This window comes from Marinobacter profundi (genome assembly GCF_002744715.1).
GTDB lineage: Bacteria > Pseudomonadota > Gammaproteobacteria > Pseudomonadales > Oleiphilaceae > Marinobacter > Marinobacter profundi.
In genome coordinates, this window is sequence record NZ_KZ319370.1 from 57,672 (window position 1) to 115,342 (window position 57,671).

General features: G+C 61.1%; 48 protein-coding genes and 1 riboswitch (2 of these 49 cut by a window edge). Of the genes, 9 read left to right on the top strand and 39 right to left on the bottom strand.

The genetic code is table 11. The features are described 5' to 3' along the window. From CLH61_RS08305 to urtA, 11 genes are all read right to left on the bottom strand, one after another. Positions 1 to 943, bottom strand: the 5' portion of a protein-coding gene (locus tag CLH61_RS08305; RefSeq protein WP_099614263.1) for a ribonucleotide-diphosphate reductase subunit beta. The gene continues 116 nt to the left of window position 1, outside the view; only the first 943 of its 1,059 coding nucleotides appear in the window; the start codon lies at positions 941 to 943; its stop codon lies off the left edge, out of view. Positions 944 to 1,010: 67 nt separating this feature from the next. Further along, positions 1,011 to 3,773 carry a ribonucleoside-diphosphate reductase subunit alpha gene (locus CLH61_RS08310; RefSeq protein WP_099614264.1) on the bottom strand — a complete coding sequence of 921 codons (2,763 nt, stop codon included), beginning with the start codon at positions 3,771 to 3,773 and terminating at the stop codon, positions 1,011 to 1,013. Positions 3,774 to 3,905: 132 nt separating this feature from the next. Then, positions 3,906 to 4,084, bottom strand: a riboswitch (cobalamin riboswitch). A 156-nt stretch (positions 4,085 to 4,240) separates the two neighbouring features. After that, positions 4,241 to 4,594 carry an FmdB family zinc ribbon protein gene (locus tag CLH61_RS08315; protein ID WP_099614265.1) on the bottom strand — a complete coding sequence of 118 codons (354 nt, stop codon included), beginning with the start codon at positions 4,592 to 4,594 and terminating at the stop codon, positions 4,241 to 4,243. A 5-nt stretch (positions 4,595 to 4,599) separates the two neighbouring features. Next, positions 4,600 to 5,832 carry a formamidase gene (gene fmdA, locus CLH61_RS08320; protein WP_099614266.1) on the bottom strand — a complete coding sequence of 411 codons (1,233 nt, stop codon included), beginning with the start codon at positions 5,830 to 5,832 and terminating at the stop codon, positions 4,600 to 4,602. A 100-nt stretch (positions 5,833 to 5,932) separates the two neighbouring features. Next, positions 5,933 to 6,976 carry an AAA family ATPase gene (locus tag CLH61_RS08325; protein WP_099614267.1) on the bottom strand — a complete coding sequence of 348 codons (1,044 nt, stop codon included), beginning with the start codon at positions 6,974 to 6,976 and terminating at the stop codon, positions 5,933 to 5,935. Positions 6,977 to 6,991: 15 nt separating this feature from the next. Further along, positions 6,992 to 8,038 carry an aliphatic amidase gene (locus CLH61_RS08330; RefSeq protein ID WP_099614268.1) on the bottom strand — a complete coding sequence of 349 codons (1,047 nt, stop codon included), beginning with the start codon at positions 8,036 to 8,038 and terminating at the stop codon, positions 6,992 to 6,994. A gap of 14 nt (positions 8,039 to 8,052) precedes the next feature. Next, positions 8,053 to 8,742, bottom strand: a complete 690-nt coding sequence (gene urtE / locus CLH61_RS08335) for an urea ABC transporter ATP-binding subunit UrtE (protein ID WP_099614269.1) — start codon at positions 8,740 to 8,742, stop codon at positions 8,053 to 8,055. 2 nt (positions 8,743 to 8,744) lie between these two features. Continuing rightward, positions 8,745 to 9,503 (bottom strand): urea ABC transporter ATP-binding protein UrtD, encoded by a 759-nt coding sequence (gene urtD, locus CLH61_RS08340; protein ID WP_170003672.1) that lies wholly within the window; start codon positions 9,501 to 9,503, stop codon positions 8,745 to 8,747. Further along, positions 9,503 to 10,723, bottom strand: a complete 1,221-nt coding sequence (urtC, locus tag CLH61_RS08345; RefSeq protein ID WP_099614271.1) for an urea ABC transporter permease subunit UrtC — start codon at positions 10,721 to 10,723, stop codon at positions 9,503 to 9,505. The genes urtD and urtC overlap by 1 nt, the downstream gene beginning before the upstream one ends. A 9-nt stretch (positions 10,724 to 10,732) precedes the next feature. Continuing rightward, the gene (gene urtB, locus CLH61_RS08350; RefSeq protein WP_099614272.1) at positions 10,733 to 11,659 is read right to left on the bottom strand and encodes an urea ABC transporter permease subunit UrtB; all 927 of its coding nucleotides are present in this window, start codon (positions 11,657 to 11,659) and stop codon (positions 10,733 to 10,735) included. 83 nt (positions 11,660 to 11,742) lie between these two features. Next, entirely contained in the window at positions 11,743 to 12,921 is a 1,179-nt protein-coding gene (gene urtA / locus CLH61_RS08355; RefSeq protein ID WP_228152601.1) for an urea ABC transporter substrate-binding protein, read from the bottom strand. A 408-nt stretch (positions 12,922 to 13,329) separates the two neighbouring features. On the opposite strand from urtA, the gene CLH61_RS08360 reads away from it, so the two are divergent. The 3 genes from CLH61_RS08360 (at position 13,330) to CLH61_RS08370 (ending at position 18,419) form a co-directional block, all read left to right on the top strand. Beyond that, positions 13,330 to 16,716 carry a hybrid sensor histidine kinase/response regulator gene (locus CLH61_RS08360; RefSeq protein WP_099614273.1) on the top strand — a complete coding sequence of 1,129 codons (3,387 nt, stop codon included), beginning with the start codon at positions 13,330 to 13,332 and terminating at the stop codon, positions 16,714 to 16,716. Continuing rightward, entirely contained in the window at positions 16,700 to 17,605 is a 906-nt protein-coding gene (locus tag CLH61_RS08365) for a response regulator transcription factor (protein ID WP_099614274.1), read from the top strand. Before CLH61_RS08360 ends, CLH61_RS08365 begins: the two co-directional genes overlap by 17 nt. A 130-nt stretch (positions 17,606 to 17,735) precedes the next feature. Beyond that, entirely contained in the window at positions 17,736 to 18,419 is a 684-nt protein-coding gene (locus CLH61_RS08370; RefSeq protein WP_099614623.1) for a DUF3047 domain-containing protein, read from the top strand. Between the two features lies 1 nt (position 18,420). On the opposite strand, the gene CLH61_RS08375 is transcribed toward CLH61_RS08370, so the two are convergent. The 4 genes from CLH61_RS08375 to CLH61_RS08390 all read right to left on the bottom strand — a co-directional run bounded on the left by CLH61_RS08375 (position 18,421) and on the right by CLH61_RS08390 (position 23,175). Beyond that, entirely contained in the window at positions 18,421 to 19,206 is a 786-nt protein-coding gene (locus CLH61_RS08375; RefSeq protein WP_228152577.1) for a substrate-binding periplasmic protein, read from the bottom strand. 153 nt (positions 19,207 to 19,359) lie between these two features. Beyond that, positions 19,360 to 20,865 carry a sodium/proton antiporter NhaB gene (nhaB, locus tag CLH61_RS08380; protein ID WP_099614276.1) on the bottom strand — a complete coding sequence of 502 codons (1,506 nt, stop codon included), beginning with the start codon at positions 20,863 to 20,865 and terminating at the stop codon, positions 19,360 to 19,362. 201 nt (positions 20,866 to 21,066) lie between these two features. Then, positions 21,067 to 22,248 (bottom strand): acyl-CoA dehydrogenase, encoded by a 1,182-nt coding sequence (locus CLH61_RS08385; protein WP_099614277.1) that lies wholly within the window; start codon positions 22,246 to 22,248, stop codon positions 21,067 to 21,069. A gap of 150 nt (positions 22,249 to 22,398) precedes the next feature. Beyond that, positions 22,399 to 23,175 carry an enoyl-CoA hydratase gene (locus tag CLH61_RS08390; RefSeq protein ID WP_099614624.1) on the bottom strand — a complete coding sequence of 259 codons (777 nt, stop codon included), beginning with the start codon at positions 23,173 to 23,175 and terminating at the stop codon, positions 22,399 to 22,401. A gap of 242 nt (positions 23,176 to 23,417) precedes the next feature. Here CLH61_RS08390 and CLH61_RS08395 point away from each other — a divergent pair, with 242 nt between their 5' ends. From CLH61_RS08395 to CLH61_RS08415, 5 genes are all read left to right on the top strand, one after another. Beyond that, the gene (locus tag CLH61_RS08395) at positions 23,418 to 25,082 is read left to right on the top strand and encodes an AMP-binding protein (RefSeq protein ID WP_099614278.1); all 1,665 of its coding nucleotides are present in this window, start codon (positions 23,418 to 23,420) and stop codon (positions 25,080 to 25,082) included. A 36-nt stretch (positions 25,083 to 25,118) separates the two neighbouring features. Then, a complete protein-coding gene (locus CLH61_RS08400) occupies positions 25,119 to 25,886 on the top strand; it encodes an SDR family NAD(P)-dependent oxidoreductase (protein WP_099614279.1) in 768 nt (255 codons plus the stop codon). Between the two features lie 32 nt (positions 25,887 to 25,918). After that, a complete protein-coding gene (badI, locus tag CLH61_RS08405) occupies positions 25,919 to 26,701 on the top strand; it encodes a 2-ketocyclohexanecarboxyl-CoA hydrolase (RefSeq protein ID WP_099614280.1) in 783 nt (260 codons plus the stop codon). Positions 26,702 to 26,757: 56 nt separating this feature from the next. Beyond that, positions 26,758 to 27,897 (top strand): cyclohexanecarboxyl-CoA dehydrogenase, encoded by a 1,140-nt coding sequence (gene aliB, locus CLH61_RS08410; RefSeq protein WP_099614281.1) that lies wholly within the window; start codon positions 26,758 to 26,760, stop codon positions 27,895 to 27,897. 83 nt (positions 27,898 to 27,980) lie between these two features. Continuing rightward, positions 27,981 to 28,478, top strand: coding sequence for a MarR family winged helix-turn-helix transcriptional regulator (locus CLH61_RS08415; RefSeq protein ID WP_099614282.1), 498 nt, complete (start codon positions 27,981 to 27,983; stop codon positions 28,476 to 28,478). A gap of 32 nt (positions 28,479 to 28,510) precedes the next feature. Here the strand turns inward: CLH61_RS08415 and CLH61_RS08420 are convergent, their stop codons facing one another. The 23 genes from CLH61_RS08420 to CLH61_RS08530 all read right to left on the bottom strand — a co-directional run bounded on the left by CLH61_RS08420 (position 28,511) and on the right by CLH61_RS08530 (position 54,489). Further along, positions 28,511 to 29,275: a HAMP domain-containing protein gene (locus tag CLH61_RS08420; protein WP_099614283.1), complete on the bottom strand. Its 765-nt coding sequence runs from the start codon at positions 29,273 to 29,275 to the stop codon at positions 28,511 to 28,513. Then, on the bottom strand, positions 29,272 to 30,102 hold the full coding sequence (locus CLH61_RS08425; protein ID WP_099614284.1) for a phosphate/phosphite/phosphonate ABC transporter substrate-binding protein: 831 nt from the start codon (positions 30,100 to 30,102) through the stop codon (positions 29,272 to 29,274). Before CLH61_RS08425 ends, CLH61_RS08420 begins: the two co-directional genes overlap by 4 nt. 11 nt (positions 30,103 to 30,113) lie before the next feature. Further along, entirely contained in the window at positions 30,114 to 32,066 is a 1,953-nt protein-coding gene (locus CLH61_RS08430) for an EAL domain-containing protein (RefSeq protein WP_099614285.1), read from the bottom strand. 2 nt (positions 32,067 to 32,068) lie between these two features. Continuing rightward, positions 32,069 to 32,533, bottom strand: coding sequence for a putative pterin-binding protein (locus CLH61_RS08435; protein WP_099614286.1), 465 nt, complete (start codon positions 32,531 to 32,533; stop codon positions 32,069 to 32,071). Positions 32,534 to 32,808: 275 nt separating this feature from the next. After that, the gene (glmS, locus tag CLH61_RS08440; RefSeq protein ID WP_099614287.1) at positions 32,809 to 34,641 is read right to left on the bottom strand and encodes a glutamine--fructose-6-phosphate transaminase (isomerizing); all 1,833 of its coding nucleotides are present in this window, start codon (positions 34,639 to 34,641) and stop codon (positions 32,809 to 32,811) included. Between the two features lie 61 nt (positions 34,642 to 34,702). Next, entirely contained in the window at positions 34,703 to 36,070 is a 1,368-nt protein-coding gene (gene glmU / locus CLH61_RS08445) for a bifunctional UDP-N-acetylglucosamine diphosphorylase/glucosamine-1-phosphate N-acetyltransferase GlmU (protein ID WP_099614288.1), read from the bottom strand. 150 nt (positions 36,071 to 36,220) lie between these two features. Beyond that, positions 36,221 to 36,643, bottom strand: a complete 423-nt coding sequence (locus CLH61_RS08450) for a F0F1 ATP synthase subunit epsilon (protein WP_099614289.1) — start codon at positions 36,641 to 36,643, stop codon at positions 36,221 to 36,223. A gap of 41 nt (positions 36,644 to 36,684) precedes the next feature. Continuing rightward, on the bottom strand, positions 36,685 to 38,079 hold the full coding sequence (gene atpD / locus CLH61_RS08455) for a F0F1 ATP synthase subunit beta (protein ID WP_099614290.1): 1,395 nt from the start codon (positions 38,077 to 38,079) through the stop codon (positions 36,685 to 36,687). A 54-nt stretch (positions 38,080 to 38,133) separates the two neighbouring features. Continuing rightward, the gene (gene atpG / locus CLH61_RS08460; protein WP_099614291.1) at positions 38,134 to 38,994 is read right to left on the bottom strand and encodes a F0F1 ATP synthase subunit gamma; all 861 of its coding nucleotides are present in this window, start codon (positions 38,992 to 38,994) and stop codon (positions 38,134 to 38,136) included. A gap of 72 nt (positions 38,995 to 39,066) precedes the next feature. After that, a complete protein-coding gene (gene atpA, locus CLH61_RS08465; protein ID WP_099614292.1) occupies positions 39,067 to 40,611 on the bottom strand; it encodes a F0F1 ATP synthase subunit alpha in 1,545 nt (514 codons plus the stop codon). 28 nt (positions 40,612 to 40,639) lie between these two features. Further along, positions 40,640 to 41,176, bottom strand: coding sequence for a F0F1 ATP synthase subunit delta (locus CLH61_RS08470; RefSeq protein ID WP_099614293.1), 537 nt, complete (start codon positions 41,174 to 41,176; stop codon positions 40,640 to 40,642). A 15-nt stretch (positions 41,177 to 41,191) separates the two neighbouring features. After that, on the bottom strand, positions 41,192 to 41,662 hold the full coding sequence (locus CLH61_RS08475) for a F0F1 ATP synthase subunit B (RefSeq protein WP_099614294.1): 471 nt from the start codon (positions 41,660 to 41,662) through the stop codon (positions 41,192 to 41,194). A 72-nt stretch (positions 41,663 to 41,734) separates the two neighbouring features. Next, a complete protein-coding gene (gene atpE, locus CLH61_RS08480) occupies positions 41,735 to 41,986 on the bottom strand; it encodes a F0F1 ATP synthase subunit C (RefSeq protein ID WP_099614295.1) in 252 nt (83 codons plus the stop codon). 77 nt (positions 41,987 to 42,063) lie between these two features. Continuing rightward, positions 42,064 to 42,936: a F0F1 ATP synthase subunit A gene (atpB, locus tag CLH61_RS08485; protein WP_099614296.1), complete on the bottom strand. Its 873-nt coding sequence runs from the start codon at positions 42,934 to 42,936 to the stop codon at positions 42,064 to 42,066. 19 nt (positions 42,937 to 42,955) lie between these two features. Further along, a complete protein-coding gene (locus CLH61_RS08490) occupies positions 42,956 to 43,354 on the bottom strand; it encodes a F0F1 ATP synthase subunit I (RefSeq protein ID WP_099614297.1) in 399 nt (132 codons plus the stop codon). A gap of 292 nt (positions 43,355 to 43,646) precedes the next feature. Then, positions 43,647 to 44,522 carry a ParB/RepB/Spo0J family partition protein gene (locus tag CLH61_RS08495; RefSeq protein ID WP_099614298.1) on the bottom strand — a complete coding sequence of 292 codons (876 nt, stop codon included), beginning with the start codon at positions 44,520 to 44,522 and terminating at the stop codon, positions 43,647 to 43,649. A 51-nt stretch (positions 44,523 to 44,573) separates the two neighbouring features. Further along, the gene (locus CLH61_RS08500) at positions 44,574 to 45,368 is read right to left on the bottom strand and encodes a ParA family protein (RefSeq protein WP_099614299.1); all 795 of its coding nucleotides are present in this window, start codon (positions 45,366 to 45,368) and stop codon (positions 44,574 to 44,576) included. A gap of 2 nt (positions 45,369 to 45,370) precedes the next feature. Continuing rightward, positions 45,371 to 46,045: a 16S rRNA (guanine(527)-N(7))-methyltransferase RsmG gene (rsmG, locus tag CLH61_RS08505; RefSeq protein WP_099614300.1), complete on the bottom strand. Its 675-nt coding sequence runs from the start codon at positions 46,043 to 46,045 to the stop codon at positions 45,371 to 45,373. Between the two features lie 9 nt (positions 46,046 to 46,054). Then, a complete protein-coding gene (gene mnmG, locus CLH61_RS08510) occupies positions 46,055 to 47,941 on the bottom strand; it encodes a tRNA uridine-5-carboxymethylaminomethyl(34) synthesis enzyme MnmG (RefSeq protein WP_099614301.1) in 1,887 nt (628 codons plus the stop codon). Between the two features lie 358 nt (positions 47,942 to 48,299). Beyond that, a complete protein-coding gene (locus CLH61_RS08515) occupies positions 48,300 to 49,589 on the bottom strand; it encodes an MFS transporter (protein ID WP_099614302.1) in 1,290 nt (429 codons plus the stop codon). Between the two features lie 51 nt (positions 49,590 to 49,640). Continuing rightward, positions 49,641 to 52,787 (bottom strand): efflux RND transporter permease subunit, encoded by a 3,147-nt coding sequence (locus CLH61_RS08520; protein ID WP_099614303.1) that lies wholly within the window; start codon positions 52,785 to 52,787, stop codon positions 49,641 to 49,643. Between the two features lie 3 nt (positions 52,788 to 52,790). Next, entirely contained in the window at positions 52,791 to 53,885 is a 1,095-nt protein-coding gene (locus tag CLH61_RS08525; RefSeq protein WP_099614304.1) for an efflux RND transporter periplasmic adaptor subunit, read from the bottom strand. Between the two features lie 37 nt (positions 53,886 to 53,922). Then, positions 53,923 to 54,489: a DUF3833 domain-containing protein gene (locus CLH61_RS08530; RefSeq protein WP_099614305.1), complete on the bottom strand. Its 567-nt coding sequence runs from the start codon at positions 54,487 to 54,489 to the stop codon at positions 53,923 to 53,925. Between the two features lie 258 nt (positions 54,490 to 54,747). Here CLH61_RS08530 and CLH61_RS08535 point away from each other — a divergent pair, with 258 nt between their 5' ends. Then, positions 54,748 to 56,568: an acyl-CoA dehydrogenase C-terminal domain-containing protein gene (locus tag CLH61_RS08535; RefSeq protein WP_099614306.1), complete on the top strand. Its 1,821-nt coding sequence runs from the start codon at positions 54,748 to 54,750 to the stop codon at positions 56,566 to 56,568. Positions 56,569 to 56,682: 114 nt separating this feature from the next. Here CLH61_RS08535 and mnmE read toward each other — a convergent pair whose 3' ends face one another. Beyond that, on the bottom strand, positions 56,683 to 57,671 hold the 3' portion of the coding sequence (gene mnmE, locus CLH61_RS08540; RefSeq protein WP_099614307.1) for a tRNA uridine-5-carboxymethylaminomethyl(34) synthesis GTPase MnmE. It continues 382 nt past the right edge of the window; 989 of the gene's 1,371 nt are visible here — the last part of the coding sequence; its start codon lies off the right edge, out of view; its stop codon occupies positions 56,683 to 56,685.

The following is a 57,671-nucleotide window of genomic DNA, read 5'->3' on the forward strand; positions in this document are numbered from 1 at the left end:
GGAACGGTTCTTCCAGCCCCACAGTGCGTGCCCGCCGGTTGGCCACAAACCGGAACTGTTCACTGTGGTACTCGGCGGAGTAACCCAGGATCGGGTCGCGCAGGACGTAGTTGGCGTAGGCGGTTTCCGCCGCCTCGGATTCATCCCACATCTCTCGTACGGCTTTCGGGTCCAGGGTGATGTTTTCTTCCTCGAGGATCTGGTTCACCACTTTCAGGCCAAAGGAGAAGTGCATGGCCTCGTCCCGCAGGATGTACTGCAGTTGCTCGCCGGTCCCGCGCATCAGGCCCCGGCGTTGCAGGGCGAAGATGGGGCTGAAGCCGTTGTAGAACCAGCAGCCTTCAAACACCGCCGCAAAGAACAGGTACGACATAACGAATTCCTGCAGGTCATCCTTGTTGCGCAGGTTCAAGCCGGATCGCATGGCGGCGTCGAGCCTTCGGTTGGCCAGCTGGATCTTGCCGTGGATCTCCGGCACCACCCGGTAACGGTTGTAGATCTCGCTCTGGTCCAGGTTCAGGGTTTCGATGCAGTGCTGGTAGGTCCAGGTATGCAGGGCTTCCTCGTACACCTGGCGGGCCTGGTAGATCTGCAGCTCCGGGGCGCTCATTTTCTCCATCACCGCCAGGCCGATGTTGCGCATGGCCAGGATGTCGGAGGTGGTGAGATAGGCCAGTACGTTCTCGTACACGTGCTTCTCCGCCGGGTTCAGGCGGTGGTGGTAGTCGTGGACGTCCTGGGCCATGTTGACGTCCAGCGGAGTCCAGTGGTTCTTGTTGGCGTTCATGAAGTACTCCCAGGCCCAGGGGTACTTGAACGGTGCCAGCTGGTTGATGTCGGTCTCGCCGTTGATCACCCGCTTGTCGTCTACGTTGACCGGAGCCGGGCCATTTGGAGTGGCTGCCTTGGATTCTGTTTTTGGTTCGTCGTCCCAATCCAGCATAGTGTTGTCCTCTTGGTAGGGGGACAGAATTCAATTCTGTCCCCGAGCTTCCAGAAAAAGTAAGTAGTTACTGACAGGCTTCACAGTCGGGGTCGTCAATGGAACACACCTGCGGTTGCGGCGCGGCGACCGGGACGGTTTTCTCGGCGCCGGTGGCCCCCAGGGAACGCAGATAATAGGTGGTCTTGAGCCCACGCTCCCACGCCAGCTGATACAGGGCATCGAGCTTCTTGCCGCTGGGTTCGGCCATGTACAGGTTCAGGCTCTGGGCCTGGTCGAGCCATTTCTGGCGCCGGGCGGCCGCTTCGACGAGCCAGCGTGCATCGATCTCGAAGGCGGTGGCGTAGCGGGCTTTCAGTTCCGCCGGGATGCGGTCGATCTGCTGCACCGAGCCGTCGAAGTATTTGAGGTCGTTGACCATCACGTTGTCCCACAGGCCCTCGGCCTTGAGGTCGCGGACCAGGGAGGGGTTCACCACCGTGAACTCGCCGGAGAGGTTCGATTTGACGAACAGGTTCTGGTACGCCGGTTCGATGGACTGGGACACGCCGACGATGTTGGAGATGGTGGCGGTGGGCGCGATGGCCATGACGTTGCTGTTGCGCATGCCGTTTTTGGCAATCAGCTCGCGCACCGGGGTCCAGTCCAGGCGCGTGTCGGTATTCACCGAGCAGTCGCCATCCCGGCGGTTTTCCTTCAGCAGGTTGATAGAGTCGATGGGCAGGATGCCCTGGTGCCAGAGCGAGCCTTCATAGGTGTCGTAGGCGCCCCGTTCGCCGGCCAGGGTGGCGGAGGCCCGGATAGCGAAGTAGCTGAGTTGCTCCATGGCAACATCGGCAAACTCCACCGCCTCCGGGCTGGAATACGGCAGGCCCAGTTGGTAGAGCGCGTCCTGGAAGCCCATCAGGCCGAGGCCCACGGGGCGGTGCTTGAGGTTGGAGTTTTTCGCCTGGGGCACGGCGTAGTAGTTGATGTCGATGACGTTATCGAGCATCCGTACGGCGGTGGTGACGGTGCGTTCCAGGCGCTGCACGTCCAGTTCGCCCCCAACGATATGGGCGGCCAAATTGACCGAGCCCAGATTACACACGGCGATTTCGTCGGCACCGGTGTTCAGGGTGATCTCGGTGCACAGGTTGGAGCTGTGGACCACGCCCTGGTGCTGCTGGGGCGAGCGCAGGTTGCAGGGGTCCTTGAAGGTGATCCAGGGGTGGCCGGTCTCGAACAGCACGGTGAGCATCTTGCGCCAGAGCTGTTTGGCGGGGATCTTCTTGAACAGTTTGGTTTTGCCCTGCTCCGCCAGGGCTTCGTAGTGCTCATAGCGCTCCCGGAAGGCGTTGCCGTACAGGTCGTGCAGGTCGGGCACGTCGCTGGGGGAGAACAGGGTCCAGTCGCGGTCCTCGCGCATGCGCTCGATGAGCAGGTCCGGCACCCAGTTGGCGGTGTTCATGTCATGGGTGCGGCGGCGTTCATCGCCGGTGTTCTTGCGCAGCTCCAGGAATTCCTCGATGTCCAGGTGCCAGCTCTCCAGGTAGGCACACACCGCGCCCTTGCGTTTGCCGCCCTGGTTCACCGCCACGGCGGTGTCGTTCACCACTTTCAGGAACGGCACCACGCCCTGGCTCTGGCCATTGGTACCCTTGATGTGCGACCCCAGTGCCCGCACCGGCGTCCAGTCGTTGCCGAGGCCGCCGGCCCACTTGGAGAGCATGGCGTTGTCGCGGATGGCGCCGTAGATGCTTTCCAGATCGTCCTGCACGGTGGTCAGGTAGCAGGAGGACAGCTGGGAGTGGCGGGTGCCGCTGTTGAACAGGGTGGGCGTGCTGGCCATGTAGTCGAAGCTGGACAGCAGCTCGTAGAACTCGATGGCGCGGGCGTTGGGGTCGTCTTCCCGCAGCGCCAGCCCCATGGCCACGCGCATGAAGAACACCTGGGGCAGCTCCAGCCGGGCCTTGTTCCAGTGCAGGAAGTAGCGGTCGTACAGGGTCTGCAGGCCCAGGAAGCCGAACTGGTGATCGCGCTCGGGTTTCAGGGCCTCGCCGAGGCGTTCCAGATCGAAGGCCGCCAGGGCTTCGTCCAGCAACTCGTGGCGGATGCCGGCGTGGATGAAGACGGCCAGGGCCTGTGGATACACCTCCGCCAGCGTTTGATTCCGGGGCAGGTCCAGGGCCTCAGCAGCTTCGAGGCGCAGCTGTTCCAGCAGCAGTCGGGCAGTCACGGCGCTGTAATCGGGCTCCTGCTCGATCCGGCTGCGGGCGGTCATGACCAGGGCCGAGAGCACTTCGGTTTCTTCGATGCCGTCGTACAGGTTACGCAGGGCGTCTTCCACCAGGGATTCGCCGTCAATGCCCTCCAGGCCGGTGGCGGCCTGTTCCACCTGCAGTTTCATCAGGCCCAGGTCCAAGGGGGCGATGCTGCCGTCGGCCTTTTTCACGGTCAGGTGCGGGTGGGCCTCCATGGGCTCTTCCACGGCGCGCTTGCGGGCGTGCTCTTCCCGGTACAGTACGTAGGCCCGGGCCACTTTCTGTTCCTCGGCCCGCATCAGGGCCAGTTCCACCTGGTCCTGGATATCCTCGATATGAACCTTGCCGCCGGCTTTCAGGCGCCGGCTGATGGCCTGGACCACCTGTTCGGTGACCCGGTGTACGGCATCGTTGATGCGGGCGGAGCCAGCGGCCTTGTCACCTTCCACGGCAAGGAAGGCCTTGGTGACGGCAACACTAATTTTGGCCGGATTGAATCCAACCAGGGTGCCGTTGCGTTTAATTACCTGAAGGGATTGGGTATCGGTTGAAGCTGCCGGCGGTTCGGCGAAGGCGGTGGTTGTCATGGTGCTCTCCTGGGTTCGCGTTGGTTCCATTTCACCTTCGCGAATGCAGGGGCACACTTTGCCTGGAAGACTGGCAACGGGAACCGGTCTGCTCACCCTGAGTCGCGAAGGTGCAGTCCAGAAGCCGGTTTTGGCGGCTTCTGATCCCTGGCAGGTCTTCGGACTCAGGGGCTTGGATCATCTGATCCGGCCTTGCGTGGCGACTTCCCGGCGGATACCAGTGTCATCGTGCCACGCTCGTTCCCCAATACCGCTGCGCGTCAGTTCCGGATTCTCACCGGATTCCCGATACCAGAGTGCTTATGGTGATCACGCGTTGACCGAGTTGGTTACGCAACAATCACTACATCTGGTATATGACCAAGGATGAAAGCACTATATACACGACATCCGGAAGGAACAAGGCGAAGGCATAAAAAAGGCCCCCATGAAGGGGGCCAAACACGTGACAGCTTTTACTCAGCCAATCAGTGGCTGATCATCCAGGGCCGCATGGAGGGAAACATCTTCTTCCCGTCGGCCGTGTAAAACAGCATGGACTTGCCGGGTTTCGGGGAGCCACAGCCACAGGCGCGGCTATGTTCCTTGTCGTGGGCCCTTCGGTCTGCGGTGGAGAAAACCGGTTCGTGCCGGGATCGCTCATTCCGGTCCTCAGACGCCCTTTTAGCCGGGTCCATGGCCGCAATGTGCGATGGCAACACGATCACTCGCGGCGACAGGGCCTGACAGGTAGGACACTCCGCCGGCTTGGCCGCATCGTCCATGGTGGCCAGGGTATTGAACAGACCGTGCTCGCGGCACTTGTAGTCATACACAGGCATGGCGATTACTCCTTGTCTTTCGACAGCGGTACGTCCATGCCCCCACTGACTTTCTTCTGCGGACCATCGGCGGATGGGTTAATGTCGAAGTCGAAGATGCCCGTTGGCAGCCAGAGCGTAGCGCAGGCATTGGGGATATCCACCACGCCGCTGATGTGGCCTTCCACCGGTGCGCAACCGAGGATCGCGTAGGCCTGGGCCTTGGTGTAACCGAACTTGGTCATGTACTCGATGGCATTCAGGCAGGCCTGACGATAGGCCACGTGCACGTCCAGATAATGCTGACCGCCCTCTTCGTCTACCGAGATACCCTCGAAAATTACGTAATCGTCGTAGCGGGGCTTGATGGGGCTCGGCTTGAACACCGGGTTCTTGATGCCATATTTCTTCACGCCGTCCTTGATCAGGTTCACGCGCAGGTGAATCCAGCCGGCCATTTCGATGGCGCCGCAGAAGGTGATTTCACCGTCGCCCTGGCTGAAGTGCAGGTCGCCTACGGAGAGGCCGGCACCGTCAACATACACCGGGAAATAAACCTTGGAACCCCGTGAGAGATCCTTGATGTCACAGTTACCGCCGTGTTCACGGGGCGGTACGGTACGGGCGGCTTCGGCACCCGCAGCCTTGGCGGCTTCACCCTTCAGTTGGCCCATATGGGCGGTCTCACCGTTGGGCAGTGTCGCCAACTCCGGCACCCGCTCAGGGTCTGTTGCGACCAGGCCCGCCTCGCGCTTGTTCCAGGTGTCCAGCAGCTCCCTGGAGGGCAGACAGCCGATCAGGCCCGGGTGAATCAGGCCGGCGAACTCCACATTGGGAATGTGGCGGGATTTGGTAAACATGCCGTTAAAGTCCCAGATGGATTTCTGGGCTTCCGGGAAGTGTTCGGTCAGGAAGCCACCACCGTTTTGCTTCGAGAAGAAGCCGTTGAAGCCCCACTGGCTCTCTTCGAAAGTGCCGATGTCGAGAATGTCCACTTCCAGCAGGTCGCCCGGCTCTGCGCCCTCCACACCGATCGGGCCAGACAGGAAATGCACCTGGCTGAGATCAACATCCCGCACGTCGTCGGCGCTGTCGTCGTTCTTGATCTGGCCACCGGTCCAGTCGTAGCACTCGACAATGAAGTCGTCGCCCGGCTTGACGGTGGCCACCAGGGGAATGTCCGGGTGCCAGCGGTTGTGGATTTTGTCGTTCTCATAGGCCGACTTGTTCAGATCAATCTTGATGATGGTTTCAGCCATAACGGGCGCTCCTTGGTCTTGGCTTACACATTAGGTAACGGCTTTACTATCCAAAATCCGGTGCCGGTGAGGTATTCGCTAAATGCCCCCCGTGCCTACGTCATTCGACGTATTGGTGCACCATGACGGCCTTGCCCTCCAGACCGGCTCGGAACCGGTAGCATTCCGGATGAGCCAGCAGAGCCCGCGCCACCGCTGGCTCCAGCCGCTGGCGAAACGACCGCAATAGTTCCCGCGCGCCATAGCGGGCGTCGTAACCCCGGCAGAGTTCGGTGCGCAGTTCCGGCGACAGACTAAGCTCCGCATGCTTTTTGGAGAGGCGGCGATTGAGCCCGGCAAGCTCGATCTCCAGCAGGAACTCCAGCCAGTTCTCGGTGAGGGGGTTGAAGGTGAGAACCTGGTCGATCCGGTTGAGGAATTCCGGGTCGAAGTGGCGTCGCAACGCGGCATCGCGAATGGCCTCACCGTTGCCGGGCAATAGCCCGAACCAGCGCCGCCAGCCCCGCTGGTAACGCAGCTGGTGGGCTTCGGCGTCGAGGGCCCCGGCGTTGCTCGTCATGAAGATCAGGGTATTGCGAAAGTCGATCTCGCGGTTGCCGGAGGGAAACACCAGCCGGCCGGTGTCCAGTACATTGAGCAGGGTACGAACCACTTCCTTGCTGGCCTTTTCGATTTCATCGAACAGCACAATGCCGGGTTTGCTGAACGAGCCCTGCACCTTGTCCAGATCGAACAGGCTGTGGCCCTCCTTGCTGCCCACGTAACCGGGCGGTGCGCCGGTGAGTGCTGCAGCATAGTGCTCCTGGGCCAGGGTGTTCATGTCGATGCGGCACAGGCCATCGCGATTGCCGTGGATGGCCTCGGCAATCAGCCGCACAGTTTCGGTCTTGCCCACGCCGGTGGGCCCCAGGAACAGGTGCACCGCCAGCGGCCGGTTATCCTCGCCAATGTCGGCCTTTACCCGCACCAGCAGGGATTCCATGGCCAGGAGTGCGTCGTCCTGGCCCACAATGTTTTCCCGCAAGCGGGACATGACGGCATCTGGCTCGAAACGGAACCGGGAAGCACGAACCGGGCCGCTTCGGGCCCGGTTCTTTTCAATGGACTCCCGGTTGGCTTCAAGCCGTTCGTTGATAAACGGCATCAGTGCCTCCCGGGCTCAGGCCCCTGCGGATTTTTCCTTGCCCTCGACGGGCAGCGCCCCGACCGGACACTCGGCCACGCCCACAGTCTTGCGGGTCATCGCCTCCACGTTTTCCTGCGCCTTCTGGGCGTCCATCACCCAGGTGCGGTAGAACTCGAACGGGCAGTCGGCCACACCCTTGTCGCCGTCACCGGAGGCGTGCACACCGGTGTAGCCGCGGTGCAGCAGCTTGAACAAGTGGTTCTGGGACTGGTCGTTCGCACGGGCATCGCGGATCTGGCTGACGGAAAGCTGGGCGTACTGGATGCCCATGTCTTCCTCACCACATTCGCCGAGGGTGCGGCCGTCAAAGCCGATGATCGCGGAATGGCCAAAGTAGGAATAAACGCCATCAAAACCGGACGCATTGGCCACCGCCACGTAGCAGTTATTGGCCCAGGCCATACTCTTGGCCATCATCACCTGCTGCTCCTTCGCCGGGTACATGTAGCCCTGGCAGCGCACAATCAGCTCCGCGCCCTTCATGGCGCAATCGCGCCAGATCTCGGGGTAGTTGCCGTCGTCGCAGATGATCAGGCTGATCTTCATGCCCTTGGGGCCTTCAGTGACGTAGGTAGTGTCGCCTGGATACCAACCTTCGATCGGGCACCAGGGAATGCACTTGCGGTACTTCTGGACGATTTCACCCTCATTGTTGATCAGTACCAGGGTGTTGTAAGGCGCCTTGTTGGGGTGATCCTCATGGCGTTCTCCGGTGAGGGAAAACACGCCCCAGGTGTTGGCCTCGCGACAGGCGGCGGAAAAGATGGCGGTCTCGTCACCGGGCACGGTGGCCGCGGTTTCCATCATTTCCTCGTTGTCGTACATGATGCCCATGGTGCTGTATTCCGGGAACACCACCAGGTCCATGCCTGGCAGGCCCACCTTCATACCCTTGATCATGTTCGCAATCTTGCGGGCGTTATCCAACACTTCGGCCTTGGTGTGCAACCGGGGCATCTTGTAGTTCACCACCGCCACGCCGACGGTGTCGTTACTGCTGGAAATATCACCGTGTCTCATTACTCTACTCCTCGTTACACCGCCAGATAGCTGGCAATCTTGTCCTGATCCGCTTCCGCCCGGCTCTCTTCGTGCACGATGGCGCCCTTCTCGATCACCAGGATCCGGTCGGCCGCATCCATCACAAAGCTCAATACCTGCTCGGATACCACGATCGACAGGCCCCGCTCATTACGGATGCGCCGCAGGGTCTGGGCGATGTCCTTGATGATGTTGGGCTGGATGCCTTCGGTGGGTTCGTCGAGCAGCAGCACCTTGGGCCGGGTGGCCAGCGCCCGGGCAATCGCCAGCTGTTGCTGTTGGCCGCCGGACAGGTTGCCGCCACGACGGTTCTGCATTTCCTTGAGTACCGGGAACAGTTCGTACAGGTCCTCCGGCACTTTCTTTTCACCCACTGCGGCCAGGCCGGTTTCAATGTTTTCCCGTACCGTCAACGTGGGAAAGATCATCCGCCCCTGGGGTACGAAACCGATGCCGGCACGCACACGCTGAAAGCTCTTCAGACCAGACAGGTCCGTGCCGTCCAGACTTACTTCCCCGCCTCTCGTAGGGGTCATGCCCACCAGGGATTTCATCAGCGTGGTCTTGCCCATGCCGTTACGACCCACCACAGCGACAATTTCGTTCTTTGCCACATCGAGGTTCAGGTCATCGATGATGGTGCTTTGGCCATAGGCCACCGAATGATGTTTTACGCTCAGCATGATCAGTGCCCCAGGTAGACTTCGATGACTTTCGGGTCCGATTTCACGTGCTCGATCGACCCCTCGGAGAGAACCTTGCCCTGATGCATGACGGTGACCCGGTCGGCGATGTCACCGACAAACTGCATGTCATGCTCGATCACCAGTACCGTGTGGTCCTTGGTGATGACCTTGAGCAGTTCCGCGGTTTTCTTGCGCTCGGCCACAGACATCCCGGCCACCGGCTCATCCAGCATCAGCAGATCCGGCTTCTGGATCAGCAGCATGCCGATCTCCAGCCACTGCTTCTGACCATGGCTGAGAGACGCCGCCGGTTCGTTCAGGGCATCGGTGAGGAAGATGGTCGCCGCCACCTCCTCCACCGCCTCGATCACCTCCGGATCGCGCTTGAACGCCAGGGCGCCGCCGACGCTGTGGCCTCTGGGAAATGACAACTCCAGGTTCTCGAACACCGTCAGGTCCTCGAACACCGAGGGGGTCTGGAACTTCCGGCCCACCCCGGAATGGACGATCTGGTGTTCCTTGAGCCTGGTGAGCTCCTTGCCAGCAAACTTGATGGACCCGGAGGTGGCCTTGGTCTTGCCACAAATCAGGTCCAGCACCGTGGTCTTGCCGGCACCGTTCGGACCGATGATGACCCGGATTTCTTTGGGATCGAGGTAGAACGAGAGGTCATCCACTGCCTTGAAACCGTCGAAGGACACGGTGAGTCCTTCCACCGCCAGCAGGAAATCACTGGTCTTGGATCTGGCTGCGTTCATCAGGATTTCTCCGGGCTGTAGTGTTCAATCATCGGGTCGTAGTCGCGCGCTTCGGTGGCGGCCACCGCCGGCTTGCGAGCCTCGGGTGTGGCTTCGGGTTCCGCGGCCGGCTCGGCCTCAATCTTCGGCTTGCGTTTAAACAGGCGCTCTTCCAGCGGCATCACGTAGCTCTGGTAAAGCCCGGCCAGACCATTCGGGAAGGCCAACACCACGCCGATAAACAGGGCACCCATGGCGAAGGGCCAGAGTTCCGGGAAGGATTCGGAGAAGCCACTCTTGGCGGCGTTCACCAGCAGCGCGCCGTAGACCGCACCGAGGATCGACAAGCGACCGCCGAGGGCGCAGAAAATCACCATCTCAATGGAGGCGACGATGCCGATGAACGATGGCGACATGAAGCCGACAACCAGGGTGAACAGGGCGCCGCCGATGCCGGCAAAGGCCGCCGCCAGGCAAAACACGAAGATCTTGAAGGCGGCGACGTCATAACCGGAGAAGCGCACCCGGTTCTCCTGGGCGTTCATGGCCACCAAGATGCGACCAAGCTTGCGATTCTGAACAAACCGGGCCACAAACAGGCACAGGAACAACATGCCCACGCAGACGAAGTAGAGCGTGGTTTTCGCCGCATCGCTGCGGATATCCCAGCCCATCAGGGTCTGCAGGTCGGTAATGCCGTTCACGCCACCGGTGTAGCCCTGCTGTCCGATGATCAGGATGGTCAGGATCGCCGCGATGGCCTGGGTGATGATGGCGAAGTACACGCCGCCCACCCGCCGGGTGAACATGGCCAGGCCAATGATGAAGGCCAGCAGCATGGGTACCCCGATCACCGCCAACAGGGTGAAGGAGAAACTATGGAACGGTTCCCAGAACCACGGCAGCTCAGTGAGCTGGTTCCAGTCCATGAAATCCGGAATGCCGGGGGTGGACTGGATGGCCGTGGCCTCCGGCGTGGAGGCTTCCAGCTTCAGGAACATCGCCATGCAGTAGCCGCCGAGGCCGAAGAACACGCCCTGGCCCAGGCTGAGGATGCCGGCCTTGCCCCAGCACATCACCAGGCCGATGGCGACGAAGGCGTAGGTCAGATACTTACCCACCATGTTCAGGCGGAAAGGGTCCAGGGCCAGCGGCAGGATCACGACCAGCAGGCCAGCCAGGGCGAGGTAGTACAGGCCCTCACGGGAGGTAAACCATTTCATTGGGGATGAACTCTTCATGACAATCTCCTAGCGACGGACCTTGAGGGCCATGAGTCCTTCTGGACGCAGCATCAGGATACCGACGACGACCAGCAGGGTGAGTACCTTGGCCATGGAACCACTGAGGAAGAACTCCATGGTTGACTGGGCCTGGGAGATGCCGAAGGCCGACACAATGGTGCCGATCAGACTCTGGGCACCGCCAAACACCACCACCAGGAAGGTGTCGACGATGTAGGCCTGACCGGATGAGGGGCCGGTGGAGCCGATCATGGTGAACGCAGCCCCGGCAATGCCGGCAATACCACAGCCGAGGGCAAAGGTGGCGCGGTCGATGCCGGCACTGTTGATGCCCACCGCTTCCGCCATCGGGCGGTTCTGGACCACGGCGCGGACGTTCTTGCCGTAGCCGGAGCGATACATCAGCAGGTAGACGCCGACGGCGATGGAGAGAGCAATGATCATCACGAACAGGCCGTTGATCGGCAGTTCCACCATATCGGTCACCTGGAAGGCCCCCATCATCCACTCGGGCAGCTCGACACCCACTTCCCGGGCACCGAAGATGGAGCGGTAGGCCTGCTGCATGATCAGGCTCAGCCCCCAGGTCGCCAGCAAGGTGTCGAGTGGTCGGTGGTAGAGATGCCGTATCATCAGCCACTCGATGAGTGCTCCCAAGGCGGCACAAATCAGGAAGGCCAGTACTATGGCAACAAAAAAGTACCCGCCAAACAGGCCCGGCAGGTAACTCTGGAAAAAACCCGACGTCAGGTAGGTGGTGTAGGCGCCGAGGATCATGAACTCCCCGTGGGCCATGTTGATGACCCCCATCTGACCGAAGATGATGGCCAGGCCCAATGCCATCAGGACGAACACTGAAAACAGGGAGAGCCCGGCAAACCCCTGCATGGCAAATATCGACATCAGTTCACTGCTGGTGTAGCCATCGAACATGACCCTTTCTCCCCTTCAAACCAACATGCTTTGCATTGTGGCGGCAATGGCTGCCGGCGCACGGCGGCGCCGGCTATCCGTGCTTACTGGTATCCCTCTGGGAACGGGTCCGGCTCCATCAGCTCTTCGGTCTCAAACACCACTTCGTACTGGCCGTCGATCTGGGCCTTGCCGATGCGGGTCTTGGACCACAGATGATGGTTCTCGTGGATGCGCACATAGCCTTCCGGTGCCTTCTTGAACTCGATGCCGGCGAACACTTCGCGGATCTTGTCGATGTCGAAGGAGCCGGCCTTTTCTACCGCTGCTTTCCACAACCATGGACCGAGGTAGGCGGCCTGGGTGACGTCACCAATGACCATGTCATCGCCGTAGGTTTCCTTGAAGGCAGTGACGAACTCCCGGTTGTTGGGGTTGTCGAGGCTCTGGAAGTACTTCATGGAGGCGTAGATACCTTCCACGTTCTCACCGCCGATGCCGCGGATCTCGTCCTCGGTAACGGAGATGGTCAGCAGCAGGGGCTTCTCGTCGGTGAAATCCACCCCGGCCGCTTTCATCTGCTTGTAGAAGGCGACGTTGGAGCCGCCCACAACCGACGCAAAGATCACGTCCGGCTTCTTCAGCTTGATTTTATTGATCACCGAGTTGAACTGGGTGTGGCCCAGCGGGTAGTACTCTTCACCCACAACCTTGAGGCCCAGCTTGTCGATGTGCTTGCGGGCAATCTTGTTAGAGGTGCGCGGCCAGATGTAGTCGGAACCGAGCAGGTAGAAACTCTTGGCGCCCTTCTCTTTCACTGCCCAATCGATACCCGCGAGGATCTGCTGGGTCGCTTCCTGGCCGGTGTAGACCACGTTCGGGGACTGCTCGAGGCCTTCGTAGAAGGTGGGGTAATACAGCATGCCGTTGTACTGCTCGATCACCGGCAGGATGGCCTTCCGGGAGGCCGAGGTCCAGGCGCCGAAAATGGCGGCAACATTGTCCTGGCGCAACAGCTTGCGGGACTTCTCGGCAAATGTCGGCCAGTCACTGGCGCCGTCTTCCTGAACGTATTTGATCTCACGGCCCAGCACGCCTCCGGAGGCGTTGATCTGCTCGATGGCCAGCTTTTCCGCCTGCACCGAACCGATCTCACTGATCGCCATGGTGCCGGTGATGGAGTGAAGAATGCCGACGGTGACGCTGTCATCCGTAACCGCCAGCCCTGTGGTATTGACCTCGGCCGTTGCCGGTGCTGCCGCTTGCACGGAGGTGGCCAGCATGACCGACGCCGCCAGTGTCATCAGGCTCTTGCGAAACCCCGGTCCCTTGCCTATCGACCGCCCACCGGCGGTCATCTCTATCGTACCCATGGTGATTCCTCGCAGTGTTTGAAAGCCGGTGCCGCGCTTCCTTGCGAAAGCACAGCGCCCACGTCAAACATTCTGCTCAGCCCCCTCGCCGGTGCCCATTCGGCAATCACCCCAGCGCACTACGTCATTTGACGCATTCCGGTGTCGTCCCGGACACGCTACAACCGCGTCGACTCGGCTAAACCAACCCTGCCGCCGCCCTGCACCTGCTTGTGGCACGGATCTTGATAAAGCCTTCTATCCGGTGCGCAGCGCCTCAGTTTGCACCTGCTTACGCACCAAAACCGGGCACTCCGAGATGACCAGGGCAAGGCACCAATGGCAGTAAAACAGAACATTTTTCGGGTTCGGCGCAGGTACAACCAATGGGTTGCCAATCAGACTCTCGAAGACTATGCGCTACGCTTTACTGCCAAGAGCGCTCGGCGCTGGTCTGCCGCCCGGGTCAGCAATACCGCCCTCGGCGCAATTTCGTTCCTGGCGATGGAAGCCATCGGTGGCTCCATCACCCTGCACTACGGTTTCGATAACGCGGTGGCGGCCATTCTGGTAGTCAGTCTGGTGATCTTCCTGACTGCCATCCCGATCAGTTACTACGCCGCCCGCTATGGTGTGGACATCGATCTGCTGACCCGGGGCGCCGGCTTTGGCTACATCGGCTCCACCCTTACCTCGCTGATCTATGCATCGTTCACCTTTATCTTCTTTGCCATTGAGGCGGCGATCATGGCGATGGCGCTGGAAATGCTGTTCGATATCCCCCTGGTGCTGGGTTACCTGATTTGCGCCGTGGCGATCATCCCCTTGGTTACCCATGGCATCACCACCATCAGCCGCTTTCAGGTCTGGACCCAGCCGGTGTGGCTCCTGCTGCAGCTGGCGCCGTTCGCCTTCATCATCTACAGCGACGCCTCGTCCGTCAGCGACTGGGCCCGGTTCGAGGGGCTGGGGCCGGCCGCAGGCCAGGGCCTGAACGTGGTGATGTTCGGCGCCGCCGCCGCGGTGGTGTTCTCGCTGATAGCCCAGGTCGGCGAACAGGTGGATTTTCTGCGCTTCATTCCGGAGCCCCGGAACCGGGAGGAGCAACGCCGCTGGTGGGTTGCAGTGATGGCCGGTGGGCCGGGCTGGATCGTGATCGGCATGTTGAAGATTCTGGCTGGCTCTTTCCTCGCGGTGCTGGCGCTGAATCAGGGGGTGTCCGCGGCGGAGGCGGCGGATCCCACCCAGATGTATCTGGTCGCATTCAACTACATCAGCCATTCGCCGGAAATTTCGCTCACCATGGCTGGCATTTTCGTCATCCTGTGCCAGCTCAAGATCAACGTTACCAACGCCTACGCCGGCTCCATTGCCTGGTCGAACTTCTTCTCCCGGCTCACCCACAGCCACCCGGGCCGGGTGGTCTGGCTGTTCTTCAACGTCACCATTGCCCTGCTGGTGATGGAACTGGGGGTGTACCGGGCACTGGAGGAAACCCTCGGCTTCTACGGCATCATTGCCATTGCCTGGGTCGGGGCGCTGGTGGCGGACCTGGTGATTAACAAGCCCCTGGGGCTCAGCCCAAAACACATTGAGTTCAAACGGGCGCACCTGTACGACATCAACCCGGTGGGCGTTGGCGCCATGGTCACCGCCTCGGTGGTGGGTATCACCTGCCATACCGGCATCCTCGGTGACAACGCCGGGGCCCTGTCCCACTTCATCGCCATGGCGGTGGCGCTGGTGACTGCGCCGATGATTGCCTGGAAGACCGGCGGCCGGTTTTATACCGCTCGCCCGTTCACGCCGATCGCCACGGACCATCAACTGATGCAATGCACCATTTGTGAGCACCGCTTCGAGCCGGAAGACCTTACCAACTGCCCGGCCTATGACGGCACCATCTGTTCCCTGTGCTGTTCGCTGGATGCCCGCTGCGGCGACGCCTGCAAACCCGGTGCCGGCTACCAGGAACAGTTGCAGCAGTTTCTTGGCAAGCTGATGCCGCGCGCCATGCTGAGCCGCCTGCATTCCCGCATCGGCCACTTCCTGACGTTACTGACCCTGATCAACGGCCTGTCTGGTTTGCTGCTGTCGCTAATCTACTTCAAGACACCGGTGGCCTCGGCGCCCGAGGCGCTGCTGCTGTCGGTCACCCTGTGGAAGGTGTTCTTCATCCTGGTGATTGTCACCGGGGTAATCTGCTGGCTGTTCGTACTGGCCCATGAGAGCCGGCGGGTGGCGGAAGAGGAATCCGGCCGACAGACCCGGTTACTGATGGAGGAGATTGTCGCCCACGAGCGTACCGACCAGGCCCTGCAACAGGCCAAGGAACAGGCAGAATCCGCAAATGGTGCGAAAAGCCGCTATCTGACAGGTATCAGCCACGAACTCCGCTCACCGTTGAACGCCATTCTCGGGTATGCCCAGCTGATGGAGAACGACGACTCGGTGCCGCCCCACCGCCAGGAAGCGCTGGGGGTCATTCGTCGCAGTGGCGAGTACCTGGCGGATCTGATTGAGGGGCTGCTCGATATTTCCAAGATTGAGGCTGGTCGCCTGGACCTGCATCGGGACCAGGTCCGCATCGGGATGCTAATGGAACAACTGGTGACCATGTTCCGGCTACAGGCCGAAGAAAAAGGCCTCAGGTTCGATTACCACTGCCCCAACCCACTTCCAGAGAGGGTCACAACGGACGAGAAGCGGCTGCGCCAGATTCTGATTAACCTGCTATCGAATGCCATCAAGTATACCGACCACGGCAGCGTCTCAATGACCCTCCGCTACCGCAGTCAGGTGGCGGAATTCACGGTTCGCGATACCGGGGAAGGCATTGCTCCGGAGAACATGGAGCGCATCTTCCGGCCATTCGAGCGCATCCGCACGCCCGGTCAGAGCCGCACTGGCACGGGCCTTGGCCTGACCATCACCCGCCTGCTGACCGAAATCATGGGGGGCGATATCTGCGTTGACAGCAAACCCGGCTGCGGCAGCACTTTCAAGGTGAGCCTGATGCTGTCGAGTGTGCATTCCACCACGCCGCGCTCCATCACCGCACCCGCTCGCCGGATCTATGGCTACCAAGGCCCACGCCGCAAGGTATTACTGGTGGATGACGACGCCTCTCACCGGCAGATGATGCGGGCCCTGCTATCGCCACTGGGCTTCGAAATACGTGATATCGACAACCCCCTGCGGGTATTGCCGATGGTTGAAGCCGAATCCCCGGATCTGGTGCTGCTGGATGTCTCGATGCCCGGGTGCAGTGGCTGGGAAGTGTTAGCTCAATTACGTGCCCGGCAACATGCTCTGCCAGTGGTGATGGTCTCCGCTGATGCCAACGAAGGCCAGCATTGTGCTGAATCACCCCGCTTGCACGATGGCTACATCATTAAACCCGTCCGGCTCACCCTGCTGCTGGAGACGATTGGCCGAGTGCTGGAGCTGGAGTGGCGGATTGACAAGAGTGCAGAACCGCTCGCAGCGATGCCAGTGCCGGCAACCGGAGAATTCGCCCTGCCCGCTATGGAACACAGGATAACCCTGGCGGGCATGGCCCGGATCGGCCACCGCAAAGGACTGCTGGAAGCACTCTACGATATGAGACAACACGGCAATGCTTGTGAACGCTTTACCAATGAACTGATACAACTCACCAACGATTTCCAGTTTGAAAAAATTATTGAATTACTCGAGGTAGCCGAACATGAAACTTCACGATGACCGCAAGACCGTGGTAATGGTCGTGGATGACGCCGTCGACTCTATTCGAATGATCAATGATGCCCTGGAGGCAGCAGGGATGACGGTGCTGGTGGCACTCGAAGGTAGACAGGCACTAACAATCAGCCAGAACATGATTCCGGACCTGGTGCTCATGGATGCTCTGATGCCCCATATGGATGGTTTCGAGACGTGTCGCCGGCTGAAGGAAAACCCGGCCTTTGCGGATATCCCGATCATCTTCATGACTGGCCTGAGTGACACTGAGCACGTAGTGATGGGCCTGAATGCCGGTGGGGTGGATTACGTCACCAAACCCATCGATACCACCGAACTGCTGGCGCGGATGGATGTCCATCTGGCCAATGCCCGAATGACCAGAAGTGCCCGTAGCGCCCTCGATACCGCCGGCCAGAATCTGTTCGCCGTAGACCGCGAAGGCAACCTGCTCTGGGGCACACCACAGGTTCGCCGCTGTCTTCCGGACCGCACCCACCCTGAGTTCCCGGATGTCCGTGCCCAGCTGCAAGAATGGCTGAGCCACAAGCCCGAATCCGGGCACAGCATGCCCATGCGCATCCTTGATACGCCGCGTTCCGTGGAATACCTTGCCCTGGTGGATGGCCGCGAATACCTGCTACGCCTTAAAACGCCGCAGAGCCAGAACAGCGCTGCCGCCGTATTAAGACAAAGGTTCCAACTTACCTTGCGGGAGTCAGACGTCCTGTTATGGATTGCCAATGGCAAGACCAACCGGGAAATCGGGCAGATCCTGGACATGAGCCCGCGCACCGTCAACAAGCACCTCGAGCAGGTATTCCGCAAGCTGGGTGTGGAGAACCGGACGGCAGCGGCGGCCAGCGCTATTCACCAACTAGCCACCCAATAGAAGGTGACGGGGCACTTTTCATTGGCGGCCCTGTCACTCAAGCCAGCACTGTACTGTTTTCATCCGGGAGATCGCTGTGAACCTGGCCCTAAAGAACCGCCTGCTGCTGCGAATAGGATTGGTTGTCGCCATGCTGGTAACGAACCCGTGCCTGCAGGCAGACTCCCTGGTCCCCGCCTTCTCGACCCTAACTTCACTTGATGACGGCTGGGAGCCCCTGACCTTTCCCAAAATCAAACAGCACTCCCGCTATGAGCTGATTCGCGAAGACGGCAGCCAGGTGGTCAGGGCTACCACCGAAGGGGGCGCCTCCGGGCTGATCAGCCGTCTCGACCTGGACCCCGGCGAGTCACTGATCCTGCGCTGGCGCTGGAAGGTGTCCAATGTCTTTGACCGGGGCAATGCCCGGGAAAAGTCCGGTGACGATTATCCGGCACGAATCTACGTTGCATTCCGCTTCCAGCCCGACAAAGCGGGGTTTTTCGAGCGGGCCAAACGCAAGACCGTGGCGGTGCTGTTCGGCGAGGAACTGCCGGGCAATGCCCTCAATTACATCTGGGCCAACCGGCTGCCGGCTGGCAGTGTGGTGGCCAACCCCTTCACCGACCGCACCATGATGCTGGCGGTCAACTCGGGTGCCGCCCAGGCCGGGCAATGGGTGACGGTGGAACGGGATATCGTGGCAGATTACCGCCGGGCCTTTGGCGAGGAACCACCGTCCATCGTCGGTATTGCGATCATGTCGGATGCGGACAATACCGGCGAAACCGCCACCGCCTGGTATGGAGATCTCAGCCTGCACGCCGCCCCGTAAGCTAGCGCAAGTGGTCGGGGAACCCTGGCAGCACATAGCCTGAACTCTCCGCCCGCGGCGCCGGTACTTTTCCGGCGGCGGCCAGCCGCAGATAGGCTTCGTCAAACTCGTCCCGCAACAGCACCGCATGGTGGCGGGCAAGGGAGAAGAGCCAGGCGCCGTTGCGCGACCGTACCGGCGTCTCCAGAATCCGCGGTCGGGTACCATCCTGTGTCAGGATTGTCCGCACCGGCTCCCGGTAGTCCAGCAGGTAATGGCCACGGTGCTTGCGCAACATATCCAGCGCCGCCTGATGGTTGGGCGCCTCGGTAATCCGCAGGGCATCGGATTGCATCAGGTGGGCAGACAAGCCGCCGTAGGTGTAGCCGGCAATCAGGATAAGAAGGCTGTCGTGGAAACTTTCAAATCGGGTGACTGGCGGTGTGCTCTCAAGGTACCAGGCGCTGAGCTGGATCGCGATCGGGCTGACCCAGCTTTCGACCACATGGTCGTGCAATTCGGGGATCGCGGTCAGGCCCGGCCACAGGTCAATCTGTCCGTTGGCAAGGTACAGGTAGGCGCGGCTGATTGGGAGGAAGACAAACTGTACGTCGTAACCGGCCTCGGCAGCCACCACACGGGTCAGCTCGATAAATTCCCCGGCAGGCTGACCGTTTTCATCCTGGTACTCAATGGGGGGGAATTCCACATAGCCAATCCGCAATACCCGACCGGTATGATCGGCTGCAACCGGCGCGGCCATCAGTGCGAACAGCAAAAGAAAAGGTGACCACAGTCGTAAGGTCATAACACCCATCAATCTCAGCCTGACTGATTATGAGAGTATCAGAGCTTGGCGTATTTGCACGCTGGACCAGCGCACGAATTGGCGTATATCAACTCCGCGGGCCTTTTACAGGGCCCGCGGCGGCAAATGGTGCCTGGCTTGCACGGATTGTGGTCAGATCTGGCTGGTCACCATCAGCAGGCCGACGCTGCCCATCACCAGGGTGTAGGGAAACGCCATGATGACCATCCGGCCGTAGGACAGCCGCACCAAGGGCGCAATGGCAGAGGTCAGCAGGAACAGGAACGCAGCCTGGCCGTTGGGCGTCGCCACGCTCGGCAGGTTGGTACCGGTGTTGATGGCCACCGCCAGGTCCTGGAAGTGCTCGAAACTGATGCTGCCGGCATCGAGTGCCTGCTTCACTTCGCTGATGTACACCGTCGCCACAAAGACATTGTCACTGATCATCGACAACAGGCCGTTGGCAATAAAGAACATGCCCGGCTGCTGGCCCGGAGGCAACGACAGCACATAATCGATGATCGGCTTGAACAGGTGTTGTTCGTGAATGACCGCCACGATGGCGAAGAACACCACCAGCAGGGAGGTAAAGGGCAGTGACTCCTGGAAGGCCTTGCCAATCTGGTGCTCGTCGGTGACGCCGGTAAACGAGGTAATCAGGATGATCACCAGCAGACCGATCAGCCCCACTTCGGCGAGGTGGAAGGCCAGACCCACCACCAGGATGGCGGCGGCAACCGCCTGGATCCACAAGGCCGCCTGGTCCGCCTTGGTGCGCTTGGCGCGCTCGTTCTCGGCAAACTCTTCCAGTACCCGCCGCACCGGCTTGGGCAAGCGGCCGCCATAGCCGAACCAGCGCAGCTTCTCCAGCGCCCAGCAGGTAAACATGCCCGCCGCCAGCACCGGCATGCTCACCGGCGCCATGTGGATAAAGAAGCTGGCAAAGTCCCAGCCCACCACCTTGGCAATCAGCAGGTTCTGGGGTTCACCCACCATGGTCGCCACCCCGCCAAGGGCGGTACCAATGGCACCGTGCATCAGCAGGCTGCGCAGGAAGGCGCGAAAGTCCTCGAGGTCTTCCCGATGCAGTTCAATCACTTCATCATCGTTGTTGGCGTTGTGGTCCTTGTGCTGATAGCCCTTGCCGGAGGCGACCTTGTGATATACCGCGTAAAAGCCGACCGCAACACTGATGATGACGGCGGTTACGGTAAGGGCGTCGAGAAAGGCCGACAGTAAAGCGGCGGCGCCGCAGAACAACAGGGAGAGCGCGGATTTGGAGCGTACCCCCACCAGAATCTGGGTGAAGGTGACCAGCAGCAGTTCCTTCATGAAGTAGATTCCCGCCACCATGAACATCAGCAGCAGGATGACCGGAAAGTTGACCAGGACTTCGTGATAGACCGCATCCGCGCTGGTCAGCCCGATCAGCAGCGCTTCCACCGCCAGCAGGCCGCCGGGCAAAAGCGGATAGCATTTCAGCGCCATCGCCAGGGTGAAAATAAATTCGCCGATCAGCAGCCAGCCGGCAGCGGCGGGCCCCAGCAGCAACAGCACCACCGGATTGGCAATCAGAAACAGCAGGATTACCTGTTTGTACCAGACCGGCGCGTTGCCGAGGAAATTGTGAATAAAGCCTGAGATTACGGTGCTGGGCATTGCGGGGTCATCCGTTGAGTCTTGCTGCGATCAGCATGATGCGACAGTACCTCGCTATTTTCCTTGATATATGTGCAAAAGGTAATTAACCGGAGGTAGTACAAGGGGCCTGTCATTGGTAGTAGTCCGGCGAATCACCGGCCGATCCGCCGGCCCATTAAGGCCCCGGGTTTCCCTGGGGCCAGCACTTTTTGGCCAGGCTCAGAAGAACGCCTGGATGCCGGTCTGGGCCCGGCCCAGAATCAGCGCGTGCACATCATGGGTGCCTTCGTAGGTGTTCACCACCTCCAGGTTGACCAGGTGGCGCGCCACGCCGAATTCGTCGCTGATGCCGTTACCGCCGAGCATGTCCCGGGCCAGGCGGGCAATGTCCAGGGCCTTGCCGCAGGAATTGCGCTTCATGATGGAGGTGATTTCCACCGCCGCGGTGCCTTCGTCCTTCATCCGGCCGAGGCGCAGGCAGCCCTGCAGGGCCATGGTGATCTCGGTCTGCATGTCGGCCAGCTTCTTCTGGATCAGCTGGTTGGCCGCCAGCGGCCGACCGAACTGCTTGCGGTCGAGCACGTACTGGCGCGCGGTGTGCCAGCAGTCTTCCGCCGCGCCAAGGGCGCCCCAGGAGATCCCGTAACGGGCGGAGTTGAGGCAGGTGAACGGTCCCTTGAGGCCACGCACCTCCGGGAAGGCGTTCTCTTCCGGCACAAATACCCCGTCCATCACGATTTCACCGGTGATCGACGCCCGCAGGCCTACCTTGCCGTGAATGGCCGGGGCAGTGAGACCTTCCCAGCCCTTCTCCAGTACAAAGCCACGGATCTGGCCTTCGTCATCCTTGGCCCAGACCACAAACACATCGGCAATCGGGCTGTTGGTGATCCACATCTTGTTGCCGGTCAGGCGATAGCCACCGTCCACCTTGCGGGCACGGGTGATCATCGAGCCTGGATCGGAGCCGTGGTTGGGCTCGGTGAGGCCAAAGCAGCCAATCCACTCACCGGTAGCCAGCTTCGGCAGGTATTTCTGGCGGGTCTCTTCGTTACCGAACTCGTAGATCGGTACCATCACCAGCGAGGATTGCACACTCATCATCGAGCGGTAACCGGAATCCACCCGCTCCACCTCACGGGCGATCAGGCCGTAGCACACGTTGTTCAGACCGCTGCCGCCATATTCCGTAGGAATGGTGGCACCCAGCAAACCGGTCTCGCCCATCTCGCGGAAAATGGCGGGGTCGGTCTGTTCGTTACGGAAGGCTTCCAGCACCCGCGGCCGCAGCTTGTTCTCGGCAAACTGGGCGGCCGAGTCGCGCACCATCCGTTCTTCTTCGGTCAGCTGCTGGTCCAGCAACAGGGGATCTTCCCAGTTGAAACTTGCTTTGTTGGCCATGTCATTTCTCTCCGTTGGTTCGTTCTGTCTGATCGTTGGACTTGATGGCTGGCTGCTGCCCACATCGGCCGGAGCCGGTCATTAGGATTGATAATGGCGGCTTCGATCCCCATCAGCAACCGTCGGCCGGCACTGCCCGGGCCCTGCGGGTTATCGGTGCTGCCACTCGGGCGGACGTTTCTCGAGGAACGCGGTCATCCCCTCAGCGCGGTCCTCGCTGGCAAAACTGGACCACAGCAGCCGGCGTTCGTATTCGATACCCGCTTTCAGGGGGGTCTCGAACGCCTGGTTGACCGCGTCCTTGTTGATCATCGTCGCCATCTGCGAATAACCGGCAATTTCCGCCGCCACCGCCAGGGCCTCGCCGAGCAACTCCCCGGCGGGGACGACCCTGCTTACCAGGCCACTGCGTTCCGCTTCCGCGGCATCCATCATCCGCCCGGTCAGGCACAGATCCATGGTCCTGGCCTTGCCGATGGCCCGCGCCAGGCGTTGGGTACCGCCAGCTCCGGGCAAGGTGCCGATCTTCACTTCCGGCTGGCCGAATCGGGCGGTGTCCGCCGCTATCAGCAGGTCACACATCATCGCCAGCTCACATCCGCCGCCCAGGGCCAGCCCGGCCACCGCGGCAATTACCGGCTTGCGGCACCGGGTCACTGCTTCCCAATTGGCAGAGATAAAGCTCTCCCGGTACGCCCGGGAGAAATCCAGCCCCTGCACCTCGGAAATATCGGCACCGGCGGCAAAGGCCTTGTCGTTACCGGTAAGGACGATGACGCGGATGGAATCGTCGGCTTCGAGGGTCGCCAGCGCCTCGGATAACTCATTCATCAGCGCGTTGTTCAGCGCGTTGTACACCGCCGGCCGATTGAGCCGGATGAGCGCGACCGCCTCGTGCCGTTCAAGCAATATGTTGCTGTACATAATAACCAACTCCCATAAAAGGGTTTTTGTTATTTCCTTTCGGTCATGCCTGTTAAAGCAAACACTCCAACAAGACCCAGGATGCAAAACAGACTACACCCGAATAATTTTTACCGCAACATGTTGACATATTATTTGGTGAGGGCGTATTTTGGAATGGAGCAATTCTGGAACGGACGAACAGAACGACCTGAATCTGCAGTCAGGCCCCTACAACAACAAACCGGACACAACAGGTGAATCAGATGGAAACAGGTATCACTCCCAACCCGGCCCGCCGTGCAGCGATGACAGCAAGCGGCGCCTGGAACGACAAACTCATAACCAGTTACCTGGATGAGGCCGTGGCGGCAACGCCGGAGCGTGAGGCCATCGTCAGCTACCGGGTAACGGAAGACACCCGCACCGCCCTGACCTATCGCGAGCTGAACGACATCGTCACCCGTATGGCCGCCGGCCTGGCTGCTATGGGCATTGCCAAAGGCGACGTGGTGGCCTGCCAGCTGCCCAACTGGTGGCAAACCACCGCCCTGCACCTGGCCTGCATGCGCATCGGCGCCATCCTGAACCCGCTGATGCCGATCTTCCGCGAGCGGGAGCTGCGCTTCATGCTGGGTCACGGCGACGCCAAACTGCTGGTGATTCCCAAGGTATTCCGCAATTTCGACTACGAAGCCATGGTGGACGGCCTGCTCGGCGATCTGCCGAAGCTGGGCACCGTGCTGGTCATCGGTGGTAACGGCGCCCGCAGTTTTGAGGACCGCCTGCTCAACACCCCCTGGGAACAGCAGCAGGACACCGCCGCGCTGTTCCGCGAGCGCCAGCCCGCCGCAGACGATGTCATCCAGATTCTGTACACCTCCGGTACCACCGGCGAACCCAAGGGGGTGATGCACACCTCCAACACCCTGTTTTCCAATGTGCGGCCCTATGCCGACCGCCTCCACCTGGGCGCCGCCGACCGGGTACTGATGGCCTCGCCGCTGGCGCACCAGACCGGCTTCCTCTACGGCGTAATGATGCCGGTATACCTGGGCACCACCGCCATCCTGCAGGACATCTGGGATGCCGATTTCGTCTGCAAGGTGATCGCTGCCGAACAGCCGGCCTTCACCATGGCCGCCACTCCGTTCCTGGCCGACCTGGTGAAGACCGCACCGAAACACCAGGGCGAACTGGACTCGCTGCGCATTTTCGTGTCTGCCGGTGCGCCGATTCCCAGTGCCGTAGTGGAGCAGGCCAGCAAGGTGCTGAACGCGAAAATCGTGTCCGCCTGGGGCATGACGGAGAACGGCGCGGTCACCATGACCTGCCCGGAAGACCCTGCCGAACGCGCCAGTCAGTCCGACGGCAAGGCGCTGCCTTATATGGACGTGAAAGTGACCGATTTTCAGGGCAACGACCTGCCCGCCGGTGAGGAAGGCAACCTGCTGGTACGCGGTGCCAGCCTGTTCGTCGGCTACCTCAAGCGCCCGGAACTCTATGGCGTGGATGAGGACGGCTGGTTCAGCACCGGCGACCTCGCCCGCATGGACAAGGACGGTTACATCCGCATCACCGGTCGCACCAAAGACGTGGTGATTCGCGGCGGCGAGAACATCCCGGTGGTGGAAGTGGAGAACCTGCTCTACAAGTTTCCCGGCATTGTCGATGTGGCGCTGGTGGGCTGCCCGGATGACCGTCTGGGTGAGCGGTTGTGTGCCTACGTCACCCTGGATGAGAACCAGACCGAGCTGACCCTGGACCAGGTCAAGGACTACCTGGTGAAGGCCCAGCTGTCCAAGAACTACCTGCCGGAATACCTGGAAGTGATCGAGGCGATGCCCCGCACCCCCTCCGGCAAGATCCAGAAATTCAAACTGCGGGAGCAGGCGAAAGACATTCGCGTCGAACCGGCGAAACGCGCCTGACCCGACACTTTTAACTGAACAACGGGAGAACCAGCGATGAAAGGTCTTAACGGAAAAACAGTAATCGTCACCGGCGGTGGCGGTGGCATCGGTCGCGCGGTGTGCCTGCGCTTTGCCGCGGAAGGCAGCCTCGTTGCCGTGCTGGACCGTGACGAGAACGCAGCCCGGGCGACCGTTGATCTGGTCACCGAAGCCGGCGGCAAGGCCCGCGCCTATGCCGCCGACATCACCGATTACGCCGCCATCACGGACACCGTGGCCGCCATCGAAAGCGATCTGGGCGTCCCCACGGTGCTGGTGAACAACGCCGGCTTTGACCGCTTCATGCCGTTCCTGAAAACCGAACCGAAACTCTGGGACCAGCTGATCGCGGTGAATCTCACCGGCGCCCTCAACATGCACCACGTGGTACTGCCGAAAATGGTAGCCGCCGGTGGTGGCAAGGTGATCAACGTGGCGTCCGACGCAGCCCGGGTCGGGTCCTCCGGCGAGTCCGTGTACGCCGCCTGCAAGGCCGGGCTGGTGGGCTTCAGCAAGACCGTGGCGCGGGAACTGGCCACCAGGAACGTCTGCCTGAACGTGGTCTGCCCCGGCCCCACCGACACTGCGCTGCTCAAGGGCGTGGCGGAAACCGCACCGAACCCCGAGAAGCTGCTGGAAGCCTTCCGCAACGCGGTACCGATGAAGCGCCTGGCCCAGCCGGAAGACTACCCCGGCATCATCGCCCTGCTCGCCAGTGACGACGCCAACTTCATCACCGGACAGGTCATCAGTGTGTCCGGCGGCCTCACCATGGCCGGCTAAACGCCCGCTTCTACCCTAACGGAGACTGCACCATGAATTACGAAGATATTCTCTACGACGAAACCAACGGCGTCGCCACCATCACCATCAATCGCGCCGACCGTTATAACGCCTTCCGTGGCCAGACCTGCATGGAACTGCTGGACGCCTTCAACCGCGCCGGCTGGAACAAGGAAATCGGGGTGATCGTGCTCACCGGGGCCGGTGACAAGGCGTTCTGTACCGGCGGCGACCAGGGTGCCCACGAAGGCCAGTACGACGGCCGCGGGCTGATCGGCCTGCCGGTGGAAGAACTGCAGCGCACCATCCGCGAAGTGCCCAAGCCGGTAATCGCCCGGGTCAACGGCTTCGCCATCGGCGGCGGCCATGTGCTGCATGTGATCTGCGACCTCAGCATTGCCTCCGAAACCGCCATTTTCGGTCAGGTCGGCCCCAAGGTCGGCTCCGTCGATCCCGGCTTCGGCACCGCCTACCTGGCCCGCGTCGTCGGTGAAAAACGCGCCCGCGAGATCTGGTACCTGTGCCGCAAGTACACCGCGCAACAGGCACTGGAGTGGGGTCTGGTCAACGCCGTGGTACCACCCGAACAGCTCGATGAAGAGGTCCAGAAGTGGTGTGAGGAAATCCTCGAGAAGAGCCCGACCGCCCTGTCCATTGCCAAGCGTTCCTTCAACGCCGACAGCGACAACATCGGTGGTATCGGCGGCCTCGGCATGCAGGCACTGAGCCTGTACTACGACACCGAGGAGTCGAAGGAAGGCGTCAAAGCCTTCAAGGAAAAGCGCAAGCCAGAATTCCGCAAGTACTACAAGTAAGCTGATGCGCCCGGTGGCCTGGAGCCACCGGGCCACCGACGACGCCGGAGAACACCATGAATTTCGCATTCAATGAAGAACAAAACGCGATCCGCGAGGTTGTGGCCCGCTTCAGTGCCGAGGTATTGGCGCCAGGCTACCGCAAACGGGACCAGGAAGGGGTCATCGAGCGCGACGTCATCCGCCAGCTCGGTGAAATGGGCCTGCTCGGCGGCGAGCTGCCGGAGGAATTCGGTGGCAGTGGCATGGACTGTGTCACCAGCGGCCTGATCATCGAAGAAATTGCCAGGGGCGATTTCAACGTCGGCTACATTCCGCTGCTGACTTCCCTGAACGGCCAGATCATCGCCAGCCACGCCGCCCCGGAGCTGGCCAAAGAGTGGCTGCACGGCATGACCACCGGGCAAAAGGTGGCCTGCATCGCGCTGACCGAACCCCACGGCGGTTCCGACGCCGCCAACCTGCGGCTGAAGGCGGAGCGCAAAGGCGACGTCTACGTGCTCAATGGCGAGAAAACCTCCATTTCCATGGCCGACCAGGCCGACGTGGCAGTGGTGTTTGCCCGCACTGGCACGGTGGAACAACGCGCTTCCGGCATCAGCGCCTTCCTGGTGCCCATGGCCAGCCCGGGCATCACCACCACCCGGTTCGAGGATAATGGCCAGCGTGCCATCGGCCGCGGCTCCATTTTCTTCGACAACGTGGAAGTGCCGGCCAGCCACAGAATGGGTGACGAAGGCAAAGGCTTCAAACAGGTCATGCAGGGCTTCGATTACAGCCGTGCGCTGATCGGCCTGCAGTGCCTGGCGGTGGCGCAGCAATCACTGGATGAAACCTGGCAATGGCTGACCGAGCGTACCGCCTTCGGCCAGAACCTGGCCGCGTTCCAGGGCCTGACCCATCCTCTGGCGGAATACCAGACCTACGTTCATGCCGCACGCATGCAGTGCTACCATGCGCTCTGGCTCAAGGACAACAACCTGCCCCACAACGCCGAAGCAGCGATGAACAAGTGGTGGGGGCCCAAACTGGCATTCGATGTGGTAAAACAGTGCCTGCTGGCGCACGGCCACACCGGCTGGGGCGAGGACCTGCCCTTTGCCCAGCGCCTGCGGGATGTGCTTGGCCTGCAGATTGGTGACGGCACCGCGCAGATCATGAAGAACATCATCGCACGCGAATACCTGCCCAAGTGATGCGCCCCCTGTCCTCCACGATTCGGGGTGCCGAAGACAGCGTGCCCTGGCCCCTCGGCCGGGGCAGCACTACAGGAGCACAGATGATCGCCAACGAATCCGGAGGCATTCCCAACCGGCTGTTTTTCCGCCTGTTCCAGACCGGAAACATCCTCCAGCGCCAGGTCCAGAACGAGATGGGCATCAGCGCCGTGCAATGGGCGGTGCTGGGTGCGCTGTCACGGGAAGGTTTCGAGGAAGGCACCTCGTTCAACCAGCTCAAGGAGTACCTCTACGTCAGTCGGCAGAGCCTCGACGGGGTGCTGAAGCGGATGGAACGGGACGGCCATGTGGTCCGAATCCCCGATCCCCAGGACCGCCGTGCCCGACTGGTCTGCCTCACCGACAGTGGCCGGGACTTCTGGAACCGGCTGCAGGGCACCATTGCCGAGTTCTACCAGCAGGCCCTGCAGGGGATGAGTTTCGATGACGGAGTCAGCATGCTGCATCTGTTGAAAAAACTGCAGCACGGCATGGTGCAGGTGGCGCTGACGTCCACCGATACCCTGACCGCCGGGAAGCCCGGCCGAACGGAGGACTGACTGGCAGGGCAGCCGATTAACCGGCGACGTTCCTAGCTGCGGTCACGCAATTCGGCAATCTTGCGTTGCAGCAACTGGTTGAGCTCCTCCAGTTCCCGAACCCGCTGCCCCCGGGATTCGTGCTCCCACCGCATCCGCTCGGTCAGCCGATCAATTTCCTGCGCCAGTTCCGCGACCTCGTCGGTAACCCGGTCTTGGATTCTTGCACTGTAATCTCCGGCATTCGCCCGCTCCACCACCACTTTCATGTGGTGCAGGCGACGCACCAGGTAGTACCCGGCGGCAATCGAGAACAGCGCCGCCAGCAACACTTCAACGGCGGCGATCAGCAGGCTCTTGGTGCGCAGTGCGGCGATGGCCGCGTTCTGGGCGCGAAGGTCCAGGCCCACCTCCACCGTGCCATAGTGCAGCCCGGCCTTTTCGATGGCGGCGGCTGCCATATACAGATCCGGCAATGCGGTGCTGTCACCCGCAACCGCGAACGGCTGCAACAGGGCGTCGGCATCCCCGGCCTGCGCCAGCAGGCGACCGTCATAGTCGATCACCCGGGCAAAGGCGGTACCCGGTGTTGCCGCCGCCGCATCAACAAACGATTGCAGCGAACCCAGGTCGAGGGAGAGCACGTCGTCGGCTGCGGTGGCGGCGAAGACGCGGGCAATTGACTGGGCCCTGCGCTCAACCTCGGCCGTCGTCGAACGGCTGATGAAATGAAACACCGAATACAACAACACCATCAGCATCAGGACCTCGATGAGCCCGATCCCGAGCACCGCCTGGGTTCGCAGGGACAGCTTCAAAGGGCATCCTCACCTGGGGTTGTTATCAGGTCGAGTCCTAGCCCACGGACATCATCCCAGTCACTGTCTGCTGCGGGTACGATGGGCGATACGTTGAGCCGCTCCAGCAAGGCCCGGCCGTCCTCATTCTGGCCCAGGGCGACGAGCAGTTGTTGCAGCCGCCGGCCCCACTCTGGCTCGACGTCCGGATGCACCGCAAAGGCATGGGGCGTATAGCCCTTGGAGCGCCAGAGCACCCTGACCCCCTCCAGCCCGGTTTTGAGGGCCCGGTGGTAGGTGCGCTCTATGCCGCCACCGGCCACCGCGAAGCCTTTCGCAACATTCAGGTAGACCGATTCGTGGGAACCGACAAATTGTGGGGTATAGCGCACTCCAAGCCGTTCGAGCTCCGCCCGCACCAGCAGAGTCGCGGCAAATGCTGCCGGTGCCGGGAAGGCAACGGTCTGGCCTTCGAGAGCCTCAAGACCCGTGGCAGGGTTACTTTCAGCAACCACCACAATGCCATGGATCCGCTTGTCACCCTCCCGCGCAATGGCCCGATAGCCCGGGCTGCTGCTGAACTCCACATAGTGATACGGGTTCATGTAGACAATGTCGTACTGACCCTCCAGCACCCGCCGCTCAAAGGTGGGGATATCCGGTGCCGTCGCAAAACGGACGGGGACACCCAGCTCGGCAGACAACAGGCGCATCAGCGGTGTCCACTGTTCCGCCAGCCGGCCGGCGGACTCCTGGGGCACCACACCAAAGGTCAGCGTGGCGGCCTGCAGCGGGGCAGCCAGCAGCGCCAGCAGCATCAAAACCGAACGGATCAACAGGTTCGCCATGACAGGTCTTGTTACCTTGCGAGAGGGTGGGAAGCGGAAACCGGCAGCGGCGTTGCGGTCGGGTATTCGGTCTGCGGATCCAGCAGCAGTGCCATATAGTCATTGAACGGCATGGGCCGGTAGGCGTGGTAACCCTGAATGAGGGTGCCCCCGAGCTGACGCACCAGATCCCACTGGGCCTGGTTCTCGACCCCTTCGATCACGCTCTTCATATAGGCCTGGTCCGCCATCGCAATAATGGAACCCAGAAAGCGGGCCATATCGCGGTTATGCTCGATCCCATCGACAAAGCAGCGGTCGATTTTGACCCGGTCCACCTTGAGTTCCCGGACATACTCCAGGGATGAATGGCCGGTACCAAAATCATCCAGCGCAAAGGTGACGCCCAGTGCCTGCAGCTGGCGGATCAGCTCATTGACCCGCTCGAAGCTGAGCGCAGCGTTATCCTCGGTGATCTCCATGCACAGCGCGGTGGCCGGAATACCCGCGTCGATCAGCAACGCCCGGACATCGCCAACCAGGGTCTCCGAGAGCATGGCCGGATTGAGATTGATCGATAAGGTACCGTGGTAGCCCAACTCCCCGTAAAGCTGACCGGTTTCCCGGGCCACCTCGCGAAAGATCCACCGCCCCAGTGCCTCGCCCAGACCGTAGCGTTCGCAGATTTCCACCACCAGGTTGGGGGGCACAAAGCCGATGACCTGGTCCTGACAGCGCAGCAGCACCTCGGCGCCGGTGATATGACGAATGTTGTCGGCACTGACGATAGGCTGATACACCATCGTCAGGCGCAGCCCCGACGGCTCGCCCTGGAAAAACCGGACCAGGCCGCTGTGGATCACCGTTTCCTGGCGGATACGACGGCGCAGTTCGGCACCGTTGATGTAATGGGAGCGCCCCTCCAGATGGGCCTGCGCCAGTGCCCGGTGGGCTTGCTGGTAACGGGACTGCCAGCCGGAGCAGTTACCGACACAGGGCGCATCGGCACCAAACACCCCGGAAATCCGTACTACCGCATCGCCGATCTGCCAGTCAAACGTAGTGGCCGCCACCAGCCCGCCAACCATCTCTTCGATCTCTAGCCCGGCGGCAGGCACGGCCAGGATGACAAACTCACCCTGGGCGATCTGGATCAGCTCATCCGTGGCGGCCAACTTCGACCAGAGCTGGCGGATAAACGCCCGCGACAGTTCAGCGACTTCCCGCTGGCCACATTCGGCGAGTACCAGCTGGAATTCCCGGATCTCGCACACCACAATGGCCCTGGCCGGATCTACCGTACGGATGGATTGCAGATAGTTGCTGTTGGGCAGGCCGGTCACCCGGTCGATGCGGGCCTGCTTGCGGCTGGCGAGCAGCGCCAGCGCCAGATAGGCAAAGATGATCACGATCGCAGCCAGGGTCAGCAGGCGCAGCCTGGACAGCCGGTCCCGCGACGCCTCCAGATCAATCATCAGCTGGCCCAGCTTGCCACCAATAAAGTTATCGACGACCAGCCGATCAATCTGGGCCTTATGCCCGGTCCAGAACGATACCAGCGGCTCCCAGCCAGGCTGCGCTGCCGCCGACGCGGCCAGCAACGTGCTTTCCTGGGCCTGATAGTCGGCAAACAGCGCCTTCAGCCGCGTTTCGTTATCGCCGTAGTGGCGAAGGGGTGCCGATTCATCGCTCTTCAACAGATAGTCATAGCGACTCCAGAGCACATCGTAACGAAGCATCACCTCGTCCGGGTCACCCACTCCCGCGGCAGCCAGCGCCAACTCCCGGTCGAGGGTACTGGCCTCCTGCCGCAACTGGGCCAGACTCCAGGACGAGACCCGGACCGCCGCCAGCGAAAATGACTGTAACTTGCGATCCTGCAGGTAGGTGTAAAAGCTGGCACCGACGAGCCCCAGCATTACCACGAACAGGAAAACAAAAGTACGCCGCAAAAGCAGCCGTTTTTGCACGGTTTTCCGGATCATGGTCAGTCCAGCTCGATAGCGGACAATTGCCAGACCATGTAGCGGTGAAAGGTCTCATTGTTCAGTGCCGGGCGGTCCGACAGCGGCAACATGATCCAGAACGGGCCGCGATTGCGCACCGACATAAGGTTGCCATCCATCCGGGTCGCAACAATGGCCCCCAAGCCCATCAACTCGTCGAGGGTTGCCGTCACCTGGTAATCGTTGAGGGCACGGAAGGTCAGCCCGCGCTGACCGGCCAGGCCAAACGCCTCCAGCACCCGCCTCAGGGTGGGCCCGGTAAACTCCCGTGTGCCGTCAAAATACGGCGTCGCCGTTACGATGGTGGTCTGCGGAAAGGTCTCCAGTTCCTCCCGGTCGAAAACCAGGGTCTGGGCCCCGTGACGGATTGTCAGTTCCGGCGCGGCAAAGGCCGACACGGAAAGCAGCAGCAAGGCGAAGAATGCAGACAGGGGCGAGCGCTTCATGGGCAACGGAAATCCGGCAAAATTGGTTAATCATCAATCTGCCGCGAATACTAGTCAGCTGCGAAGGGCCGCACCATCCCTCAATTGTAAACTTCGGTCAAACCGCCACGGGGGGCTGCGGGGGCGACCGGTGAAACAGGATTTTTGTATTTTAAAACAATAGGTTAAACAGTTTTTCCGGACACTTCAGGGAGATATGTAGTTTCCACAGCGCCTGCCCGCGGTCCCCGTTCGGGGACCGACGGGATGAATAGCCCCGTACCGCTACCCGGCCCTCACTCCACCGTCACACTCTTCGCCAGGTTACGCGGCTGGTCGACGTCGGTGCCCTTGAGCACCGCGACGTGATAAGACAGCAGCTGCAACGGTACGGTGTAGACAATCGGTGCGGTGATCGGGTGGACCGGCGGGATCTGCAGGACGTGGATGCCATCGCCGGCCTTCACCTCGGCGGCCTTGTCGGCAAACACGAACAGTTCGCCACCGCGGGCGCGGACTTCTTCCAGGTTGGATTTGAGCTTTTCCACCAGGTCGTTGTTGGGCGCCACGGTGACCACCGGCATTTCGCTGTCCACCAGGGCCAGCGGGCCATGCTTGAGCTCACCCGCCGGGTAGGCCTCGGCGTGGATGTAGGAGATTTCCTTGAGCTTGAGGGCGCCTTCCTGGGCCACCGGGTACATGGCACCGCGGCCCAGGAACAGGCTGTGGTTCTTGTCCATGAAGGCTCGGGCCAGCTCGGCAATGTCGCTGTCCAGCGCCAGCACTTGTTCGACCTGGCCGGGCAACTGATGGATTGCCGCGATGATCTCGGCTTCCTGCTGCTCACTGAGTCCGTTATGACGGGCCAGTGCCAGGGTGAACAGCAACAGCGCAGTGAGCTGGGTAGTAAAGGCCTTGGTGGACGCCACCCCGATCTCCGGGCCGGCCTGGGTCATGATCACCAGATCCGACTCCCGCACCAGAGAACTGCCCGGTACGTTGCAGATCGCCAGCGCGGCGCGGAAGCCGGCCGCCTTGGCCTGACGCAGCGCGGCCAGGGTATCGGCGGTCTCGCCGGACTGGGAGATGCAGAGGAACAGGGTGTCGGGCTGGATCACGTGCTTGCGATAGCGGAATTCCGATGCCACCTCCACCGAACAGGGTACTCCGGCCAGCTCTTCGATCCAGTATCGGGCTACCATGCCGGCATGGTAGCTGGTGCCGCAGGCAATGATCTGGACATGGCGAACGTTTTCCAGCAGTTTGCCGGCTTCGGTACCCAGGGCCTGCTCCAGCACCCGGGAGGCGGTGACGCGGCCTTCCATGGTGGCCTTGATAACCTTGGGCTGCTCGTAGATTTCCTTGAGCATGTAATGGCGGTATTCGCCCTTGTCGGCAGAATCCGCGCCGTGTTCAAACCGGGTGATGCCGCGGTCGGCCGGGGCACCGCTGCGGTCCCAGATTTTGACGCTGTCGCGGCGGATATCGGCCAGGTCGCCCTCTTCAAGGAACATGAAACGGTCGGTCACCGGCAGCAGGGCCAGCTGGTCCGAGGCGATGAAGTTCTCGCCGATGCCGACGCCCACCACCAGCGGACTGCCTTCGCGGCACACCACCAGGTGGTCCGGTTCGTCGGCGTGCATGACCGCCAGCGCGTAGGCACCGCGGAGCTGGCCGATCGCCGCGCGCACGGCTTCGATCAGCGCCCCGGTACGGCGGTATTCCTGCTCGATCAGGTGGACGACCACCTCGGTGTCGGTCTGCGAGGTGAACTCGAAGCCGGCCGCTTTGAGCTGGTCGCGCAGCTCCTGGTAGTTCTCGATGATGCCGTTATGGACGATGGCCAGCCGGTCGCCGGACATATGGGGGTGGGCATTGAGCCGGGACGGTTCGCCGTGGGTAGCCCAACGGGTGTGGGCAATCCCCAGGTCACCACGGCAGGGGGTTTCCGCTATGGCATCGGCCAGCGCGGCGACCTTGCCCACTTCCCGGGCCCGCCGGATGCTGCCATCCGCCTGCAACACCGCCATGCCAGCGGAATCGTAGCCCCGGTATTCGAGGCGACGCAGCCCCTCCAGCAGAATACCCTGAACATCCCTTTCCGATACCGCACCTACAATTCCGCACATAGCTCAGTTACCTGTCCCGACGTTTCTCAATTCGTTGTTGCTGTTTACAGCCCGTAAGCCCTCAGGATTTCCTGACCGGCCGGTCCCAGTTATCGATATTTCGCTGACGACCACGGGCCACCGCCAGTTCCCCTTCCCCGACATCACGGGTGATGGTGGAACCGGCACCAAGGGTCGCGCCCTTGTCGATCGTCACCGGAGCCACCAGGGAGTTGTTGGAGCCCACGAACACGTCGTCTCCAATGACGGTACGGAACTTGTTTACCCCATCATAATTACAGGTGATGGTTCCCGCACCCACATTCACATTACGGCCCAGCTCGGCATCGCCCACATAACTCAGGTGGTTGATCTTGCTGCCCTCACCCACCAGCGCCTTCTTGGTTTCGACAAAGTTGCCCACCTTGGTGTTGGCTGCCAGCTCGGTACCCGGGCGCAACCGCGCAAACGGCCCGACTTGGGCATGGGCACCGACGATGGCACCTTCGATCACGCTGTTGGCCTTGATGTCGGCGCCGTCCGCGATGGTGGCGTCCCGGATCACGCAGCCCGGGCCGATGGAAACGTTGCTGCCAAGGGTTACCCGGCCTTCAAAGATCACGTTGACATCGATCAGCACGTCGTTGCCGATGGTCAGCTCACCACGAACGTCCACCCGGGCCGGATCCGCCAGGGTAGCGCCTTCGGTCATCAGCCGCTCGGCTTCGCGGGCCTGGTACCAGCGCTCGAGCTCCGCCAGCTGGATACGGTTGTTGACCCCCTGGACCTCGAAGGGGTTGGCCGGCTGCGAGACCTTCACCTCGAGCCCGTAAGCCACCGCCATGGCAATGATGTCGGTGAGGTAGTACTCGCCCTGGGCATTGCTGTTGGACAGCCGGGGCAGCCAGTCTTTCAGGTGGCCGGCAGACACCGCAAGAATTCCGGTATTGACCTCGGAGATCTGCTGCTGGGCGGCGCTGGCGTCTTTCTGTTCGACGATGGCGGTTACCCGGCCGTCCTGATCCCGCAGGATACGACCGTAACCATCAGGGTTGTCGAGGTTGACGGTCAGCAGTGCAAGTGACTGCTCACTTACCTGTGAGATCAGGTTCTCCAGGGTCTCCCGACGGGTCAGCGGTACGTCGCCATAAAGCACCAGGACGCTGGCGTCGTCCGGCAGCTGCGGCAGGGCCTGGGCGACGGCGTGACCGGTGCCCAGCTGTTGCTCCTGCAGCACCCAACTCAGGTCGGATTGCGCAGTGGCGGTGCGGACCTGCTCGGCACCATGGCCGATCACCGTGTGGATGCCGGAAGCGCCCAGTTGCCGGGCGGTATCGATCACATGGTGCAGCATCGGCTTGCCGGCCACCCGGTGCAGGACCTTGGGCAACGACGATTTCATTCTGGAGCCCTGGCCCGCTGCCAGGATCACGACGTGAAGAGGTGTCATATCCGTTCAACGCTCCCGCGCGTTAATCCGCTGTGCTGGAAAATAGAAAAAAGCCGCAGCCCCTGTGGAAACGGGTCAGCAGGAACATAGCTGGCCCGCCCCGGTCGGGGATGCGGCTTCGGGTGTTCGGTAACTCCTGACCGAAAGCGCTTAACGCACTTTGCGGCGCAGCTGCTGAATGGTGCGAAGCTGGGCAACAGCTTCGGCCAGTTCGGCAGCGGCACGGGAATACTCGAATTCACCGGTCTTGTTGGCAAGTGCAGTCTCGGCCGCCTTCTGGGCTTCGATAGCGGCAGCTTCGTCCACATCCTTGGCCCGAACGGCTGTATCGGCCAACAAAGTTACCAGATTGGGCTGCACTTCCAGATATCCGCCGGATACGTAAAGAATCTCTTCTTCACCACCCTGCTTGATGATCCGAATAGGGCCCGGCTTCAATTCTGTCAGCAGCGGGGTGTGACCCGGGGCGATACCCAGGTCACCTTCAGAACCCGCCGCGATCAGCATCTCAACCAATCCGGAATAGATCTTTGTTTCGGCACTTACCACATCACAATGCACGGTCATACCCATGTCAGTTGCCTCTTTGATCGATCCGGAAACAATGGCTCAGGTTACTTGTCGCCCTTCGCCTTCATTTCCTTCGCTTTCTCGACCGCTTCCTCGATGCTGCCGACCATGTAGAACGCCTGTTCAGGCATGTCGTCATAGTCGCCGTTGAGGATGCCCTTGAAGCTGCTGATGGTTTCCTTCAGCGGAACGTACTTACCGGGAGAACCGGTGAATACCTCAGCAACGTGGAACGGCTGGGACAAGAAACGCTCGATCTTACGGGCGCGGGCTACGGTCAGCTTGTCTTCTTCTGACAGCTCGTCCATACCCAGGATCGCGATGATGTCTTTCAGTTCCTTGTAGCGCTGCAGGTTGGTCTGCACGCCACGGGCGACCTCGTAGTGCTCGTGACCGATGATCAGCGGATCCAGCTGACGAGAGGTGGAGTCCAGCGGATCGATCGCCGGGTAGATACCCTTGGAGGCGATGTCACGGCTCAGTACCACAGTCGCATCCAGGTGCGAGAAGGTGGTTGCAGGCGACGGGTCAGTCAAATCGTCCGCCGGTACGTAGACCGCCTGGATCGAGGTGATAGAACCGTTCTTGGTGGAGGTGATCCGCTCCTGCAGCTGACCCATCTCTTCGGCCAGAGTCGGCTGGTAACCTACTGCAGACGGCATACGGCCGAGCAGTGCAGATACCTCGGTACCGGCCAGGGTGTAACGGTAGATGTTGTCAACGAACAACAGTACGTCACGACCTTCGTCACGGAACTTCTCGGCCATGGTGAGACCGGTCAGGGCCACACGCAGACGGTTTCCGGGGGGCTCGTTCATCTGGCCGTAAACCATGGCCACTTTGTCGAGAACGTTGGACTCCTTCATTTCATAGTAGAAGTCGTTACCTTCCCGGGTCCGCTCACCAACACCGGCGAATACGGAGAGACCGGAGTGCTCTTTCGCGATGTTGTTGATCAGTTCCATCATGTTTACGGTCTTGCCGACGCCGGCGCCACCGAACAGGCCAACCTTACCACCCTTGGCGAACGGGCAGATCAGGTCGATAACCTTGATGCCGGTTTCCAGCAGGTCGGCAGAGGCAGACTGGTCTGCATAGCCCGGAGCCTTGCGGTGGATACCCCAGCGCTCTTCTTCGCCGATCTCGCCCTGTTCGTCGATGGGACGACCCAGAACGTCCATGATACGGCCCAGTGTGGCAGTACCAACCGGTACCGAAATCGGTGCGCCGGTGTTTGTTGCTGTCAGGCCACGCTTCAGGCCCTCGGTGCTGCCCATGGCGATGGTACGAACAATGCCGTCACCCAGCTGCTGCTGGACTTCCAGAGTTGTTTCGCCACCTTCAAGCAGCAGTGCGTCATACACTTTGGGTACGGAGTCACGTGGGAATTCCACGTCGATAACCGCGCCAATGATCTGAACGATTTGTCCGCTACTCATGCTCGGTTCCTCGTTATCTAATAGTCAATAAAACCAGTTGGACTGTGGGGTGGATCAGACCGAAGCCGCACCGCTCACAATCTCTGAAATCTCTTGGGTGATGGCTGCCTGACGCGCCTTGTTATAAGCCAGCTGAAGTTCGTCGATAATGCTACCGGCGTTATCAGTTGCGCTCTTCATGGCGATCATCCGGGCGGCCTGTTCACATGCCAGATTCTCTACCACACCCTGGTAAACCTGGGACTCTATGAAACGTGGCAGAAGGCCATCGAGGATCTGCCTGGCATCGGGCTCGTAGAGATAATCCCACTGGTTCTTGATCTCTTCGTCTTCGCTCGGAGGCAGGGGCAACAACTGCTCCACCTGCGGGCTCTGGGTCATGGTGTTCACGAACTCGTTGCTGACAAGATACAGACGATCGATCTTGCCCTCGGAGAACGCGTCCAGCATCACCTTGACGTTGCCGATGAGTTGTTCGGAGCTCGGGCTGTCACCGAGGTGAGTCAGCGCCGCAATGACGTTACCGCCATAGCTCCGGAAGAACGACGCACCTTTCTGTCCGATGGCACACAGATCGGTTTCCACGCCTTTCTCTTTCCACGCTCGCATTTCACGGACAAGCGCTTTGAACAGGTTGATGTTCAGACCACCGCAGAGGCCACGATCAGTTGACACCACGATATAGCCAACACGCTTGACGTCGCGCTCGACCATGAACGGGTGCTTGTACTGAGCATTCGCCTTGGCAATGTGCCCGATCACCTGACGCATCTTCTCCGCATACGGGCGGGTAGCCTGCATGCGTTCCTGAGCCTTGCGCATCTTGCTCGCCGCCACCATTTCCATGGCGCTGGTGATCTTCTGCGTGCTCTTGATGCTCGAAATCTGGTTACGTATTTCTTTGCCGACGGCCATAACTCACTGCCTTCTCAAGTTAGACACTCGTTGCTACGAAAAGCGGCCTGCGACAAATCGCAGGCCGACTTCTTACCAGCTCTGAGTGGTCTTGAATTTCTCAAGTGCAGCTTTCAGGCCGGCAGCGATTTCATCGTTGTAATCGCCTTTCTCGTTGATCTTGTCGAGAAGTGCCTTCTGCTCGGACCGCATCCAGTCCAGCAGTTGGGCTTCAAACTTCACAACCTTGTCGACATCAACGTCGTCCAGGAAGCCTTCGTTGGCTGCAAACAGAACGGTACCCATTTCAGCCACCGACAGCGGGCTGTACTGGTTCTGCTTCATGAGTTCGGTAACACGCTGACCGTGCTCGAGCTGCTTGCGCGTTGCTTCGTCAAGATCGGAAGCGAACTGGGCGAAAGCGGCGAGTTCACGGTACTGGGCCAGGGCCAGACGGATGTTACCACCGAGCTTCTTCATGATCTTGGTCTGGGCCGCACCACCAACCCGGGATACCGAGATACCGGCGTTCATGGCCGGACGGATACCAGAGTTGAACAGGTTGGTTTCCAGGAAGATCTGGCCGTCGGTGATGGAGATCACGTTGGTCGGTACGAACGCGGATACGTCGCCGGCCTGGGTCTCGATGATCGGCAGCGCGGTCAGGGAACCGGTCTGGCCTTTCACTTCACCGTTGGTGAACTGCTCTACGTAGTCGGCGTTAACGCGGGACGCGCGCTCCAGCAGACGGGAGTGCAGGTAGAACACGTCACCCGGGTAGGCTTCACGGCCCGGCGGACGACGCAGCAGCAGGGAGATCTGGCGGTATGCCACAGCCTGCTTGGACAGATCGTCGTAAACGATCAGCGCGTCTTCACCGCGGTCACGGAAGTACTCACCCATGGAGGTACCGGAGTACGGTGCCAGGAACTGCATCGCTGCAGGATCGGCAGCACCGGCGGCAACCACGATGGTGTGGTCCATGGCGCCGTGCTCTTCGAGCTTGCGCACCACGGCAGCGATGGAAGACTGCTTCTGGCCAACGGCAACGTAGATACACTTGATGCCGGTGTGCTTCTGGTTGATGATCGCGTCGATTGCCACCGCGGTCTTACCGATCTGGCGGTCACCGATGATCAGCTCACGCTGGCCACGACCGATCGGCACCATGGTGTCGATGGCTTTCAGACCGGTCTGTACCGGCTGGTCAACGGACTGACGGGCGATAACGCCTGGCGCCACCTTTTCGACCGGAGAGGTCAGCTCGGTGCCCAGCTCGCCCTTGCCGTCGATCGGGTTACCCAGACCGTCAACAACGCGGCCCAGCAGTTCCCGGCCTACCGGTACTTCCAGGATACGACCGGTGCAACGAACCTTCTGACCTTCGGCCAGGTCTTCGTAGTCACCCAGTACCACCGCACCAACGGAATCGCGCTCGAGGTTCAGCGCCATACCGAATGTGCCGTTGGCAAATTCAATCATCTCACCGTACATAACGTCGGCGAGACCGTGGATCAGCACGATACCGTCGGAAACCGACAGGATCGTACCTTCGTTCTTTGCTTCGGAAGAGATGTCGAGCTTCTCGATTCTCTTCTTGATGATGTCACTGATCTCGGATGGATTCAGTTGCTGCATGCCTTTATCCTCAAACCTTGTGCTGAAATCAGGAGCCCAGTGCGTCGGCCAGTTTGGTCAGCTTTCCGCGGACAGACGCGTCAATGACCAGATCGCCGGTGCGTACAACCACACCACCGATCAGAGACTTGTCCATTGACGCCGCGAGTGAAACCTTGCGGTCCAGTTTTGTCGACAGTGCCTGGGCGAGCTTCTGTTGCTGTTCTTCCGTCAGCTCGAACGCTGCGGTTACTTCAATATCAACAGTGCGCTCAAGATCAGCCCGGTACGTGTTGAAGAGCGCTGCAATCTCGGGAAGCAGAGCCAGTCGGCGGTTCTCGGCAAGAACCATGAAGAAGTTGCGGATCGGCTCGGAAACGGACTTTTCAGTCACTTCGAGGATCAGCTCGGCCTTTCTGGTTTCTGCCATTCCCGGATTAGCGAGAAGCTGTCTTACTACGGCGTTCGCGGCGATCTGTCCGGCCAGGGTCAGCAGCTCGGACCAGTCAGCCAGCTGTTGCTGGTCCTGAGCGGCCTGAAATGCTGCCTTGGCGTAAGGACGGGCCAGCGTTCTCAGTTCTGCCATGATGAACCTCGTCGTTTAGAGTTCTGCTGCCAGCTTGTCCAGCATCTCGCTGTGTTTGGTGGCATCGACAGAGGTTTCCAGGATCTTCTCAGCACCGGCAATCGCGATAGCGGCAATTTCTGCACGCAGCGCGTCACGAGCCTGATTGCGCTCCTGCTCGATTTCGGCCTTGGCCTGCTCAATCAGCTTCTGACCTTCCTTGCGAGCGTCCTCCTTGGAGGCCTCCACAATCTGATTGGCGCGCTTGTTGGCCTGCTCGATCAGGGCTGCCGCCTGCTGCTTGGCTTCACGCAGTTCCTGGGCTGACTTTTCCTGAGCCAGTTCCAAGTCACGTGCCGCACGATCTGAGGCAGCCAGTCCGTCAGCGATCTTCTTTTGACGCTCCTGCAGGGCAGCCATCACCGGCGGCCATACGTACTTCATGCAGAAAACGACAAAGATAAAGAACGCGATGGCTTGACCAATAATCGTCAAATTGATGTTCACGTCTTCACCTCTCGCCTGTTGTGTAGTGAATCAACAAACCGGGGAGTTGTGATCCCCGGGATGGCGACCCGATTAAAGCTGACCTACAAACGGGTTGGCGAAGGTGAAGAACAGTGCGATACCAACACCGATCATGGTCACGGCGTCCAGCAGACCGGCAACGATGAACATCTTGACCTGCAGCATCGGGGTCATTTCCGGCTGACGCGCAGCGCCTTCCAGGAACTTGCCACCGAGGATACCAAAGCCGATAGCGGTGCCCAGAGCGCCCAGGCCGATCAGCAGTGCAACAGCAATCGCGGTCATTCCAACTACAGTTTCCATGATAACTCCCAGTTTCAGTTAGGTTTTCAGTTTAAGTTTAAGGGTTACGGTTTAAAAACTACGGTTTCAGCGCCCAGTCAGTGACTGTCCTCGTGGGCCATGCTCAGGTACACGATCGTCAGCATCATGAAGATGAAGGCCTGCAGGGTGATGATCAGGATGTGGAAAATCGCCCAGGGCACTGACAGCGTCCACTGTGCCCACAGGGGCAGCAGCGCAATCAGGATGAAGATCAGCTCGCCGGCGTACAGGTTACCGAACAGACGCAGCGCCAGTGAGATCGGCTTGGCCAGCAGGCTCACACCTTCCAGCAACAGGTTGACCGGAATCAGCAGCACCTTCAGGAACAGGTTGTCTGAGGAGAACGGATGCAAGGTCAGTTCACCAACGAAGCCGCCCACACCCTTGACCTTGATGCTGTAATAGATGATCAGCGCGAACACCGAGAGGGACATGCCGAGCGTGATGTTAACGTCGGTGGTCGGTACCACCTTCATGTAATCGGCACCCGCCAGGTGGAACAGCTGCGGCAGGAAGTCAACCGGCACCAGGTCCATCAGGTTCATCAGGAAGACCCAGCAGAAGATGGTCAGTGACAGCGGTGCGATCACCTTGTTCTTGCCGTGGAAGGTTTCCTTCACACTGTTGTCGACAAACTCGACCATGACTTCGACGAAATTCTGCAAGCCACCCGGTACATCACTGGTGGCACGGCGGGCAGCCAGGCGGAACAAAAACAGGAACAACAGGCCCAGACCAACGGACCAGCCGAGGGAATCAACGTGGAGCGCCCAGAACCCCATGTCGGAAGCTTCGGCACCGGTCTTGGCCAGGGTCCAGGTTGCCTGGTCAAGCACCGTGCCATCGGCACGCTCATAACCGGCAGGAAGCTTGCCATAGGTCAGGTTCTGGAGGTGATGCTGGATATATTCGGATGCACTGCCTGCCATAACGTTCTCTCAGGTCGTGTTAATTTCGCTGCGCTCTGCCGCTCGCAAAGAACGGGGTCAACCAGTTGGTGACCAGCATGATCGCAAATGTTAAAAAAAGTGCCGCTACATCAAGCGGCTGAATCCATTTGAACACCATCGTGAAGAGGATGGCGCACAGGATGAGCTTGCCGGCCTCACCCTGGTAAAAAGAACTCATGATCTTCCTGGCAGACCGCGCGCCGGAGTAGCGGAATGCCTTGAGCGCAAAGTAACCGTGGGGCAGCAGAAAAATAAGCCCACCCAGAAGCGCTGAATAACCTGCGACCTGGCTGCGAAATAAAAAGGCCAGGCTGACGAACACCAGTACCACACTCTGTATTACAAACCATCGTGCGATGGGCGGGCGGCCGATGCCGCGGGTGCTTGCCTTCGTCATGTTCGTCCCGGAAAAACGGTGCTTTGATCCGATGCAGTCCAGAAAATAACCAAATACACCGATACGAGCGCGGCAGATTATAGGTGTTCAACTTGCACTAATCAACAAAACTGCCGGGGTGGAAATGCGGTCAAACGGCGCGATTTGTCGCGGTTTACGGGCTTCCGGACATAAATGGGTGCCAGATCAGTTTTCCACCACTACATGTTGTGGAATGGCGGAAAACCGTACTTTGGTAGGGGGCTCTTTCGGCGCAGCAAAGCGGTACCGAAAACCGCGCGGCGGGCGCGGGTTATTTGATATGGCCCAGAATGCCATCCAGTTCGTCGAGCGAACTGTACTCGATGACCAGCTTGCCCTTGCCGCGCTGGCCATGGTCGATGGAAACCCGGGCCCCGAGGCGTTCGGCAAGGTCGTCCTGCAGGGCGCGGATATTGGGGTCCAGCGTTCCCTTCGGGCGCTTGCCAGCCTGCGGATTCTCCTGCTGCAGGCGACGGACCAGGGCCTCGGTCTGGCGTACCGACAGCGACTTGGCCACCACCATGCGGGCCACCTGCATCTGCTGTTCGGGGGGCAGGGTCAGCATGGCGCGACCATGGCCCATCTCAAGGTCACCGTGCTCCAGCATAACCCGTACGTCCTCGGTGAGGCCGAGCAGGCGCAGCAGGTTGGTGATGGTGGTACGGGACTTGCCCACTGCCTCGGCGACCTGGGCCTGGGTCAGACCAAATTCATCCTGCAGGCGCTGCAGGGCGAAGGCTTCTTCCACCGGATTGAGGTTCTCGCGCTGGATGTTCTCGATCAGTGCCATGGCAATGGCGGCATCGTCCGGAACCTCGCGGATGATGGCCGGAATGCGATCGAGTTCGGCAATCTGGGTGGCGCGCCAGCGCCGTTCGCCGGCAATCAGTTCATAGCGCCCTTCCGCAATCGGCCGCACCACCACCGGCTGCATCACCCCCTGCTGACGGATCGAGTCCGCCAGTTCCTGGAGCGCGGCCGGATCCATGTCACGACGGGGCTGGTAACGGCCACGCTGGATCAGGTCGACCGGGATGTCACGGAGTTCCCCGTCCTGGCCCTTGAGCTCCTGGTCGAGACTGACCTTGGAGCCCGCCAGCAGTGCACCCAGTCCACGCTCACCCAATCCTCGTTTCTTCGCCGCCATGGTGTTTGTCATTCTTCCCGGTGAAAGTCGTTCGTCTGTATGGCCGCTATCTTACACGGCAACGGGCGGCGATGTCTTTGCCGAGCCGTGGCGACGGACCATTTCCCCGGCCAGCGCCAGATAGGCGATGGCCCCTTTGGACAGCCGGTCGTATTTCAGCGCCGGCATGCCGTAGCTGGGCGCCTCGGCGAGCCGGACATTACGGGGAATCACCGCCTTGTAGACCTTGTCGCCGAAATATTCGCTGAGCTGGCCGGAAACATCCAGGGTCAGGCTGTTGCGGGGGTCGTACATGGTGCGCAGGATGCCCTCCACCTGGAGGTTCTGGTTTACCGTTTCCTGGATCTGTTCAACGGTGTTCATCAGCGCCGCCAGGCCTTCCAGTGCATAGTATTCACACTGCATCGGGATCAGTACGGTATCCGCTGCCGACAACGCGTTGACAGTGAGCAGGCTGAGCGATGGCGGGCAGTCGATGAGGATGTAGTCGTAGTTCTCCCGCACGCTGTTGATGGCCAGTCGCAACCGGTATTCCCGGCCGATCTCGTTCATCAGCGCCACTTCGGCGGCAGTGAGGTCACCGTTGGCAGGCAGCAGGTCAAAGCCGGATGCCTCGGCATGGATAATGACTTCCGCGGCGGTGGCCTGCTTGGTCAGTACATCGTAGCCGGAGCGCTCGAGGCTGTTCTTGTCGACACCGCTGCCCATGGTGGCGTTGCCCTGGGGATCCATATCCACCAGCAGCACCCGGCGCCGGGTCGCCGCCAGCGAGGCCGCAAGATTGACGCAGGTGGTGGTCTTGCCGACACCGCCTTTCTGATTGGTCACCGCAATCACTCGCGCCATGGCTAGCCTCCCGTCCCGGAATCCGTCTGGTTGATGTTCTGGTCTGTGCTGCGATCTATGATCAGCAGATGCCGTTCCCCGGTACAGCCGGGCACCTGCAACGGCTGGTGGGATCTTACCCGCCAGCCCGCCGGCAGGGCGGCTACCTCATCATCCGGAAACTGGCCTTTCATGGCAAGGAACTCGCCATCATCAGCCAGCAGTTGCCCGCACCAGTTCACCAGGTTGGCGAGGGCAGTAAAGGCCCGGCTGCTGATCTGGCGGAACGGCTGGTCGGGCTGGCAGGCCTCGGCGCGGCCATGGATGACCTCGACGTTGGTGAGTCCGAGCTCCAGCACGCACTGAGTGAGGAAACGGGTTTTCTTGCTGTTGCTGTCGAGCAGGGTAAAGCGGGTGCCGGGCAGTGCGATGGCCAGCGGAATACCGGGCAAACCACCACCGGCGCCGACATCCAGCAGGTGGCCGGCGGTCACCCGGGGCAGGATACTCAGGCTGTCGAGCAGCTGGCGTGACACCATCTCGGCCGGCTCGCGCACCGCGGTCAGGTTGTAGGCCCGGTTCCACTTGTTGAGCAGGGCAAGGAAGGCCAGCAACTGCGCCTGTTGGTCGCTAGCCAGTTCAATACCCAGTTCCTGCAGGCCCTGCGCCAGCTGCTGTTGCCACATGGTGTCAGACATCGTGGGTACTCAGGCCGATTGCTTGCGCAGCAGGTCACGCTTTTTCAGGTGCACCAGCAACTGGGAGATCGCCGCCGGGGTCACCCCCTGGATGCGGGAGGCCTGGGCCACGGTTTCCGGCCGGACGGTCTGCAGCTTCTGGCGGATCTCATTGGACAGGCCGCCGATTACGTCGTAGTCCAGGTCTGCCGGCAGCAAGGTATTCTCGTTGCGGCGCAACCGCTCGATCTCGTCGGCCTGGCGGGAGATGTAGCCCTCGTACTTGATCTCGATCTCCACCTGCTCGGCGACGTCCGGATCTTCCGCCCGGACCTCGCCAATGTCGGCAATGTGGCGGTAACTGATTTCCGGCCGCCGCAGCAGCTCGGCCAGGGACTGGTCCCGGGTCAGCGCCTGGTTGAGGAAACCGTTGGCCCGCGCACCGGCGGCGGAGTCGGGGTGAATCCGGGTGGTTTCGAGGCGGCTGCGCTCGCCGGCGATGGCCTCGCGCTTGGTGTTGAAACGCTGCCAGCGGTGGTCATCCACCAGGCCCAGCTTGCGGCCGGTTTCGGTCAGCCGCAGGTCGGCATTGTCTTCCCGCAGGATCAGCCGGTATTCCGCGCGGCTGGTAAACATGCGGTAGGGCTCGGAGGTGCCCATGGTAATCAGGTCATCCACCAGAACCCCGAGGTAGGCCTCGTCACGACGCGGGTACCAGGGGTCTTTCTCTTGGGCCTGCAGTGCGGCGTTGATGCCTGCCAGCAGGCCCTGGGCACCGGCTTCTTCATAACCGGTGGTGCCGTTGATCTGGCCGGCAAAATAGAGACCGCCGATAAACTTGGTCTCCAGGGTGTGACGCAGATCCTGCGGGTTGAGGAAATCGTACTCGATAGCATAGCCCGGCCGGGTGATGTGGGCCTGCTCGAACCCGGGAATGGAGCGCACCGCTGCCAGCTGGATATCAAACGGCAGGCTGGTTGAGATGCCGTTGGGATACAGCTCGTGGGTGGTGAGGCCTTCCGGCTCGACAAAAATCTGGTGCGAGTCCTTGTCGGCAAAGCGATTGACCTTGTCCTCGATGGACGGGCAGTAGCGCGGGCCTACCCCTTCGATGTTGCCGGCGAACATCGGCGAACGGTCAAAACCGCTGCGGATGATGTCGTGGGTCTGCTCGGTGGTTCGGGTGACGTAGCAACAGATCTGCTGCGGGTGCTGGTCACGGCTGCCGATGAAGGACATCACCGGCGTCGGCTCATCGCCCCACTGTTCCTGCATCACCGAGAAATCCACGGTACGGGCATCAATCCGCGGCGGCGTGCCGGTTTTCAGCCGGCCGACGTTGAACGGCAGTTCCCGCAGTCGTCTGGCCAGGGCATTGGCCGGCGCGTCACCGGCACGGCCACCGGCATGGTGCTGCATGCCAATGTGGATCACGCCCCCCAGGAAGGTCCCGGTGGTAAGCACCACGGTGCGGGCATGGAAGCGGATGCCGGTCTGGGTAACCACACCGGTCACCCGGTCGCCTTCCACCAGCAGGTCGTCAGCCGCCTGCTGGAACAGGGTCAGATTGGGCTGGTTCTCCAGCAGGTGGCGGATCGCCGCCTTGTACAGGATGCGATCGGCCTGGGCGCGGGTGGCCCGCACCGCCGGGCCCTTGCGGCTGTTGAGTACGCGGAACTGGATGCCGGCCTGGTCGGTCGCGCGCGCCATGGCTCCGCCCAGGGCATCGATTTCCTTCACCAGATGGCTCTTGCCGATGCCACCAATGGCCGGATTACAGGACATCTGGCCAAGGGTTTCAATGTTATGGGTCAACAGCAGGGTCTGTGACCCCATGCGGGCAGCTGCCAGTGCCGCCTCGGTACCGGCATGGCCACCACCAATGACAATCACATCGAAACGGGTCGGAAAATCCACACGTCACCTCAGGGGAAAAAGGGAATAAAAATCAGGCCGCGGAGTATAACGCCTCACCCCGGAAAATGCAGTCAGAATGTGCAAATTTTAACCAGCTTTCCGAAAAAGCGGAAGGCGGTAACGGATCGGTCTCCCGCTACGGTGTCTGAAGTGCCCTGCCGGGGCCGGACCGGATCATGGGTAATTGGTGAAATTTTATCCTTTTCAGTAGCTTGTAACCCGCTCCTGAGAAAAGTTTTCAAGAAAGTTATCCACATCACGGGAGCCTGCCAAAAGGCCCGAAATATGACCATAACTAACTGATAAAAAAGGTTTTAATTAATTTTATTCAACGCTTATGCGCGGGTTGTTCAAACAATTATCCACAGGAAGGGCTGACTGCAACCCTGGCCAGCCGCCAGGCGCTAGCAACCACTAACAGGTTGGTCAGCGACAGGCTGAGCAGGAATTCCGGAATGGTGAAATCCAGCACCCCGAGCAACACCATCGCCACCAGCGCACTGACCACCATGAACAGGGCATTGATGACATTAAGTGCGGCAATCAGCCGGGCCCGCTTGCCGAACGGCGTTTCGTGCTGGATGTAGGCATACAGCGGCACAATGAACAGACCGCCGGCAATGCCAATGCCCATCAGATCGACCAGCACCCTGAGGTAGACGGGATCGGTCAGCATGGTCAGCCAGGTGGACGGCACCGGCGCCTCCGGTACGCTGAAATACAGATCCACCCCCAGCAGGCTCAGCCCCAGCGCGCCCCAGGGCACCAGCCGCAGGCTGACCCGGTGTCCGGTGAGCCGCTCGCACAGCATCGAGCCCACCGAGATACCGATAGTGAACAGCGCCAGCAACAAGGTGACCACGGTTTCGTCGCCCCGCAGGTTGGTCCTGGCGAAGTTGGGGAACTGGGTCAGGTACGCCGCACCGAGGAACCAGAACCAGGAGATGGCCAGCACCGCCAGCAGCACCTGGCGCCGCTCTGCCGCCAGGACCATGAGATGCCAGGTTTCCCGCACCGGCCGCAGGCTCAGCCTGAGGTCCCCGGCCGCCGCCGCGGTCTGCGGTACCTGGCGTGCCGCGAGGTAACCCAGCACCGCCATCACCACCACTCCGATGGCGGTCAGGCGCGCCGCGGTCTCGTACCCCATCAGCAGGCCGGCGGCAATGGTACCCAACAGGATGGCGACAAAGGTGCCCATGCCCACCAGCGCATTGCCGCCGACCAGTTCGTCGTCCGCCAGCACCTGCGGCAGGATGGCGTACTTGACCGGACCGAAGAAGGTGGACTGGGTACCCATCAGGAACAGCAGCACCAGCAAAACCTCATACCAGCCAAACCACAACGCCACCGCCGCCAGCGCCATGATCACGATCTCCAGGAACTTGACCGCGCGGATGATGCGGGACTTCTCGTATTTATCGGCGAGCTGACCGGCAATGCCGGAGAACAGAAAGAACGGCAGGATAAACAGGAACGCCGCAAAATTGACCACCACATCCACCGACAGCCCCATCAGGCCGCCGGCGCTGTAGGTGATCAGCAACAGCAGGGCATTCTTGTACAGGTTATCGTTGAACGCACCGGAAAACTGGGTGAGGTAGAACGGCAGAAAACGCCGCTGCCCCAACAAACGGAACTGACTGTGCATGGTAGATCCTGTTCTGCTGCAAAATGGCCGGCACTCCTGCCGGCCTCGCCATCAGAAGTCGTCGGCCCGCTGCTGCGGCGCACTGGCATAACCAGGACCACCGCCCTCCAGGCTGGCCTGCTTTTCCAGCTCCAGCGCCACTGCGTTACTGGACTTGGCGAACCGGGCGAGCAGATTATACAGCACCGGAATGATGAACAGGGTCAGGGTGGTGGCAAAGATCAGGCCACCGAGAATAACCACACCGATGGCGGCACGGCTCTCGGCGCCGGCGCCGCTGGCCATTACCAGCGGAATGGCCCCGAACACCGTCGAGATGGTGGTCATCAGCACCGGGCGGAAGCGCAGGATGGCACCCTGCAGGATCGCGTCCCGCACTTCGTAACCCTTGTCCCGCAGCTGGTTGGCAAACTCCACAATCAGGATGCCGTTCTTCGCCATCAATCCGAGTAGCATGATAATGCCGATCTGGCTGTAGATGTTCAGACTGATACCGGACACCAGCAGGGCAATCAGCGCACCGGTCACCGCCAGCGGCACCGACAGCATGATAATCAGCGGATGGATCCAGCTTTCAAACTGCGCCGCCAGCACCAGGAATACGATGATGAATGCCAGCCCGAAGGTGACGTACACCGCTGACGACGATTCCTCGAATTCACGGCTCAGGCCCTTGTAGCTGACCCGGGCCTCCGGGGGCAGATTATCCACCGCCAGATTGTTGAGGTAAGTGAGCGCCGAGCCGAGGTCGTAGCCCTCTGCCAGAGAACCGCTGATGACCACTGCAGGCAACCGGTCGACCCGGCGGAGATCCGGGTTGGCACCGATTTCGGTGACCGATACCAGCGCCTGCATCGGGATCAGCTCACCGCCAGCCCGCGGCCGCAGGAACACCTGGCCGAGATCTTCCGGGGTGGCCCGATCCAGATCGGCCGCCTGCACAATCACGTCGTACTCGCGGCCGCGGTCGATATAAGTGGTCACCTGGCGGGACGCCAGCATGGTCTGCAGGGTCAGCCCGACATCTTCGACCGTGATATCGAGATCCGCCGCCCGCTCGCGGTCAATATTGACCCGCAGTTCCGGACGGGTCAGTTCGAAATCCGTCTCCAGGTTCAGCAGTTGCGGGTTTTCCTTGGCGCGGGCCAGGATTTCCTCACTCCAGGCCTGCACGGTTTCATAATCCGGACCGCCAATAACAAACTCCAGCGGCTGGCTGAAGCCGCGCTGGCCCAGCCCCGGCGGATTGACCGCCACGGTACGGACGCCGGGAATGGCCGCCAGGCGGGAACGCAGCTCGCTGGTGATCGCCTGTTGCTTGATGTCCCTCTCATCCCAGGGTGCCAACCCCATGATCAGGAAGGCATTGTCAGCCTCCTCGCGGAAGCCGACGATGGACAGCAGGCGATTGGCACTGCCATCTTCCAGGTACGGCAGTAACTGCTGCTCCACCTTGCGGACGTGATGATCGGTGTACTCCACCGTGGAGCCCCGGGGGGCCTTGGACGGCATGATGATCACGCCGCGGTCCTCGGTAGGCGCCAGCTCCTGGGGCAGTTGCGGGAAAATCATCGCCACCAGGATCAACCCCACCAGGCCGAGGCCGATCAGCAGCCCGGGCTGGCGCAAAGAGAACCGCAGCAGCCGCTCGTAGCCGTGGGTCAGGCCGTTCAGCACCTGTTCACTGGCGGCCCACAAGCGATGGCCTTCGACCGTCTCCGGACTGTGGCGGAGCCACTTGGAACACAGCATTGGTGCCAGGGTCAGTGCCACCAGGCTGGACACCACCACCGCGGTGGCCAGGGTAAACCCGAACTCGGCAAACAGCCGGCCAATGTTGCCGCCCATAAAGGAAATCGGCACAAACACCGCCACCAGGGTCAGGGTGGTGGCGATCACCGCAAATGCCACCTGCTTGGCACCCCGGTAACTGGCCAGCAACGGCGGTTCGCCGTCGTCAATCCGGCGCTGGATGTTTTCCAGCATGACAATGGCGTCGTCCACCACCAGACCGATGGCGAGGATGATCGCCAGCAGGGTCAGCACGTTGATCGAGAAGCCCAGCGCGCCGAGCCCGATAAACGCGCCAATCACCGCCACCGGAATGGTCACCGCCGGAATCAGGGTGGCCCGCCAGGACCGCAGGAACACGAAGATCACCAGAATGACCAGCGATACCGCAATGGCCAGGGTGGTCATCACCTCGCTGATCGAGGCGCGGATAAAGATGGATTCGTCGTAGCTTTCGGTGATGCTGATTTCCGGCGGCAGGGTCTCGCGAATCTTGTCCAGCTCCGCCCGCACCAGGTTCGATACCTCCACCGTGTTGGACTTGGACTGGCGGATGATGCCCATGCCGATGGCAGTCTGGCCGTTGGCCCGCAACCGGCTGGTGTCGGATTCCACGCCCATCTGGACGTTGGCGACCTCCCCCAGGCGCAGCAGATTGTTGCCATCGCGGCGAATCACCAGGTTACGGAATTCTTCCACCGTGGACAGCCGGCCCTCGGCCCGCACCGTGAAGTCCCGGGTGGCGGATTCCACCGAACCGGCCGGCAATTCGACGTTGTTGGCCCGCAACGCCCGTTCCACCTCGGCAACGGTGATGTCGCGGGCGGCCAGCCGTTCGCGGTCGAGCCAGACCCGGATCGCGTAACGGCGCTCGCCGCCAATGCGGACATCCGCCACGCCATCGAGTACCGCGAGCCGGTCGGCCAGCACCCGATCGGCAAAGTCACTGAGCTCGGCGCTGTCCCAGACCTCGCTGCGCAGGGTAATCCACATCATGGGACGGGCGTCGGAGTCGGCCTTCTGGACCACCGGAGGATCCGCCTCGTCCGGCAACTGGTTCGCCACCCGGGACACCGCATCGCGGATGTCGTTGGCGGCAATGTCGACGTTACGGGAGGTCTGGAACTCGATGGTGGTGCGGGATTCCCCCTGTTCGGTACTGGATTCGATGGAACGGATACCCTCCACCCCGCTGACTGCCCCTTCAATAACCTGGGTGATCTGGGTGTCCACCACCTCCGCCGCTGCGCCGGTGTAATCCGTGGAAATTGACACCACCGGCGGGTCGATGTCCGGATACTCCCGCACCGGCAGGCCGAGCAACGCCGCAATCCCGAATACCAGGATCAGCAGGCTGAGCACGGTGGCGAACACCGGCCGCTTGATGGAGACGTCGGACAGAATCATCGGTTACGACTCCCGGGTTACGGCAAAACGGTTATCCGGGATGGCGCTGTCATCCTCCACCACATCGATGCGATCACCGCTGCTCAGCCGGTCCTGACCGGTGACAATCACCTGGTCGTCCACGGTGAGGCCCGTCACCACCTCCACCCGACCCGGTGAACGGCTGCCGAGGGTCACGGCAACCCGCCGCGCCTTGCCGTCATCGGCCACAAACACATAGGTATCGGCACCGCGGATCAGTACCGCCTGCTCGGGAATGACCAGGGCATCCCGCTCCCCCAGTACCAGGGTGACCGACATGAACTGGTTGGGCCGCAACCGGCCCTCGGCGTTGTCCACCAGGGCCCGAACCGGCAGGGTGCGGCTGAGCTCGTTAATGCGGGATCCCAGTTCCACCAGACGGCCGTCAAAGCTCTGGGAGGGGAAGGCCGGGCTCATCCCCTGGACCGGCTGACCCTGGCGGATCTGGCCGAGGAAACGCTCGGGGATGGCGAAATTCAGCTCCATGGGATTGGTGGCATCGAGCGTGGTGATCGCGGAACCGGCCGCCAGGTAGGCGCCAATGCTGATTTCACTGAGCCCCACCACCCCGGCGAAGGGTGCTTCGATGCGGTGATTGTCCAGCCGGGTGCGGGCTGACGTGAGCTGGGCACGGGCGACATCGAGCGCGGTGCGCAGCTCATCCACCTGCGACTGGGAAATACTGTTGTTGGCGCGCAGGCTGCGGGCACGTTCAAACTGGCGACGGGCATCGGCCAGCTGCGCTTCGGCAACCTGCAGGTCAGCGCTGGCCTGGCGGTCATCAAGGCGGACCAGCAACTGGCCCTGCGCCACCCGGGCACCGGGCGCAATGTTCAGCTCCACCACACGGCCACTGACCTCGGTGGTCAGTTCCACAGCTTCCCGGGAGCGCAGGTTACCGACGGCAGACAGGGTATCCCGTACCACTTCCAGCACCGGCGCGGTCGCATTGACGATGCTTGGTGGCCGGGCCTGGCCCGCAACATCCTCGCCGCCACGGCTGAGATAGGTGTAGGTACCGGCCGCGGCCAGGCCGAGGACTACCAGTGCGAAGGCGATCAGCCACTGCTTTGCCATGATGTCTTCCGGTCAGTTGGTTCTTGTAATGTTGTCGTCACGGTGACCGCCGCTGAATCACCAGCAGCACTTCCCCCACCTCGATGCCCCACTTGGTCATGGTGGTCTGGTTAATCAGGGTGTCCGGGGTCACCAGATACATCCAGTCATCCATCCGTACGTCAAGGGTGCCGTCCCTGTAAGGTACCCGCAGTACGTAATTCATCTGAATCGCATTACCCTGCCAGCGCATGGTGCCGGGTTCGGTAACGTCACCGGCTTCGGCACGGTAACCTGCATCGACCGGTGTCAGTGTCCAGGTTCGGGTCTGCACCTCACCATCATCGAAGCGGAACACCTCGTCCAGCGTCCCTACTCCGTTGCTGTCCCAGTGCGCGCTGATATCCGCATCGAAGGTCCGGATCACCGTGCCGGTGTAGTCCTTGACCACCCCGCGGGCAGAAAGTTCGCCGTTAAAAAACTGCGCAGGTAGCAGTTCCGGCACCCGGTTGCGATACTCGTCCAGGCCGGGGCCGGCACAACCAGCCAGCCAGGTCAGGGTCAACAATAACCAGACTGTGCAGATCGGGCCAGTCCTGAAGGTGAGGCGGCGTCGGTTTTGCATAACTTTTACACTCTCGCTGGGTCAGCCGTTGCGTTGGATAACAGAGTTTTACGTCGCTGACCCGCCCCTCGATCAGTCTGTCCCCTGCCTTCCCGGTCCGGCTCCCGGGCCTTCCGTCATTTCAGCCAATTGTCTTTTTTGACAGACCGTCGGGTGGTTTCCGTCAATGGCAGCTCCCCGGGATTGCCGTACAACTGATCGCAATGGACGGCCTGAGGCCGTTCCCGACGATCAACTGCGAGTTCCAGAGGTAGCGCTATGCCAACGTACAAGGCACCCCTGCGGGATATGAAGTTCCTGCTCAACGAAGTATTCAACTACCCGCGCCACTACCAGTCCCTGAGCAACGGTGAGAACGCAACCCCGGACATCGTGGATGCCATTCTCGGCGAGTGTGCCCGGTTCTGCGAAGAAGTCCTCAGCCCGCTGTACCAGAGCGGTGACGAGGAAGGCTGCAAACTGGAGAACGGCGAGGTCACTACGCCCAAGGGTTACAAGGAAGCCTACCAGCAGTATGTGACAGGTGGCTGGCAGGGACTGTCTGCTCCCGAGGAAGTCGGCGGACAGGGACTGCCTGCCTCCATCGGACTGTTCAAACAGGAAATGATGGGTACCGCCAACTGGTCATTCTCCATGTACCCGGGACTGTCACTCGGTGCCATGAACACCATCCAGCTGCACGGCAGCGAGGAGCAGATTGCCACCTACCTGGTGCCACTGACCGAAGGCCGCTGGGGTGGCACCATGTGCCTGACCGAACCCCAGTGTGGTACTGACCTCGGCCAGGTCAGGACGAAGGCCGAGCCGCAGGCGGATGGCAGCTACAAAGTGACCGGCACCAAGATCTTTATTTCATCCGGCGATCACGATCTCACCGAGAACATCGTCCACATCGTGCTGGCCCGGCTGCCGGACGCGCCCAAGGGCACCCGCGGCATCAGCCTGTTCATCGTGCCGAAGTTCCTGCCCGACGGTAACGGCGGAGTCGGCGAACGCAACGGTGTCAGTTGCGGCAGCCTGGAAAAGAAAATGGGGATCAAGGCTTCCGCGACCTGTGTCATGAACTTCGATGGTGCCACCGGGTTCCTGATCGGCCCGGAGAATGAGGGTCTGAACTGCATGTTCACCTTCATGAACACCGCCCGCATCGGTACCGCGATCCAGGGCGTGGGCCCGGCCGAGCTGTCCTATCAATGGGCCCTGGAATACGCCCGGGAGCGCCGTTCCATGCGCGCACTGTCCGGCAAGAAGGATCCGCAACATGCGGCCGATGCACTGATCCACCACGCCGATGTGCGGCGGATGCTGCTGACCCAGAAAGCGGTGGCCGAAGGTGGCCGGGCGATGCTGTATTACGCGGCGCGACTGGCCGACCACATGGTAGCCGGTCATCTGGAAGGCGACGACAAGAAAGCGGCGGCCTACGACGACAAGCTGGGCTTCCTGACCCCGATCCTCAAGGGCTTCCTCACTGAGCTGGGTTACGAATCGGCCAATCTCGGCATGCAGGTGTTCGGTGGTCACGGCTACATCCGCGAGCATGGCATGGAACAGATTGTCCGTGACACCCGGATTGCCACCCTGTACGAGGGTACCACTGGTATCCAGGCCCTCGACCTGCTGGGCCGCAAGGTACTGCTGATGACCCAGGGCGGCGCAGTACGGGAGTTCACCCTGAAGATCGCCAACTTTGCCCGCAAGCAGCTGACCGACAAGCGGATGCGGCCGTTTGCCCTGGAACTGCTGAAACTGACTGCCCAATGGAACCTGCTGACCGTACGGATCATGCTCGCCGCCCGCAAGGATCGCGACCTTGTCAGTGCCGCCGCCAACGATTTCCTGATGTTCAGTGGCTACGTGACCATGGCGTACATGTGGGCCCGGATGGCGGCAGTGGCGGTCGATAAACTCGACAACGGCGGTAACGACGCGGCGGAGTTCTATAACGCCAAGCTGGCAACCGCCGAGTTCTATTACGACCGCCTGCTACCCCGTGCCCAGGCCCATGCCACCAGTATGCTGAGTCCGACCCGGAACCTGATGCAGCTGGAAGCAGACCACATGGCCTTCACCGCTTAACCGCGGTGCGTTTCGACCCCGGCGTTTACCGCCGGGGTCTTTTTCATCAGGTTGGTTGCCGACAGCGCACCGGCCAGGCTGACCCAACCGGAGGACGTGGCCTGATGGTGTTGGCTATTTCCCGATACAGAAACTGCTGAATATCTTGCCCAGCAGGTCATCCGGCGTCAGGTGCCCGGTGATTTCCCCCAACGCATCCTGGGCGGCACGCAGGTCTTCGGCCAGTAATTCACCGGCCCCATAGCCTTCGAGCTGGGACTGGCCCTGCAGCAGGGAGCCCCGGGCCCGTTCCAGGGCCTCAAGGTGACGCCGGCGGGCAAGGAATCCGCCTTCGGTGGTGCTGGCAAAACCGATACTTTGTTTCAGGTGCTCGCGAAGCACCTCCAGGCCTTCCGCCGCTTTGGCCGCAAGCCGGATAACCGGGGCGCTCTGGTGCGGTTCGGCGCTGATGCCAACACGCTCACCAGACAAATCCACCTTGTTGCGGATCACCGTCAGGGGCGCAGCGGCGGGCAGCTGGTCGATAAAGTCCGGCCAGATTTCATGGGGTTCGGTCTTGTCAGTGGTGGTGGCATCCACCATCAGCAGGATTCGATCGGCCTGGCGGATCTCCTGCCAGGCGCGGGCGATGCCGATCTGTTCCACCTCATCAGGACTGTCCCGCAGCCCGGCGGTATCGATGATGTGCAGTGGCATACCATCGATGTGGATATGCTCCCGCAGCACATCCCGGGTGGTGCCCTCGATGGCCGTCACAATGGCGGCTTCACGCCCTGCGAGGGCATTGAGCAGACTGGACTTGCCGGCATTTGGCCGGCCGGCGATGACCACTTTCATACCATCACGCAAAATGGTGCCTTGCTGGGCCTCGGCCAGAATCTGCTCCACCTGCTCCAGCAGGTTCTGCAGGTCGGACGCCACTTTGCCATCCGCCAGAAAATCGATTTCCTCTTCCGGAAAGTCGATGGCCGCCTCCACATAGATGCGCAGGTGGGTAATGGCCTCTACCAGGTCATCCACCCGTTTTGAAAACACTCCCTGCATGGACCGCACGGCACAGCGGGCGGCCTGTTCGGAGCTGCTCTCGATCAGGTCGGCAATGG

Bases quoted from the DNA above. Each gene is read 5' to 3' on its own strand.
- CLH61_RS08470 (WP_099614293.1), bottom strand. From the start codon at position 41,176: ATGGCAGAACTGAGAACGCTGGCCCGTCCTTACGCCAAGGCAGCATTT.
- atpB (WP_099614296.1), bottom strand. From the start codon at position 42,936: ATGGCAGGCAGTGCATCCGAATATATCCAGCATCACCTCCAGAACCTG.
- glmS (WP_099614287.1), bottom strand. From the start codon at position 34,641: ATGTGCGGAATTGTAGGTGCGGTATCGGAAAGGGATGTTCAGGGTATT.
- CLH61_RS08430 (WP_099614285.1), bottom strand. From the start codon at position 32,066: ATGATCCGGAAAACCGTGCAAAAACGGCTGCTTTTGCGGCGTACTTTT.
- atpG (WP_099614291.1), bottom strand. From the start codon at position 38,994: ATGGCCGTCGGCAAAGAAATACGTAACCAGATTTCGAGCATCAAGAGC.
- badI (WP_099614280.1), top strand. From the start codon at position 25,919: ATGAATTACGAAGATATTCTCTACGACGAAACCAACGGCGTCGCCACC.
- fmdA (WP_099614266.1), bottom strand. From the start codon at position 5,832: ATGGCTGAAACCATCATCAAGATTGATCTGAACAAGTCGGCCTATGAG.
- urtA (WP_228152601.1), bottom strand. From the start codon at position 12,921: ATGCTGGCCACCTCCGTGCAAGCGGCAGCACCGGCAACGGCCGAGGTC.
- CLH61_RS08515 (WP_099614302.1), bottom strand. From the start codon at position 49,589: ATGCACAGTCAGTTCCGTTTGTTGGGGCAGCGGCGTTTTCTGCCGTTC.
- CLH61_RS08520 (WP_099614303.1), bottom strand. From the start codon at position 52,787: ATGATTCTGTCCGACGTCTCCATCAAGCGGCCGGTGTTCGCCACCGTG.
- aliB (WP_099614281.1), top strand. From the start codon at position 26,758: ATGAATTTCGCATTCAATGAAGAACAAAACGCGATCCGCGAGGTTGTG.
- CLH61_RS08500 (WP_099614299.1), bottom strand. From the start codon at position 45,368: ATGGCGCGAGTGATTGCGGTGACCAATCAGAAAGGCGGTGTCGGCAAG.
- atpE (WP_099614295.1), bottom strand. From the start codon at position 41,986: ATGGAAACTGTAGTTGGAATGACCGCGATTGCTGTTGCACTGCTGATC.
- CLH61_RS08325 (WP_099614267.1), bottom strand. From the start codon at position 6,976: ATGCCGTTTATCAACGAACGGCTTGAAGCCAACCGGGAGTCCATTGAA.
- urtE (WP_099614269.1), bottom strand. From the start codon at position 8,742: ATGCTGAGCGTAAAACATCATTCGGTGGCCTATGGCCAAAGCACCATC.
- CLH61_RS08330 (WP_099614268.1), bottom strand. From the start codon at position 8,038: ATGAGACACGGTGATATTTCCAGCAGTAACGACACCGTCGGCGTGGCG.
- CLH61_RS08490 (WP_099614297.1), bottom strand. From the start codon at position 43,354: ATGACGAAGGCAAGCACCCGCGGCATCGGCCGCCCGCCCATCGCACGA.
- CLH61_RS08395 (WP_099614278.1), top strand. From the start codon at position 23,418: ATGGAAACAGGTATCACTCCCAACCCGGCCCGCCGTGCAGCGATGACA.
- CLH61_RS08400 (WP_099614279.1), top strand. From the start codon at position 25,119: ATGAAAGGTCTTAACGGAAAAACAGTAATCGTCACCGGCGGTGGCGGT.
- CLH61_RS08435 (WP_099614286.1), bottom strand. From the start codon at position 32,533: ATGAAGCGCTCGCCCCTGTCTGCATTCTTCGCCTTGCTGCTGCTTTCC.
- CLH61_RS08530 (WP_099614305.1), bottom strand. From the start codon at position 54,489: ATGCAAAACCGACGCCGCCTCACCTTCAGGACTGGCCCGATCTGCACA.
- glmU (WP_099614288.1), bottom strand. From the start codon at position 36,070: ATGACACCTCTTCACGTCGTGATCCTGGCAGCGGGCCAGGGCTCCAGA.
- CLH61_RS08415 (WP_099614282.1), top strand. From the start codon at position 27,981: ATGATCGCCAACGAATCCGGAGGCATTCCCAACCGGCTGTTTTTCCGC.
- CLH61_RS08365 (WP_099614274.1), top strand. From the start codon at position 16,700: ATGAAACTTCACGATGACCGCAAGACCGTGGTAATGGTCGTGGATGAC.
- CLH61_RS08535 (WP_099614306.1), top strand. From the start codon at position 54,748: ATGCCAACGTACAAGGCACCCCTGCGGGATATGAAGTTCCTGCTCAAC.
- CLH61_RS08360 (WP_099614273.1), top strand. From the start codon at position 13,330: ATGGCAGTAAAACAGAACATTTTTCGGGTTCGGCGCAGGTACAACCAA.
- CLH61_RS08495 (WP_099614298.1), bottom strand. From the start codon at position 44,522: ATGGCGGCGAAGAAACGAGGATTGGGTGAGCGTGGACTGGGTGCACTG.
- CLH61_RS08385 (WP_099614277.1), bottom strand. From the start codon at position 22,248: ATGGCCAACAAAGCAAGTTTCAACTGGGAAGATCCCCTGTTGCTGGAC.
- urtD (WP_170003672.1), bottom strand. From the start codon at position 9,503: ATGAACGCAGCCAGATCCAAGACCAGTGATTTCCTGCTGGCGGTGGAA.
- CLH61_RS08450 (WP_099614289.1), bottom strand. From the start codon at position 36,643: ATGGGTATGACCGTGCATTGTGATGTGGTAAGTGCCGAAACAAAGATC.
- rsmG (WP_099614300.1), bottom strand. From the start codon at position 46,045: ATGTCTGACACCATGTGGCAACAGCAGCTGGCGCAGGGCCTGCAGGAA.
- nhaB (WP_099614276.1), bottom strand. From the start codon at position 20,865: ATGCCCAGCACCGTAATCTCAGGCTTTATTCACAATTTCCTCGGCAAC.
- CLH61_RS08525 (WP_099614304.1), bottom strand. From the start codon at position 53,885: ATGGCAAAGCAGTGGCTGATCGCCTTCGCACTGGTAGTCCTCGGCCTG.
- CLH61_RS08315 (WP_099614265.1), bottom strand. From the start codon at position 4,594: ATGCCTGTGTATGACTACAAGTGCCGCGAGCACGGTCTGTTCAATACC.
- CLH61_RS08370 (WP_099614623.1), top strand. From the start codon at position 17,736: ATGCTGGTAACGAACCCGTGCCTGCAGGCAGACTCCCTGGTCCCCGCC.
- atpA (WP_099614292.1), bottom strand. From the start codon at position 40,611: ATGCAGCAACTGAATCCATCCGAGATCAGTGACATCATCAAGAAGAGA.
- urtC (WP_099614271.1), bottom strand. From the start codon at position 10,723: ATGAAGAGTTCATCCCCAATGAAATGGTTTACCTCCCGTGAGGGCCTG.
- urtB (WP_099614272.1), bottom strand. From the start codon at position 11,659: ATGTTCGATGGCTACACCAGCAGTGAACTGATGTCGATATTTGCCATG.
- atpD (WP_099614290.1), bottom strand. From the start codon at position 38,079: ATGAGTAGCGGACAAATCGTTCAGATCATTGGCGCGGTTATCGACGTG.
- CLH61_RS08310 (WP_099614264.1), bottom strand. From the start codon at position 3,773: ATGACAACCACCGCCTTCGCCGAACCGCCGGCAGCTTCAACCGATACC.
- CLH61_RS08425 (WP_099614284.1), bottom strand. From the start codon at position 30,102: ATGGCGAACCTGTTGATCCGTTCGGTTTTGATGCTGCTGGCGCTGCTG.
- CLH61_RS08375 (WP_228152577.1), bottom strand. From the start codon at position 19,206: ATGACCTTACGACTGTGGTCACCTTTTCTTTTGCTGTTCGCACTGATG.